Annotated in this window: 42 protein-coding genes (2 of these 42 cut by a window edge); 23 read left to right on the plus strand and 19 right to left on the minus strand. The window is 48.0% G+C overall.

The window, feature by feature from the left end:
- Both ACO6VE_RS03670 and ACO6VE_RS03675 read left to right on the plus strand, forming a co-directional pair.
- A protein-coding gene (locus tag ACO6VE_RS03670; RefSeq protein WP_422459754.1) for a hypothetical protein crosses the window boundary here: on the plus strand, positions 1-240 show its end. 468 nt of this gene lie to the left of the window's left edge; 240 of the gene's 708 nt are visible here — the last part of the coding sequence; its start codon lies beyond the left edge, outside the window; it ends in the stop codon at positions 238-240.
- A gap of 372 nt (positions 241-612) precedes the next feature.
- Complete coding sequence (locus ACO6VE_RS03675) at positions 613-3,453, plus strand: hypothetical protein (RefSeq protein WP_422459756.1); 2,841 nt, start codon at positions 613-615, stop codon at positions 3,451-3,453.
- Positions 3,454-3,601: 148 nt separating this feature from the next.
- On the opposite strand, the gene ACO6VE_RS03680 is transcribed toward ACO6VE_RS03675, so the two are convergent.
- The gene (locus tag ACO6VE_RS03680; RefSeq protein WP_422459757.1) at positions 3,602-4,612 is read right to left on the minus strand and encodes a hypothetical protein; all 1,011 of its coding nucleotides are present in this window, start codon (positions 4,610-4,612) and stop codon (positions 3,602-3,604) included.
- A 202-nt stretch (positions 4,613-4,814) separates the two neighbouring features.
- Here ACO6VE_RS03680 and ACO6VE_RS03685 point away from each other — a divergent pair, with 202 nt between their 5' ends.
- The 3 genes from ACO6VE_RS03685 to ACO6VE_RS03695 all read left to right on the plus strand — a co-directional run bounded on the left by ACO6VE_RS03685 (position 4,815) and on the right by ACO6VE_RS03695 (position 8,938).
- Positions 4,815-6,974, plus strand: coding sequence for an ankyrin repeat domain-containing protein (locus tag ACO6VE_RS03685; RefSeq protein ID WP_422448117.1), 2,160 nt, complete (start codon positions 4,815-4,817; stop codon positions 6,972-6,974).
- 172 nt (positions 6,975-7,146) lie between these two features.
- Positions 7,147-8,367, plus strand: coding sequence for an ankyrin repeat domain-containing protein (locus ACO6VE_RS03690; RefSeq protein WP_422459759.1), 1,221 nt, complete (start codon positions 7,147-7,149; stop codon positions 8,365-8,367).
- Positions 8,339-8,938, plus strand: a complete 600-nt coding sequence (locus ACO6VE_RS03695) for an ankyrin repeat domain-containing protein (RefSeq protein ID WP_422459761.1) — start codon at positions 8,339-8,341, stop codon at positions 8,936-8,938. Before ACO6VE_RS03690 ends, ACO6VE_RS03695 begins: the two co-directional genes overlap by 29 nt.
- 325 nt (positions 8,939-9,263) lie before the next feature.
- Here the strand turns inward: ACO6VE_RS03695 and ACO6VE_RS03700 are convergent, their stop codons facing one another.
- A complete protein-coding gene (locus ACO6VE_RS03700; RefSeq protein ID WP_422459763.1) occupies positions 9,264-10,124 on the minus strand; it encodes a hypothetical protein in 861 nt (286 codons plus the stop codon).
- A 751-nt stretch (positions 10,125-10,875) separates the two neighbouring features.
- Positions 10,876-11,070: a hypothetical protein gene (locus ACO6VE_RS03705; RefSeq protein ID WP_422459765.1), complete on the minus strand. Its 195-nt coding sequence runs from the start codon at positions 11,068-11,070 to the stop codon at positions 10,876-10,878.
- A 249-nt stretch (positions 11,071-11,319) separates the two neighbouring features.
- Between ACO6VE_RS03705 and ACO6VE_RS03710 the strand changes: the two genes are divergently transcribed.
- Both ACO6VE_RS03710 and ACO6VE_RS03715 read left to right on the plus strand, forming a co-directional pair.
- On the plus strand, positions 11,320-13,620 hold the full coding sequence (locus ACO6VE_RS03710; RefSeq protein WP_422459767.1) for a hypothetical protein: 2,301 nt from the start codon (positions 11,320-11,322) through the stop codon (positions 13,618-13,620).
- Between the two features lie 215 nt (positions 13,621-13,835).
- Positions 13,836-13,991 carry a hypothetical protein gene (locus ACO6VE_RS03715; protein ID WP_422459769.1) on the plus strand — a complete coding sequence of 52 codons (156 nt, stop codon included), beginning with the start codon at positions 13,836-13,838 and terminating at the stop codon, positions 13,989-13,991.
- Between the two features lie 378 nt (positions 13,992-14,369).
- Here ACO6VE_RS03715 and ACO6VE_RS03720 read toward each other — a convergent pair whose 3' ends face one another.
- Positions 14,370-16,577 (minus strand): hypothetical protein, encoded by a 2,208-nt coding sequence (locus ACO6VE_RS03720; protein WP_422459770.1) that lies wholly within the window; start codon positions 16,575-16,577, stop codon positions 14,370-14,372.
- Between the two features lie 228 nt (positions 16,578-16,805).
- On the opposite strand from ACO6VE_RS03720, the gene ACO6VE_RS03725 reads away from it, so the two are divergent.
- The gene (locus tag ACO6VE_RS03725; RefSeq protein ID WP_422459772.1) at positions 16,806-17,435 is read left to right on the plus strand and encodes a hypothetical protein; all 630 of its coding nucleotides are present in this window, start codon (positions 16,806-16,808) and stop codon (positions 17,433-17,435) included.
- 189 nt (positions 17,436-17,624) lie between these two features.
- On the opposite strand, the gene ACO6VE_RS03730 is transcribed toward ACO6VE_RS03725, so the two are convergent.
- Positions 17,625-18,788 carry an ankyrin repeat domain-containing protein gene (locus tag ACO6VE_RS03730; protein ID WP_422459774.1) on the minus strand — a complete coding sequence of 388 codons (1,164 nt, stop codon included), beginning with the start codon at positions 18,786-18,788 and terminating at the stop codon, positions 17,625-17,627.
- A gap of 114 nt (positions 18,789-18,902) precedes the next feature.
- On the opposite strand from ACO6VE_RS03730, the gene ACO6VE_RS03735 reads away from it, so the two are divergent.
- The 5 genes from ACO6VE_RS03735 (at position 18,903) to ACO6VE_RS03755 (ending at position 24,422) form a co-directional block, all read left to right on the plus strand.
- Positions 18,903-20,660, plus strand: coding sequence for a hypothetical protein (locus tag ACO6VE_RS03735; protein WP_422459775.1), 1,758 nt, complete (start codon positions 18,903-18,905; stop codon positions 20,658-20,660).
- Positions 20,661-20,874: 214 nt separating this feature from the next.
- On the plus strand, positions 20,875-21,531 hold the full coding sequence (locus ACO6VE_RS03740) for a hypothetical protein (protein ID WP_422459777.1): 657 nt from the start codon (positions 20,875-20,877) through the stop codon (positions 21,529-21,531).
- A gap of 226 nt (positions 21,532-21,757) precedes the next feature.
- The gene (locus ACO6VE_RS03745; protein ID WP_422448140.1) at positions 21,758-22,651 is read left to right on the plus strand and encodes an efflux RND transporter periplasmic adaptor subunit; all 894 of its coding nucleotides are present in this window, start codon (positions 21,758-21,760) and stop codon (positions 22,649-22,651) included.
- Positions 22,652-22,653: 2 nt separating this feature from the next.
- On the plus strand, positions 22,654-23,937 hold the full coding sequence (locus ACO6VE_RS03750; protein WP_422448142.1) for an efflux RND transporter permease subunit: 1,284 nt from the start codon (positions 22,654-22,656) through the stop codon (positions 23,935-23,937).
- Positions 23,934-24,422: an efflux RND transporter permease subunit gene (locus ACO6VE_RS03755; protein WP_422459779.1), complete on the plus strand. Its 489-nt coding sequence runs from the start codon at positions 23,934-23,936 to the stop codon at positions 24,420-24,422. Before ACO6VE_RS03750 ends, ACO6VE_RS03755 begins: the two co-directional genes overlap by 4 nt.
- A 104-nt stretch (positions 24,423-24,526) precedes the next feature.
- Here the strand turns inward: ACO6VE_RS03755 and ACO6VE_RS03760 are convergent, their stop codons facing one another.
- From ACO6VE_RS03760 to ACO6VE_RS03770, 3 genes are all read right to left on the minus strand, one after another.
- The gene (locus ACO6VE_RS03760) at positions 24,527-26,587 is read right to left on the minus strand and encodes an AarF/UbiB family protein (RefSeq protein WP_422459781.1); all 2,061 of its coding nucleotides are present in this window, start codon (positions 26,585-26,587) and stop codon (positions 24,527-24,529) included.
- A 442-nt stretch (positions 26,588-27,029) separates the two neighbouring features.
- Positions 27,030-28,079: a potassium channel family protein gene (locus ACO6VE_RS03765; RefSeq protein ID WP_422459783.1), complete on the minus strand. Its 1,050-nt coding sequence runs from the start codon at positions 28,077-28,079 to the stop codon at positions 27,030-27,032.
- 288 nt (positions 28,080-28,367) lie between these two features.
- Complete coding sequence (locus ACO6VE_RS03770; RefSeq protein WP_422459785.1) at positions 28,368-29,441, minus strand: hypothetical protein; 1,074 nt, start codon at positions 29,439-29,441, stop codon at positions 28,368-28,370.
- Positions 29,442-29,699: 258 nt separating this feature from the next.
- Between ACO6VE_RS03770 and ACO6VE_RS03775 the strand changes: the two genes are divergently transcribed.
- The 4 genes from ACO6VE_RS03775 (at position 29,700) to ACO6VE_RS03790 (ending at position 32,185) form a co-directional block, all read left to right on the plus strand.
- Entirely contained in the window at positions 29,700-30,914 is a 1,215-nt protein-coding gene (locus ACO6VE_RS03775; RefSeq protein WP_422448152.1) for a multidrug effflux MFS transporter, read from the plus strand.
- Between the two features lie 171 nt (positions 30,915-31,085).
- A complete protein-coding gene (locus tag ACO6VE_RS03780) occupies positions 31,086-31,340 on the plus strand; it encodes a type II toxin-antitoxin system HicA family toxin (RefSeq protein WP_422448154.1) in 255 nt (84 codons plus the stop codon).
- Complete coding sequence (locus tag ACO6VE_RS03785; protein ID WP_422448156.1) at positions 31,337-31,669, plus strand: type II toxin-antitoxin system HicB family antitoxin; 333 nt, start codon at positions 31,337-31,339, stop codon at positions 31,667-31,669. The genes ACO6VE_RS03780 and ACO6VE_RS03785 overlap by 4 nt, the downstream gene beginning before the upstream one ends.
- 63 nt (positions 31,670-31,732) lie before the next feature.
- Positions 31,733-32,185, plus strand: coding sequence for a deoxycytidylate deaminase (locus ACO6VE_RS03790; protein ID WP_422448158.1), 453 nt, complete (start codon positions 31,733-31,735; stop codon positions 32,183-32,185).
- Here the strand turns inward: ACO6VE_RS03790 and ACO6VE_RS03795 are convergent.
- Both ACO6VE_RS03795 and ACO6VE_RS03800 read right to left on the minus strand, forming a co-directional pair.
- On the minus strand, positions 32,178-35,531 hold the full coding sequence (locus ACO6VE_RS03795; protein ID WP_422459787.1) for a hypothetical protein: 3,354 nt from the start codon (positions 35,529-35,531) through the stop codon (positions 32,178-32,180). The two genes, ACO6VE_RS03790 and ACO6VE_RS03795, sit on opposite strands and share 8 nt — an antisense overlap.
- A 76-nt stretch (positions 35,532-35,607) precedes the next feature.
- Entirely contained in the window at positions 35,608-38,937 is a 3,330-nt protein-coding gene (locus tag ACO6VE_RS03800; protein ID WP_422459789.1) for a hypothetical protein, read from the minus strand.
- 202 nt (positions 38,938-39,139) lie between these two features.
- Between ACO6VE_RS03800 and metH the strand changes: the two genes are divergently transcribed.
- Positions 39,140-42,847: a methionine synthase gene (gene metH, locus ACO6VE_RS03805; protein WP_422449552.1), complete on the plus strand. Its 3,708-nt coding sequence runs from the start codon at positions 39,140-39,142 to the stop codon at positions 42,845-42,847.
- A 160-nt stretch (positions 42,848-43,007) separates the two neighbouring features.
- Here the strand turns inward: metH and ACO6VE_RS03810 are convergent, their stop codons facing one another.
- Positions 43,008-44,219 carry a hypothetical protein gene (locus tag ACO6VE_RS03810; protein ID WP_422459791.1) on the minus strand — a complete coding sequence of 404 codons (1,212 nt, stop codon included), beginning with the start codon at positions 44,217-44,219 and terminating at the stop codon, positions 43,008-43,010.
- A 654-nt stretch (positions 44,220-44,873) separates the two neighbouring features.
- Positions 44,874-46,478, minus strand: coding sequence for a hypothetical protein (locus tag ACO6VE_RS03815; protein ID WP_422448166.1), 1,605 nt, complete (start codon positions 46,476-46,478; stop codon positions 44,874-44,876).
- Positions 46,479-46,559: 81 nt separating this feature from the next.
- On the opposite strand from ACO6VE_RS03815, the gene ACO6VE_RS03820 reads away from it, so the two are divergent.
- Positions 46,560-47,882 (plus strand): MATE family efflux transporter, encoded by a 1,323-nt coding sequence (locus ACO6VE_RS03820; RefSeq protein ID WP_422459793.1) that lies wholly within the window; start codon positions 46,560-46,562, stop codon positions 47,880-47,882.
- A gap of 118 nt (positions 47,883-48,000) precedes the next feature.
- On the opposite strand, the gene ACO6VE_RS03825 is transcribed toward ACO6VE_RS03820, so the two are convergent.
- Positions 48,001-48,669, minus strand: a complete 669-nt coding sequence (locus ACO6VE_RS03825; protein WP_422459795.1) for an RraA family protein — start codon at positions 48,667-48,669, stop codon at positions 48,001-48,003.
- 428 nt (positions 48,670-49,097) lie between these two features.
- Here ACO6VE_RS03825 and ACO6VE_RS03830 point away from each other — a divergent pair, with 428 nt between their 5' ends.
- The 4 genes from ACO6VE_RS03830 to ACO6VE_RS03845 all read left to right on the plus strand — a co-directional run bounded on the left by ACO6VE_RS03830 (position 49,098) and on the right by ACO6VE_RS03845 (position 52,430).
- Entirely contained in the window at positions 49,098-50,207 is a 1,110-nt protein-coding gene (locus ACO6VE_RS03830) for a hypothetical protein (RefSeq protein WP_422459797.1), read from the plus strand.
- Between the two features lie 44 nt (positions 50,208-50,251).
- On the plus strand, positions 50,252-51,034 hold the full coding sequence (locus tag ACO6VE_RS03835) for a hypothetical protein (protein ID WP_422459799.1): 783 nt from the start codon (positions 50,252-50,254) through the stop codon (positions 51,032-51,034).
- 356 nt (positions 51,035-51,390) lie between these two features.
- Entirely contained in the window at positions 51,391-52,116 is a 726-nt protein-coding gene (locus ACO6VE_RS03840; RefSeq protein ID WP_422459801.1) for an AzlC family ABC transporter permease, read from the plus strand.
- Positions 52,116-52,430 (plus strand): AzlD domain-containing protein, encoded by a 315-nt coding sequence (locus ACO6VE_RS03845; protein WP_422459803.1) that lies wholly within the window; start codon positions 52,116-52,118, stop codon positions 52,428-52,430. Before ACO6VE_RS03840 ends, ACO6VE_RS03845 begins: the two co-directional genes overlap by 1 nt.
- 174 nt (positions 52,431-52,604) lie before the next feature.
- Here the strand turns inward: ACO6VE_RS03845 and ACO6VE_RS03850 are convergent, their stop codons facing one another.
- From ACO6VE_RS03850 to ACO6VE_RS03875, 6 genes are all read right to left on the minus strand, one after another.
- Positions 52,605-52,877, minus strand: a complete 273-nt coding sequence (locus ACO6VE_RS03850; RefSeq protein WP_422459805.1) for a hypothetical protein — start codon at positions 52,875-52,877, stop codon at positions 52,605-52,607.
- Between the two features lie 7 nt (positions 52,878-52,884).
- On the minus strand, positions 52,885-54,033 hold the full coding sequence (locus ACO6VE_RS03855; RefSeq protein ID WP_422459807.1) for a Na/Pi symporter: 1,149 nt from the start codon (positions 54,031-54,033) through the stop codon (positions 52,885-52,887).
- Between the two features lie 204 nt (positions 54,034-54,237).
- Entirely contained in the window at positions 54,238-54,687 is a 450-nt protein-coding gene (locus ACO6VE_RS03860) for an NfeD family protein (protein WP_422448184.1), read from the minus strand.
- Complete coding sequence (locus ACO6VE_RS03865; protein ID WP_422448186.1) at positions 54,687-55,613, minus strand: SPFH domain-containing protein; 927 nt, start codon at positions 55,611-55,613, stop codon at positions 54,687-54,689. Before ACO6VE_RS03865 ends, ACO6VE_RS03860 begins: the two co-directional genes overlap by 1 nt.
- A gap of 245 nt (positions 55,614-55,858) precedes the next feature.
- Positions 55,859-56,557: a hypothetical protein gene (locus tag ACO6VE_RS03870; protein WP_422459809.1), complete on the minus strand. Its 699-nt coding sequence runs from the start codon at positions 56,555-56,557 to the stop codon at positions 55,859-55,861.
- A 459-nt stretch (positions 56,558-57,016) separates the two neighbouring features.
- On the minus strand, positions 57,017-57,671 hold the final stretch of the coding sequence (locus ACO6VE_RS03875; RefSeq protein ID WP_422459810.1) for a S9 family peptidase. The gene runs 1,436 nt beyond the window's last position; only the last 655 of its 2,091 coding nucleotides appear in the window; its start codon lies beyond the right edge, outside the window; its stop codon occupies positions 57,017-57,019.

Here is a 57,671-nt window from a genome sequence, read left to right on the forward strand (position 1 = left end):
ATTACCCTGAGAAAGAGAAGTGAAAAACTGCCAAGCCGCGAGCTGATGATTGAAGCACCCAACCATAAATTACCCCGGGAAGGGGACGTGAAATTAAAGGACCTGGCTGAACAGATCGGCAATGCCAGCATTACCGAAAGGAAAGTAAAAAGAACAGCCAGTGAGTGCGATTGGGTGATCCTGCTGGCAAGTATCATCGGTACCCTGATTTGGGGGTACGGAGATTTAATAGCCAGGTAAACACAACCAGGAGGCTGACCAAAATAATAGCCTGGCTTTCGTTCCGGGATCAGGGCCAGAGTCCACCGGAGCCAGCCAGTACTTTGCCGAGAGTTCGAAGCCATCAACCAACGTCGGGACCAGTTCCGCTGAAGGCAATTTTGATGGTTCCAGACCACCGCCGGTTCCGATAAACAAAAGAGCGATTATCCCTCTGCCCGGGTCTGTCATTGTAATAAACACATTAAAAAAAAAGGCTTAGTGCAAGTTAATCCAGACATTTGGAGTTGAAAGATTTTATCGGAACAAGAACTTTCAGGATGGTCTGCTCTCTGACGAAGCAAACCAGTAACTATAGTAATAAAAACTCACAATGCCTTGGATAATCGATATATGATTCCACCATGCCAGCCAGTTTATTCAGATAGATCATCTGCCTCTGCGAACCATGGGAAACTGGAGTCTCCTGGTCCGTCTCATATCGCTAATCCCGATACCGTGGTTGCAATAAATTCTCGTATCAGTGTTGCTACCAGCCATTGCCCAGTAACAGAGCGCCCTCTCATCACAACCGCCACTCTTGAGCGAACTGTCCGGAAATTACCCTGTGTTGAACATCCCATTACGGCTGCTTTTGAGCGGGCCATTGAGGAAAAAAATCCGGCACAGTTACTGCGTCTGGTTGCCCGGCATCCGTCGCTTATTGAGCAGTATCCGGCCTGTCTTTTGTTGGCAGACGAAGAAGGCAAGACATTGGTTCATCGGATGGGAGCGTCAGATTATACACTGTTGCTCCGTAAAGCGCTCAACACTGAGCAAGGTAAACATGCATTGTGTACAAAAGATCATAATGGCGACACGGTATTACACCATGCAGCACGGGCTAAAACATCCGGAAGTCTTGATGTGATCATTGCCTCCGGTGCCGGTGCACAGTCTTTGCTCGAACAAAATAAAGAAGGATTGTTACCGCTGCATATTGCTGTTTTACGGGGGTATATCAGCAGCAGCATCAAGATGATGAACTGTGTACCAGAAACCTTGATAACCATGGATAACAGTCATAAAACGCCGCTGCACTGCCTGGAATTTACCCAGGCGTCAGAGCGGGCGCAGCTGGCATTTCTCAAAGTTGCCATAGAGAAGCCCTGTGTCCGTGAGAGACTGAATCACCTGCTGTTCTTTCTCAATTTACACAGCACCGATGCCCAATGTGAAAAAAGAATCCAGCAGTTAAGAACATCGGTTTTGCCAGCCTTCAGGCCTGTTATTGCTTATAGGCCGAATAAAGAAACAGCCATCTCAAAAACGGGTTCCGGGACATTCCGGTGCTCACCTGTCGGGGAGCTGTTTGCCCCTCTATGGAACTGTCCTGAAGTAACTTCCACACTTCCGATGTTGGCCAGCAAAGAAAAAACCTTGCCACAGAGTCACGGAGAAACGGAGAAAAGAAAAAATCTTTGCCTCTGTGACTCCGTGTCTCCGTGGCAAAAAGAGACAGTTACTCAGGGACAATTCCTATTTGCCCAAAAAGACAATCCTCTGGGCAGTACATTCATTCAGGCCATGGATTTATCGTCGACGGTTTCATCCGGTAGCCGGGCATTACGCCATAGGGCAAAACAGGTGCTTCAGTGGCTTGGAGAGGTGGGGGTGTATGGCACCTTTTTCTGCATGAAGAGGGAGCAAGCGCACAGCTTTATCGCTCTGGGTGATGAAAATGTCAGCGTACAACTGGTCAACCAGCTGGTTGGATTGGGCGCTCCAAAAATTCAACTGCGATTATCGCCCCCATGGCATCAACCCACCGCTACCCGGCAGTCGGAAGCAACAGGTCAATCAGACAATAATGCCGACCCGGAATCTGCTGAAGGGCTGAAAACAGAACGATTAAAGCGGGTGGAGCTCAATAAGCTGGCGCTGTTATTGCCCGGCTTTGATCCTGACAGACGCCTCCCGCAATGTTTCCGTATGGGGCAAAGTACACTATCCATCGTACAGTGCGATGATGGAGTACCAGAACCTGCTGTGGTGTTTTCATTTCTGGATCTGCCCGAAAAACACCAGCAACACACTGTCCATTGCGATCATTACATGGTGGTAAAACCCTACCGATTTGACAGTACATCACCGGATGGTCGGGTGTTGTACACCGATTTTGATGGTTTGAACCTGCGAAAAATCCCCCTGCACCTGCCACCCAACAGCCTGCTTCCGGAGCCTGGCACCATCAGAACTTTTACATGCGACCGGGATGAACGACAGTGGATCAGAGAAGCCTTGAATGCCTCACCCATAAACAGTCCCTTACAGGCGAAAACCCTGGGCAGAATCTGTACTTTGTGCCGACAAGGGCATATCCATTTGAATGTCATTTATGGGTTAAAGCATCAGGACGTTTTACCCAGAAGAGAACAGCTGCTAGGTCGATGGATCGATGCCCTGCAAAAAGTCACCCAAGAGAGCAAACCCACGCTGATTTTGACGGGTAAATCCCAGATACCCAACGAACTGCCTGATAACCCGGGCATGGCCAAAACACTGGTGATTATTGATTCTGAGTCGGAAGAGGTTGAGGCACAGCTGGGACAGTTCAGCAAACATAAAGCCGTTGCCATCTGTTTGCTGCCAGACCTGCCAAAACCGGTGTTTCATCATCTGATCACGGCTTCCGATCTGCCTGTATTGACCGAGGGAGCCAATACCACATCCTTTCTTTTGCAAACAGGCCACCCCTATTTGTCCACACTGCCTGATGGTGAAACCCCGATTCCACAGGATATGGGGTATCCCCTTGAGGCGCTGAAAATTGAGGCTCTTTCCTATAAACTCAGGATAAACGAAACGGAACAGCAGCTTTTGCAAGAGGTCTATTCACTGATTTGCCACGGGCATTATCAGGAGGCGATGGACTATCTGGATGACCATAAAACAGCCCTGGCCGATTTGCGATTTATCAATGACCAACAGCATCAGGCCATTTCTGCCGTCACCGTCCGGAGCCTGCTGAAAAAAGGGGTGCAAAAGCGCCTCGGCACCCTGGAAAGGGTGGCACTACTGGCGGCCACTAACCCCTCAGTGGATGCATTGGTTGAATATATTCATGATTGCCTGGACGGCTCATCCGTTGTCGCCCACCATTTTGCCCTGCAACGTATGCATGTGGGGCATGATTTTAACAATGCACTGATCGCCACGTTAGTGAAATTTGCCCGGATAAAACAGGTGCTTTGATCAATGTCTTTTGTCCTGCACCTGGCCTGCTCAACCACAATAGCAATGGCTTTACGCTTAAATTCCGGAGAATAATTCTTACGCTGCTTTGTCACTTTCTACCTCGTCATCAATGGCACTATTGTGCTTAACAAGGTGTCCTAAGTCATTAAACCACTTCATTAGCTGAATGGAATGACTGAAGATAACGCGCTCTGGCGATCACAGCCTGCTCTTTAGCTTCTTCCTTGTTGGAGGTTTGTATTTTGATTCTTTGGTAGATCTTTTTATAGATCTTTTGTCCCTCGGCGTAAGCGAGATCTGTCAGGTAGCGCTTCCTTTCGCGCTCTTTTTTGCGCTCGGCGTAAGCGAGATCTGTCAGGTAGCGCTTCCTTTCGTTCTCCCTTTTACGCTCGGCGTAAGCGGGATCTGTCTGGTAGCGCTCCCTTTGGCGCTCCCTTTCGCGCTCCCTTATACGCTCGGCGTAAACGGGATCTGTCTGGTAGCGCTCCCTTCGGCGCTCCCTTTCGCGCTCGACGTAAGCGGGATCTTTGCGAAGTTCCCTTTGGCGCTTTCTTTTGCGCTCGGCAAGTGAAGAACGGCCATCAACATTAACTTCTGCCCGGGTTGTCTGGTTATCACGTGTAGCCTGGTGCATGTATAACGGATTAACGACAGCAACTGGCCGTAAATCTTGTGAACTATGAATTCCGGCAGGAAGATTAGTTAACTGTAAACCTGAATTTGTATGATTCGCTGTTGTGTGCTCTCTAATTTCAAGCTCGTCCCACATTATTAGCTGCTGAAAGGGAGTACCTGGTGTTAGTAATAATGGATTTTTAACGTGTTCATACTCATTCTGGTAAGGAACATATTCATCAAGAATGGATTGTGGTATCTCTTGAATACCTGCTCCAGAAGTGTTTTCTGCATCGAAGTCTGTTAGAGATTCGATATTATATTTAATTAATGAATTAGAATAATCAGATTCATTCTGATATGTATCTAGTCCGCTATTGTAAATAGAAACAGGGTTCAGCACTCGAACTGGTATGCCTTGATAAACAGGCTGCTGTTCGGTGGCACCAAATTGCAGTTCTTGATCTACTAAACCTAATGCGCTGGACCAAAGATAAAAAAAAGAAGCATCATATGAAGGTAATTGATTGGCTTGATACATCGAATTATTGAATTGTTGAATTACAGCTTAAGACTACGCCTTCTTGTAAAAGTTCCTCTCTTTCACAACTCATTCTTTATTTATCAGTTATCAGTCACTTTTTTAATACATTAGTTCCATATAAAAATAATTGTCCGGGGGGGGATAAAAAAGGGGAAATAAATGTCCAACGGTACTGTTAAAACTGAATTGGGATCAAAAAATGTATGGTGCAGTTTCCAGTCCTGATGGTCAGGGTGCATTCATCGGCACATCCTCCGACAACAAGCCTTCTGGCCATGATGCCACCGATAAGTCGTCAGCTCCTGTTCTTCCTGTCTTGCCAAAAGAGACGTCCCCTGCCCACAGCCCTGCCTCCGCCACTGCCTTGATAGAAAGAACCATCGCACCATCAGGGCATCATAGCCTACAGCCCCTGCCGGAAAACTGGCAATGGCAATTGGTGTCTGGAATTTTGAACGGAGAAATTGATGCCATTTCAGCATTGCTTCAACAGAGTGTCGATGTGAATTGCGACCTCTCCAGCCAGCTTGCGACATTGGATCAGCAACCTGTCAACATTAGCGGGGTAGCCCCCTCAATTGCCGCCCAACTGGCCAGGGTTTTTAAGCAAGAATCGCAATACACCCCACTCCGGCTGGCCGCAACAATTGGCAATCCTGAATTGGTAAAGCTTCTGCTGTCTTCGGGGGCACATCTTGAGTGCAGTAACCCTCTCCATGCACCACTGACAGGAGCTGCCGCTGCCGGGCATCGGGAGATAGTCCAGATTCTGCTGGAGCATCATGCCGAAATACAGGCTGGCAGCACCACAGGTGTCAATTCGCCACTGTACTGGGCCATTAAAGGTGGCCATCAGGATCTGGTGGCGTTGCTGGAACAGAACGGTGCCCGTTTGCAAATCGGTTGCCCGGGCAGGGGTGCCCCGATTCACCATGCCGCCAAAGTAGGATCCTCCAGAGTCGTGGAGTATCTGCTCAATCGGGGCGAGGACATTGATAACCAGAGTACCGGGAAGCATACCCCGGTTTATGCCGCGGCATTCAACGGCCATTTTGAGCTGGTCAGGTTACTGCTTGAGCGAGGCGCAAACAATAGCCATGGTGAAACCGGTGAAAATACCCTGATCTGGGCAGCCTGTTACAGCGGTAGCCTGCAAACGGTCAAATATCTGCTTGACCAGGGGGCGGACATCAACGCCGGTTGCGGGGACTTCGACGCCATCAACAGTAATACCTGCCCCTGGAAAAAAACCTCCCCTATTGAGGCTGCTGCCTATTCTGGCAGTTGGCAACTGGTGGAGTACCTGCTTGAGCGTTATAAGCTGAGAATTGATGCTCCCGGCCTTGGCACCGCCCTATTCCGCCACGCTGCTGAGGGAGGCAAGGTGGTGATGATGGATTATATTGCCAGCAGGACAACCATCAACATTGATGAGAAGGGTTACTATTCCCCGATCTCTTCCGCAGCCCGCAGCGGCTCCATCGCAGCGGTGGCGTGGCTACTGGACAAGGGCGCAGACATTCACGCCCACTGCCGAGGCCATCAATCCCCAATATGCCAGGCCTGCGCCTGGGGGCACTTTGAACTGGCCAAATCCCTGGACAGCAAGGGCGCAAGACTTCAAGGTACTGGGTGGGGTTCGCCACTCTATTGGGCGGCCAGCGCTGGCAGTATGGATATCGTGGCATACCTGCTTGACAGGGGCGTCAATGTTAATGCCAACGATAGCGGGCGCACTACGCCTGTCGTCGAGGCCGCAGCGCAAGGGCACCTTCGGCTGGTCAAATATCTGGTACATAAATCCGCAATAATTGAAGCAGACCTTTTGCTCAATGTCGCCGCAAACGGAGGTCATTGCCCCGTATTGGAGTACCTGTTTGAAAATAAGGCGATACTGCAGCATATCAAGCCGTCACACATCTCTATGGCACTCACTGAAGCGACCTGTCGAGGCCAACTGAACGCAATAAAGTACCTGCTCGGCGCATTCAAGACCCATTTCAGTGCTAACCCCAGGCCTGACATCTCCGACCTTCTCTGGTTAGCGGCACAAAGAGGCACTATTGATGTGGTGAAGTATCTTGTTGAGCAGGGGGCTGACGTTAATGTGGAATGCCAGAGTCTTGGCAGCGCACTCTGGACTGCATCAGAGTCTGGTCGTCTGGATACCGTCATGTACCTGTGTCAACAGGGTGCCAACATTCACTACTCCAACCCGGCTGAAAATGCGGACGTACTTTCCATTGCCAGGCAAGGGAACCATCAGGAGGTGGTTCAATTCCTGCAACAACAGATTGCAGCAGCAGTTCCTGCCGGAAGCCCGGAAGCGCTTATCCTTGATGAGTCAAAAAATGAGTGAAATGAAAGTTTGGGCTAATGAAGCCAAAAAGTTTCCCTATCTTTACTGCCAAGGAATCAGTCACTTTTTTGATACATTAGTAGTTCCATATAAAAATAATTGTCCGGGGAGGGATAAAAAAGGGCAGATAAATGTCAAGTAGGTTTATAAAAACTGAATTAGGATCAAAAAAATGTATGGTGCAGTTTCCAGTCCTGATGGCCAGAGTGCATTCACCGGCATATCCACCGACAAAAAGCCTTCTGGCCTTGATGCCACCGATAAGTCATCGGCCCCGGTTCTTCCTGCCTTGCCAAAAGAGGCTGCCCCTGCCCACAACAGCCCTGTCGCCGCTACCGCCCTGATAGACCGAACCATCGCGCCATCAGGGCAGTATACCCCTACGCCCCTGCCGGAAGACTGGCAATGGCAATTGATGTCTGGAATTTTGCATGGAGAAATTAACGCCATTTCAGCATTGCTTCAACAGGGTGCCGATGTTAATTGCAACCTCTCCAGCCAGATTGCGACATTGGATCAGCAATCAGTCAACATTATCGGGTTAGACCCCTCTGTTGCCGCCCTACTGCCCATGGCTGTTGAGAAAGGATCGTGGTACACCCCAATCTGGCTGGCCGCATTGGCTGGCAATCTTGAAGTGGTAAAGTTTCTGCTGTCTTCGGGGTCACACCTTGAGGCCAGTAACCCTCTCCATGCACCTTTGTCAGTAGCAACCGCTGCCGGGCGTCGGGAGATAATCAAGTTTCTGTTGGCACATCATGCCGACATACAGGCTGGCAGCACCACAGGCGTCAATTCGCCACTGTACTGGGCCATTAATGGTGGCCACCAGGATCTGGTGGCGTTTCTGGAAATGAACGGTGCCTATCTGCAAATCGCTTGCCCGGGCAGGGATGCCCCGATTCACCATGCCGCCAAAATGGGGTTTTCCAGAATCGTAGAGTATCTGCTCAATCGGGGCGAGGACATTGATAACCAGAGTACCGGGCAACATACCCCGGTTTATGCTGCGGCAATCTGCGGCCATTTTGAGCTGGTCAGGTTACTGCTTGAGCGAGGTGCAAACAATAGCCATGGCGAAACCGGTGCCAAAACCCTGATCTGGGCTGCCTGCCGCAGCGGCAACCTGCAAACGGTCAAATATCTGCTTGACCAGGGAGCGGACATCAATGCCGGCGGCCCGGACATCAACGCCATCACCCGGAAAGGACACCACCCCATCGAGGCTGCGGCCTATTCTGGCAGTTGCAAACTGGTGGAGTACTTGCTTGAGCGTTATAAGCTGAGAATTGATGCTCCTGACCTTGGCACCACCCTATTCCGCCGCGCTGCTGAGGGTGGTAAAAAGGTGATGATGGATTACATTGCCAGCAGGGCTGGCCATCAACATTGATGAGGAAGGTTATTATTCCCCGATCTCTTCTGCAGCCCGCAGTGGCTCCATAGAAGCAGTAGAGTGGCTACTGGACAAGGGCGCAGACATTCACGCCCACTGCATGGGCCAGGAAACCCCAATGTGTCAGGCCTGCGGCCGGGGGCACTTGGAACTGGTCAAATTTCTGGACAGCAAGGGCGCAAGACTTCAAGATGCCGGGTCGGGTTCGCCACTCTATTGGGCGGCCTGCGCTGGCAGTATGGATACCGTGGCATACCTGCTTGACAGAGGCAGCAAAGTCAATATTGATGTAGTGAAGTATCTTGTTGAGCAGGGGGCTGACGTTAATGTGGAATACCAGAGCCTTGGCAGCGCACTCTGGACTGCATCAGAGTACGGTCATCTGGATAACGTCATGTACCTGTGTCAACAAGGTGCCAACATTCACTACTCCAACCCGGTCAACAATGCGGACGTACTTTCCATCGCCAGGCAAAAGGGCCATCATAAGGTGGTTCAGTTCCTGCAACAACAGCTTAATGCCAACCCTGCAGGAAGCCCTGAGGGCGATGAGTCAATGAATGAGTGAAATGTAAGATGGTGCTAATGAGACAAAAACTCATGTTATTGAATAGAAATTAACACTTCAGTTTCTTCATTAGCCACAGAATCACCTGGATAAAATTGTTGCTGAAAATAATCTCTCAGGATTGGCAAACCATACAACGCAATTATTGAACCCACTAACAACAAAAATGAACGACTTGAAAGCAATTCAAGAAAAGCTTCAGGTATTGCCTCAAGACACAACTTCAAGAAATCAGTCTCAGTCAGAACTGCACTTGCATACTCATAAGAAATGCCGAATTCATTGGCAAGTTCAATAACAACCAGGTTGACCTGACCTTTTCCCGTCAGTGGTAAATCACCTGAGTTTTAGCTGAATTGACTGACTGACGATACTGCTTTTTGCGCTCCCTTTGACGCTTGGCGTAAGCGGGATCTTTGCGACGCTCCCTTTGGCGTTCCCTTTCGCGCTCGGCGTAAGCGGGATCTCTGCGAAGCGCCCTTTGGCGCTCCCTTTGGCGCTCGGCGTAAGCGGGATCTTTGCGAAGCTCCTTTTGGCGCTCCCTATGGTACTCCCTTAGGCGCTCGGCGTAAGCGGGATCTTTGCGAAGCGCCCTTTGGCGCTCCCTTTGGCGCTCGGCGTAAGCGGAATCTGTCTGGTAGCGCTCCCTTCTGCGCTCTCTTTCGCGCTCCGCGTAAGCGGGGTCTTTGCGAAGCTCCCTTTTGCGCTCCCTTTGGCGCTCCCTTTCGCGCTCGGCGTAAGCGGGATCTTTGCGAAGCTCCCTTTGGCGCTCCCTTTGGCGCTCCCTTTGGCGCTCGGCGTAAACGGGATCTTTGCGAAGCTCCCTTTGGCATTCAATATGTGAAGAATTTTCATCAATAGCTTCTTCGGCTTGAATCGCAGGAGATGTATATTGTTGAAGATGTTCACTTTTCAATCGTGGGGTAATAATCGCAATCGACGCTGTGGATTTAGAGAAATTACCAATGCCATCTTGATCAGGAATTTGAATAGGTGGATTAAGTTTAGTATCAACATCTGTCGAGTTTTGCGAGGTTGATTGAACACCCTTTGTTAAGGAGTATATCGAAAAAGTATTATTTTCAGGATCATATTCTGCAACCTGATAATTTTCCAGTGGTATAGCTACTGGAATTGCAGGAGAATCTTTATAGCCAGTTTGATTTTGTACAGCGAAATCTTTCAACCATTTTTTTTTAGGATTTAAATATCCTTGATTATCTGAACTTGTAGTTTGGTCAGTCATGTCATGCTTAGTTACAGGTTGTCCAACTTCAGTAACCATTCGGGAAAAAGCCTGACCTGTTGCACCAGATTCAGCTAAAGGCACGCCCTGAATATTAGAAAGGCCTATAGAGGCTGGACTTAATTGAGAAGAAGCTAGTCTATCCATTGAATTAATGAATTATCTAATTAAAGCTTAAGACCATGCTTTCTTATAAAAGTTCCTACCTTTCGCCACTCATTCACTATTTATTTATGTCAACCAAGGAAAGCTGGGGGGTCAGAAAGCCGGGGGGCAGGTCTTTCTTATTGACGCAAAACCAGGGAAGCCGAAACTGGCTTAGGCCTTTCTTTTGAATGGATTCAAGATTCAAGACCTAATGGAATGGTCCGCCCCGTTCCCAAAACGGCTTCAAATGAGCCAAGATAGAATGAGTTTTGCGGAACACCATTCAGAATAAGAAACGGAGCGAACCACGGGCACGCAAAACAAATCAGGAACTGATCAAAAAGGTCAGGTAGCTTTCCTCGGAATTGATCTGAGTAAAAAGAGTTTCCAGCTACATGGTGTTGATGCCAAAGGTCATGTGGTTATCAAAAAGAAACTTACATCGCAAAGCACTCTTGCCCTTTATAAAAACACGCTCTTTCGAGCAACCAACCACCACGTTCGTTGTCCCTGCCCACCGAATCTGGTGAGATCGTCTCGCTATTCAACGCAGGTGCCTCAAGCAGGATGCCACTTTGAAGTGCGCTATCCCAAGTTTGCCATTCGAGCTATCCGGGAAAGCTGTAACCACCTCATCCGGTGTGATCCGTCGGCCTTTCAACGGCAGGCCCCTCAGGCAACACTCCGCTTTGAAACGCGCTACCCCCAGTTTGGCTTCCGGACTATCCGGGAAAGCCACAAACACAGTTTCCGGCGAGGCCTGCAGGCCAAAAATGGGGGGCCTATTTCCTGTCCTGTTCCTGCTTGGGTACCCTATTTCCTGCGCAGGTTAATCCTGCTCCTCTACAATTACTTGTCAAGATTCCACAAATAATAAATCAGTTTTAATGTCATACATCAGATTCGTCGACATATTATATTCTGTAAGCACGGATTTTACTGACGAAACTATTTTTTTGACAGGCTCCTATTGATTTGGTGAATAATTATGATCTCCTCGAAGTGTAATTTATTTCATTCTGAATATGCATCCTCAGTTACCGGGGATAGTACGTCTGAAACGCTTGACACTCCTTCACAAAGAAAAGGAGTTCCAGCTCATCCTGCTTCTGATAGTCTTTCAACGCGTACTGTAGAGCCTGAAGTTACTACTAATCACCTTGGCTCTCCAGGCTTTAGCTCTATTTTTTTTGATGCCAGATCTCAGGAATATCTCCTTCTTGTAAAAGCTATTCGTGTTTTGGAAAAAGGTCCGACGTTTAATGATGAAAAAATTGGTTCTGTTTCCAGAAAAAAAATGACCGTTTCTCAACTTAGGCAAATAAAGAATGACTTAAAAGTTGAAAATCTTTTTAAGTTAAGACAGCTGGAGCTTATTACAAACAAGCTCTTTTCTCTTACATTAGATTCTAAAGAAGAAATAAGACAACAAGACATTGCTAGTCTTCTTGAGATATTGTCTGATTTTTACAGCCCTGATAATTTTATAAATTGCATGTTATGTATTATGCAAAAAGTGTATGGAGAACATTTTAAAGCCATGAACGTATGCAGGGTTACGCCCATCACGGCTGCGCTACTCAACAAGGCTCAATCTATGAAATTACCAATAACTGTTGCCGCCAAGCATGAGATTGGAGAAATTGTCGAGCTAATTTTCAGGATTATACTTAGCAAGGACGATATGGGGAAGATATCATCTTTCCCACAATGGTATTCAATTTGGGAATCGTATTTTACGTTAAATATTATCTGCAGCTGCATTAATGTTGATGGCAGTCATTATTGTGCACCCTACTTTAGCCCGGAGCTACCGGTAAAAGTAGCTTTGAAATGTTTTGGTCAATTGCCACACTTAAGTGAAAGGGAAAACGAATTTCTGCAGATGAAAACCTATGGGGGTAGGCTTGATGTAATCAAGATTCAGACGTTACATTTCAATTTGCTGATCGGAAAAGAGGTTAACACGGAACTGGTGATTTCCTACGTAAAAGAGAGTTGTCAGATATTTCAACATAAGTCAGTCATTAGTGTTTCTGATGATTTTGAGCGTTATGGGCTGTTGCAGTTGTTGCATACTGCAACAGTTTGTGTATTAGAAAAATCTGAGCACGATGCACGACGATTAGTTGAATGTTACGAATACTTTTCCTTTCTGCAGCCTTCAGCAGGTGTATTGAAAAACTATATGCAGGCCAGGTGTGAAGAAATATACGGTGCTGTTGATACAGCCAGCTCTATTTATCAGTCCCTGGTCAGTGGAGAAAATCAAGTTCCGGTATTTGAAGAATTGATTCGTTGCCTGGAAAAAATGGGTGATAACGAGGCGGTATATAATGCCTGTATAAATGCAGCAGATTATTACAGAGATAAAGGTATCAAATGGAGAGAAGAGTTCTATGAGCACAAGGCTGTTGCTACGATGATGATCATGACCGGGATGGATGATCTGAAGAACGTTGATCAATCTCCAGGGCAAGATGAGGTGGATGTCAGCGTTGATATTAAACCACAAGCTAAAGTCGACCACAGTAAACCGCAGCAAGGTAATAGAAAAAACAGACTTAAACGGGGAGCAGAAGCTCGTACAACGGGCTCTCGACGTAGAGAAAAAACAGAATCTGCTCAATCCTGCCATCCACCTTGCCCAACAATAAAACTCAAACAAGACACTGCTCATGCTGTGCATTCACGGACAGTGAAAACCGGTTCTTCAGAGCCCGCAAGCAAAAACAATGAGCGGGATTACTGGAGAGAGTTGAATGAGCTATTTTTGGATTATTATCACGTTCCTCACAAATACCGGGATGCTGTCGAGCGTCTTTCCCTGGAAGCCTGTCAGTTTTTTCCAAATGATATATGGATTCTTCATTCTGCGGGTTGGGGCTTTCATCTTATTGGCGATGAAAAAAAAGCCGCTGAGCTGCTATTGAAAGGTCTGCGCCAGTATCTGAACCGTGATTACCCTGAGGTGAAAAGCTTTATACCTGTTGATATTTATGGCAGCTTTGAAGCAGCCTTGGATAAACTCAAGGTTCACCCTGACATCACGCCTGGCTCATTCGCAGGCCTCAATGTGGCCGCTTATTTAAGCTCTCTGGCGTATGTGTATCGGAATTTTGATAATCATTATGATGCGCAGATGCGTTCTTTGGCTAATTGGTTGAACCCCGCCAGGGAGGCCCGTAAAAAAGAAAAACTGCAGTTGGCTTTTACGCCAAAGGTAAATGTAATTACTGCGGAAGTTGGCCAAATTATCAGAAAGAGTATGGTTTTTGACCGTGTCTAACTCGCTTAACCCTTCCAGAAAGCAGGCGCAAAAACACAAGGGCGGTAATAATCTCAAGGAGGCTGTCCGAGAATAGACTGCACTACGCGGCAACTGCTCCTGCGTTGCTCCGGCTCCTGCATCCATGTAGTGGCAGAAAATTGGTCTAAAAATTCCGTTTTGTTCGGTAAATAGAAAAGCTGGGGGTCGAAAAGCTGGGGGGCAGGCCTTTCTTCTTGACGCAAAACAAATCAGGAACTGATCAAAAAGGTCAGGTAGCTTTCCTCGGAATTGATCTGAGTAAAAAGAGTTTCCAGCTACATGGTGTTGATGCCAAAGGTCATGTGGTTATCAAAAAGAAACTTACATCGCAAAGCATTCTTGCCCTTTAAGTAGTTGGCCAAATGGAATCGTATATTTCTGGCTAAGTGGGCAGTTGCTATGCAAGGCGCAACGTAGGGAGCATAGCCGTAGCTATGTGACCGGAGTTGCAACGCCGCAGAGTGACTGACAACTTAGTCAGAAATATATGATTCCATTTGGCCAACTACTTATTGCCAATCTGCCTCGATGCGCTTCGTATCAACCAAAACGATTGAGCAGCAAGATATTCAGAGCCTGCATAGAATTCGTAGCCAGGCAGTGGCCAGAAGGACTGCGTTGGGTAATCAGGTCAGAGGCTTGCTGATGGAATACGGGGTCATTATTCCAAAGGATATAGCCTTTATCCGCAAACAGTTCCTTACTGCACAGACAATGAAAGTTCGAACCTATGTCCGCAGAATTAACGGAATCCGTTCATTATCAGTGTGTGCAGGAATATTACCCGGTCCTCTGCGGCTTTGCTGTGAATTATTGGATCCATCCATGGTAAGGCTGATGTCTCTCCTGCCTCTGGCCATCAAAGGCTCGTAATGTTTGCCCGCAGTCCTGGACGATGCTCTGTGGCAATAATAGCGGTAGAGACAGAAACCAATTCCGACCAGCACAAAGAGCACTCCGCCAAAGGCAATACCGACTATGGCCCCGTTACTCAGGCCCGACGTCGACGGGCTTCTGTCGCTGGAGGCAGATGGGATTATTGTTGGGGTAACAGGGCATAACCGGCGGGTATTACTTCTGATCAATCCCACAAAATCATCATTAAACTGGCAATCCGTTGTCAGCAGTCGATGGTTAAGGCCTGCACATAACTTATCCTGCTCGGAACGACAATCGTTGTCTGTATTATTCTGCTCGCGACCATTAACATGGACATTACAGATATCTGGGTCAGGCCCACCCCCGACAGCAGCTGTTGAATCTTCACCCAGGCTATCGACCTGGCAGTTAATCGCCGTGGTGCTGACAACAGTGCCACCGGAATCAATATCCCCCACCCCGATACCTGCCGTTGCCTCCTTGCCCGAGGCTAACACAGTGCAATTCAGCGCGGTGGTGTTGGCAATCGTTTCAGATACAGTGTTACGTCTGACCAGGCCCGCCCCGATGCCTGCACCTCCACCAGGACCCGTGGATTCCACATGACAGTTCACGGCAGTGGTGTTGGCAACAGTGGCCAGGTTAAAGAGAACCCGCCCGGCACCGATGCCTGCCCTGCCACCTTGACCGGAGGCTACTACGGTAGAGTTCACCGCTGTGGTGTCAACAACCGCACCACCAACAGAAGCTCTACCCACGCCGATACCTGCGTCACCATTCTCGCCGGAGGTTACCACCTGGCAGTTCACTGCTGTGGTGTCAGCCACCGTGTCGAAGACATGAGCCCTGCCCACGCCAATGCCAGCCGAGCCAATGCCAGAAAATCCGGATATATCTGCACCCGCGTTTTCCACCTGACAATTCACCGCCGTGGTGTTGGTGACCCTGCTGATATGATGATCAAGCCACCCTGCGCCAATGCCTGACCCGCCACGGCGAGTCGCCACTTTGCAGTTCACTGCTGTGGTGTTGGCAAGTGAACCAACCTGGAGGTAGCCCACACCAATGCCAGCCTTGCCATAATCAGGTGTAACTACTTTACAGTTCACTGCTGTGGTGTTGGCAATTGTGCCATGACCACCAAGGTGTCCAGCGCCAATGCCTGCGGCCCCTCCTGCCGTGGCTGCCACTGTGCAGTTCACCGCTGTGGTGTTGACAACCTTGCCTCCTGTAAGCCGACCTGCGCCAATACCTGCCTTGCCACTGGACCTGGATCTGGAGCTGTCTACTTGTACATTGCTGTTCACTGCCATGGTGTTGACAACGGTGCCACTGACATCCCCGCCGATAATTCCCCCAATGGCCTTTTTCCCAAAGGCCACTACCCGGGCATTATCAACACAAATATTGCTGACTGTGGCCTGGTCTGAAATTTTACAGGCCACCACCCCGGTGGAGCCTGTGGACGTTATATTGGCACCGGTAAAGCGCAGGCTATCCACACGCCCCTCACCAGCCAATGTTTCCACCAGGCAATTTCTTAGGTTGCCAATGGTCCGTTTTTCTTCTTTGCCACGGAGGATGCCAGTAAAGGGATGAGTGTCATTACCAATGGACTGGCGCAACTGGCCACCGTCAATATACGCAACAGTTTGCTGGTAATTGCCGTTGAGCGGGTAGTCCGGATCATGGCCAATCTTGCCCAGGGTTTCGGCATCAGCCACCGCAATCCACGGGTCATTGTTACGGTTGACGGTTGCTGCCATGCCAGCAGTGGCAAGACCGGACAGCCCCCCCGGCACCACTGCGGCATTCGGCCGCTGACCAGCGCGGGCCAGGCTGGCCGTTTGACGACGGTGCAGCGATCGGTTGTTGTCTTCATCGTTGTCGTTTATCAGGGTTCTATCCGGAGTATTGTCCGGCAAAAGCGGTTCTACCCCTGACTCCCTGAATACAGCCAGACTGCCCCAACGTCCCTGTGGTTGTATAGACATTGTTGTTACAGGTTGCCGGTCACCTGCGGTGCCTACCCTGGACACGGCCGATGGCTCTATCAAAACGACTACCTCATAATAATGATATTCATTATCTTGTGGTTTAGCTTCTGTCCAACAGATAGAAAGAGACTGGGCAAGACAAAAAAACCTCCAAGAGCAAAAATGCTCAACAAGTGGCAAGTGTAGTCAGGCTGATGGCATGAGCAATAATGATTTGAATTTTATCCATGAGTTTGTGAACTTTCATTGTAAAAAAATACTCATAAGAAAAAACACGAGGAATTTACTATGAATTTATCTGCTGTTAAGTCCAGTGAGTTAACCACATCAAATACTGCTGCTTTCATTTCAGAGCAATCCTCAACAAGTGACAATTATCATTCATCACAAATATTTATACCAAAGGGTGATCAGCCATTTGATTTGCAAAGATTGCTTTCTAGCAGGAAAGTAATAAAAAATGATCCCACAGCTGAGTTAAGCATTAAACTTTTTGGCAAGAATTTTTTATCAGGGATCACAGTGTTTTCAGATAAACCTGAAAATGCTTTTTGGACGTCTACTCTAACAAAAGAAACCACAACCGAAAAAAATACAACTGCCTGGATAGAGTGGTGTAGAATAAACCCTTCGAATTCTTTGTTAGGAAAAACTGCAGCTCAATTTCAGGTTTTAGAAACAGCAAACATATTCCATATTGACTCAAATGAAAAATATAAATGCTTATTAAAAGAATATCCTCATCCAGTAGTTCATAATAATTATGTAGACTGGGAACGTGTTGCCATTAATTTTGATGCTGTACATTGTACACAAGATTTTCGTATTCCCAATTGGGATTGTGAATCAACAGCATGGTTCAATAAAGATAAATTAGTATTCCTGAAATGCCTGAATTCACAAGAAATTGAATTGTAATATGGCATCTGGAAAAGCTGGGGGCATTCTTCCTGACGAAAAAACCAGGTAAACAGAAACTGGCTTTGATCTTTCTTTTGAATGGATTAAAGTTTCAAGACCTGTTACTGGCTCCCAGCTCCAGAGTCAACCTCGGCCAGACTCTATTAGCACTGCAACAGCAGTGATGGTGTCAGACCTACCATATTGCTAATCAAAAATAAGGTTTCCCATCAAAGGCGCATACACATAGTCTTTGAGCTGTGGCTTATCCACCGGCAGCAGCGGCAGCAGCGGCTTCAGCGGCAGCATCGGCACCGATTTCGACAACGGTTGTCCCGTTTCTTTACTGTGTGCAACCAGGCGCGAGCGGATAGAGGCCCGGGCGCAGACCTGAAGTGATTGGGGTTGAAAATTATCTGGCTCATTATTCCGATTGATGTTGTCAAACCTGCCAGTCTCGGCCAACAGGACTTTCAAGTTGCGAATTCTGCCCTTGGCAAAATTCAGCGGTGTACACCTATTCCAGGCTCGCGCCTTACAGTTGGCACCCTCAGCCACCAATAGTTGTACTTTCTTGCCCGAACCACTTTTTGCTGCCAAATGTAACGGGGTCCATTGTGTGCAGTTGTCTTGCCTGACTTCAAGGTTAGCCCCCTCGGACAAAAGCAGCTTCAGATAATTCAAGTCGAAACAGTGTTCGCTAGCCGCATGGTGCAATGATGTCAGTTTATATTTATCAGCTGCATCAATATTGGCACCGGCAGCCAGAAGCACCTTGAATACCTCCAGTGTATCGTTTATGGAGATCGAATAAATTAGTGGCGTTGCTTTATTCATATCCCTGGCATCAATATCGGCTCCCCGGGCCAGAAGCTCTTTCGCAACCTCCCCGCTACCGGCTCTGTGCAGCGGAGTCCGGCCTGAATCAGAGCGGGCATTAACGCAGGCACCTGCATCGAGAAATACCTTTAACATCTCCAGATCGGCTTTAGAACAAGCCTGGAACAGTGGCGTGTTTCCGCAATTATCCCTGGCCTCAATATCAGCTCCCCAAGCCAGAAGCTGGTGCACAGTCTCCCCGCTACGGGCTCTATGCAACGGAGTTTGACCTGAAGGATTGCGGACATTCACGCTGGCACCCGCAGCCAGAAGACAGTTGAGAACTTCCGGTTTTTCCGAAGTTACCGCCAGAAACAGCGGAGTTTCGCCATACCGCCCCCTGGACTCAATATCAGCCCCCTGTTCCAACAATGTCTTCATCGATGCCAGGTCACCATCCTCGGCTGCCTTGAGCAGATTTTTATCGTCCGGGGACAGTTTCTTTGTTGCGCCCATCAAGACATTTTCAACGTCTCTCAACAGTGTAATCATAACTACTTCCAAATGGATTATCTCAGACAATCGTCGATAACCCTGCAAACTGCCTTAGCGGATATGGCAAACAGGTAACAGGTTGCAGATCAGGCACAAGGGGACTGGATCTTTATGCCACAAATCAACAATTCTACCACTCAACACATCGTCCAGCCCGGCATCCATAAGTCTGACGACAATGACAAACAGCACAAAAAAGCCGACACAGCAAGATTCGACGATCGTCAGATATCGGTCCATGAACCGACTGAGTCTGTATCGGTATGGGCTACACAAATCGCAAAGGCCGCAAAGGCCGCAAAAGCTTTTGTGATCTCAAAGGTGCCGGGGTTTCTCCTCCGGCAGAGGAAAGTCGAAATCACCACCCCCGTAAGCAGTCCGAAAGTACAGCAACCTGATAAACAACAGGGATCCGGTCACCAAATACGCCCTGAACGGCCACTGCCAAAGCCACCGGGTGACAATAGTGACACCCCCACCTCTCATACCGTGTCGAATAATAGCAGGCCGCTACCACCACCGCCCGGTAAACATAACCAACCATCCTCGGAAATACCCAGAAGGCCGCTGCCACTACTTGTCCAACATAGTGAGCAGACGCCAATGAAAAGCAATCGTCAGCGACTGCCTCCTCTTAAGCAATACAAAAGACCATTACCGGAGCTGCCGGTTGACAATAGCGGTCAGATGCCCGATGAAAGCCTGACCATGGTCACTACCAGATCTGGCAATACCCTGCCCACAGCGACCACGGAGACATGGCAAGCCGCTGAGTCAACCGGTGTTGACACCCTGTATCAGGATATCAGGGAGCAGTATGCTGGCCAGCTGGCAGACCTCGAAGGTACCAATGATTCCGGGTACCAGACGCAGACTATGGAATCGGTAATAGCAGCAGAGGAATCGCTGGGCACAACAGAGCTTAACTCATTGCGAAAAGACAAATATAACTCCGGACAGATCGGGCTGAAAAATATCGAACTAAATCCGACCAGAGAAGCGCTTGATGAGTTGGAAGATCTCAAAACGCAATGGCAAAAGGCAAAAACGGCAATAACAGAATGGCGGCAGAAAAAAGGGGATATGGGTAAACAGTCCCCTGCCGACCAGAGGAAATTCGCAGCGCTTGCCAGGGCCGAAGCAGCTGCAGGCCAGAAGTTCCGTATCGAGCTCCATTTATTTCTGACACAGTGCCGCAGCAAAGAGTGGCGGGACAGCGCTGCTGACTTGAGCATAGACGCCTTTTATAAACTGCAAACCATCATTCAGGCATCACCGCTGAACAATGAAGAGAAATACAGGCATGAAAGTGTGGTAGCAACCGTTGCTCTCTTCGAACAACAACAGCTGCCCGGCTATAAGAAGAAGACGAGAAAGAAGAAGCTGAACGATGCACTGCTACGGCTGGATAGTTGTGAAAAGCTGCTATTGAACAATAACGCGTTGGACAACACTAAGAAGCTGGAACTGTTTGGTAGTTTACATACCAGAATCGTCCGTCATTTTGCCGTTGAGGAGCCCTGGCAAGACCAGAAAGTCAGGCTCGACATGGGTAAGGGCGATCTTCTTGCCTTTCAGCTCTTATTACAACACTCAAAAACAGGCGGCAGTGGCAAACATCCAGACCCGGATAACAGCGAGAAACGACAGTTACTGGAGGATTTCGTGACCAGGAAAAGCGAGGCCCTTGATCGGCTGCAGACCGTCAGGAAAACCTACGATGAGCTTGATGCTGTTAATGAAGACACATGGGAAGACTATGGAGAACTCCTTGAGCTTGCCGACGAAGAGCGTAGCCTGACAACACAGGTAGGTCGCTGGACAGAAGAAAAAATAGCAGCAGCGCAGAAAATGATCCAAAGGGAGTAAAAATCAGGGTAAAAATGAAGGACCTTCCCCCCCCCCTGCTTTCCCACTTTTTTTGACCCCGGTTTTCTTCCTTCAAAAATCCAGACCTGAACCCTGCTTTTTCTGCTTTTCTGCTTTTCTGCTTTTCTGCTTTTCATAATTTGAATTTTATCCATGACTTTTTGAACTTTCATTGTGAATAAACACTCATAAACGTAAACACAAGGAACTTACTATGAATTTATCTCCTGCGAAGTCTAGTGAGCTAACCAGTTTACATAGTGCGGCTTTCCTTTCAGAGCCATCCTCAATATATGATAATTATCATTCAGCACAAGTATTCATACCAAGACGTGATCAGCAGTTTGATATGCAACGATTGCTTTCTAGCAGGAAGGTAGTAAAAAATGACCCCAGTATTCAGTTTAACTCCGAACCTCTGGGTAAGAATTTTCCACTATGGCTAAGATTGCCGAGAGATAAACCTGAAAATACTTTTTGGACAAGTACTCTAAAAAAAGAAACTGCAACCGAGGAAACTGCAACCGAAGAAACCAAAACCGAAAAAAACACAACTGCCTGGATAGAGTGGTGTAGAAATAACGGTATGCACATTTTCTTAGGCAAAACTGCGGCTCAATTTCAGGTTTCAGATACAGCAAATATATTTCATATTGACTCATACGAAAAGTATGAACACTTATTAAAAGAATACACTCATTCAGAAAATGATAATTATATAGATTGGGAACGTGTGGCCATTGATTTTGATGCTGTACATTGTACACAAGACTTTGATCTTCCCGGATGGAGTTGTGAATCAACAGCATGGTTTAATAGAGATAAATTAGTATTTCTGAAATCCCTGAATTCACAGGAAATTGACTTGTAATGCGGAATCTGAAAGAGCTGGGGGCAGTCTTCCTGACGCAAAAACCAGGGCAGCCGAAACTGACGTTGGTCTTTCTTTTGAATGGACTCAAAATTACGAAAAGTTATCGTAATCGTCAGGGTATCATCGAACCTTTTAGCGATATAATCCCCCCATTAATGAATTCAGTCAGACTTCCGCCAAATTCTGATGTCCCTTATTCCCACAGGCAGGAGACCTCCGGGTCATGACAGCAAACTCTCTCTTCACCCAACCGGGGTTGGTATTGGCTCGGGCAGCGACCACCAAATCCCGGGCAATCCTGCTGGTTGCCCTGACCTGCCTGGCAGCTTTTTCCCAGGTCGCTTCCGCTACAGCGGCAAAAAGCCAGGCTCCTACGGTAACGGCCTTTCCAGTGACGGCCACCACATTGCAACAGAATCTGATGGCGCTGGGAAACCTGAAAGCCAACCAGTCCGTTGACATTGCCCCGCAAATCAATGGCCGTATTGTTGCCCTGCATCTGCGCGATGGTGTGAATGTCAAATCAGGACAGCTGCTGGTTGAACTGGATGACCGTGAGCAGGAGGCAATCACCGCCCAGGCGCGAATTGCCTTTGAGGATGCCCAGCGGCAACTGGACTATATGGAAGCTTTGATCAACAGCAAAGGGTCCCGTATTTCAGCTACCACCGATGCCTGGCCCGGAAAAACCTTTACCGGCACCATCAACAGCATTAACCCCCGGATTGACCCGGTCAATCTGTCCTTTCAGGTCAGGGCCCTGCTGGATAACCCTGAGTCACAGCTTCTCCCGGGTATGCTGATGCGTACCTCTATTGAGCGCCCGAACCAGCAACAACGATTAGTTGTGCCTTCCCGCAGCATCCTGTATGACGGTAACCGCCGTTATGTGTTTGTGATTGATGAGCAAAACCGGGTGGAACGCAGGACCATTACCACCGGGCAAACCATTGATCAGTTCATCGTTGTCGTATCCGGACTGGTGGAAGGCGAGCGGGTAGTGAATGAAGGTGCGGTAAAAGTCACCGATGTCCGCCGGGTAACTGTGCTTGAGAAAGAACCGTCTGTTCTCTCTGCCAACCCGGTCACACATGCCGCTGCCAATGGATTGCTGTAACCATGATACTGTCTGATTTATCCATCAAACGACCGGTATTTGCCACTGTCGTCAGTCTGCTGCTGATTACCTTCGGGGTTATCTGTTTCCAGATGTTACCGGTTCGGGAGCTGCCGGATATTACCCCACCGACGGTGATGGTGTATACCGGCTATGCCGGGGCTTCTGCCGAGGTTATTGAAAGCAAGATCACCAATGTCATTGAGGACCAGCTCGGTGGTATTGAAGGGGTGCGCTTTATTGAAAGCACCAGCCGTAATGGGACGTCCCGGATTAATATCGAGTTTTCTCCCGACCGGGATATGGAAACGGCAGCCAATGATGTCCGGGAAGCCATGTCACGGGTTATCTGGCGTCTGCCGGATGAAGCCGAGTCACCCATTGTCTGGAAGAACGATGGCAGTGGCGAAACCATTCTCAATGTCAGCCTGCAAAGTGACACCATGTCTTTGATTGTACTCACTGACTATGCGCAACGCACCTTGCAGGACCGGCTTTCCCTGGTCGATGGCGTCAGCTCCGTTGACCTTATGGGTGCCCGGGAATATGTCATGCGCATTGAACTGGATGCCCGGGCCATGGCGGCCCGGCAAATCACCACCAGCGATGTCCGCAGCGCCCTGCGTCGTGACAATGTCGAGCTGCCTGCCGGTGAATTAACCGACAGTTTGAGAACCTTGCCCGTCCGGTTAAACCGTGACTACAACACCATTGACGATTTCCGTCGTCTGCTGATTCGTCAGGAGGGCAGCCGCAGAGTCTATCTTGCAGATATTGCCTCCATCCGTACCGAGGCCAAAGAGATCGAGACACTGGCAAAAGCCAATGGCCGGAACGTATTGAGCCTTGGCATTGTGCCACTTTCCCAGGCTAACCCGCTGGAAGTGATTCAGAACGTGAAAGATGAGATCGATGCATTCACCCCTTTCCTGCCGGAAGGCACCTATATGACCACCACGCGGGACTCTTCCATTTATATCCAGTCCGCCATTGATGAGGTGTATGCCACCCTGGCCATGACGATTGCCCTGGTGGTGCTGGTGCTTTATATCTTTCTTGGCAATGTGCGGGCCACCCTGATCCCGGCCGTTACGGTACCAGTGTCGCTGATCAGTGCGTTTATCGTTATCCACCTGCTGGGCTACTCCATCAACCTGCTGACGCTGCTGGTGCTGGCCATTGGTCTGGTGGTGGATGATGCGATTGTGGTGCTGGAAAATATCCACCAGCATCTGGAGCGTGGCGAACCGCCCCTGTCGCCGCCTGGAAAGGTGCCCGGGAGGTGAGCTTTGCCGTGGTGGCAACCACGGTGGTTCTGGTGATGACCTTCGTGCCCATCATATTTATGGAAGGCTCTGTTGGCCAACTGTTCTCGGAATACGCCATGACCCTGAATATTTTCAGCCAGCTGGCGATGATCATGCTGATCGGATTATCGGCCAAGAATGGCATTTTGATTGTGGAGTTTATCAACCAGCTTCGGGATCAGGGGTGGATCTTTAACGAGGCAGTACTTGAAGCATCAGCGTTGCGGCTGCGCCCTATTCTGATGACCGCTCTTACCACGGTGGTTGGTGCCAATCCTCTGCTGCTGGCCTCAGGGGCCGGTTCAGCGTTCCGGTTCTCTATCGGGGTCGTGGTTTTTGCCGGTGTTACCGTCTCCAGCCTGTTAACCCTGTTTGTGGTGCCAGCCATGTACTCATTGATGGCCAGAAGAACCACCTCTCCGGATCATGTGTCAAGACAACTGGAGAAGCTACTGACTCAATAACTCTTTCGCTGTCTCAGGCCGGGAAGTTACTCAGGCTAATACCGGTTGCCGAATTATCGGTTACCGGTTAAGCCTGATAACTCCGGGTTTGCTGCCAATTAACTCTAACCTGGCACCGGTGGTGGATATGCAGTGCTGGACCCAGCATGACTGTGCGTCTGTTCGGGATGAGCAGGCGGCATCTGCATCTGCCATTGCCGAATTAATTCATCAACCTCACGTCTGAATTCATCAGGTGGTAAGTGTATTTTTGAGAGTAATTGAGACGCTGCATATTCCAATTGCTCATCAGTTGCTGGAATGGTGCTCATTAGTTCAATCAGCTGTTGACGTAATTCTGGAAGCTGCCGTATCAGCATCAGCAGAGCATTTTGACCAGCAATGTTTCCGGGAGGCACACTTGAACTGGCATCACTGCCCAGCAGTTTGATCAATGAAGGCACCATTCTGTCCAGCGACCTTCTTGCTTCATCGGTCATAGTGGTCTGGGAGTTAATTAATATCTTGGCCCTGAACAACGCTACAGTTTCTTTTGGCATCTTCACATGACACTTATAGGCTCTGTTAAACAGGTCAATGACTTTTTGATCAATCTTGCCCTCTCCACGATAGGGCATCAGATTCAGGACCTCCTGCTTCAGCTTACCCCAATTTACTTTATCAGGTTCATACTCACTCAAAGCTTGCATACATTGAACTACCTGATCTGCATAGTGACTTCTCCTGGCTACACCGGACTCTTCACGGAGTTGCTCCATCGCGCCAAGAATGGTATAGGTGGCTTTTACCGCATCCCTCGAGACTTTTTGAGCATTACCCAGATCAATAAAGTAAATGTTCAGTCTGCCATCTTTAACGGCAACCATGACATTGCCATCATGCATATCCGCATTAAAAAATCCCGTTTGGGCATAACAGTAAAACCAGTGTTGGAATGCCAGTTTTTTCAGACTGAACCTGAAGGCGAGTAGATGATCGTCCGATATTTTCGTCTCATCGATATTAAATAAATTTGCCGCGAGTTTCCGAAGTTTTGGCTGGTCATTTTCAGTTAACGTAACCCCATCAATTTTTTCCATGCCCAGGGCATGGGGAGAGGCAGTATTACCATCAACGGCCGGAACTTTAAAATTAACCGGAAGCTGTAGCAAAACCGTACCAGTGACAGGATGCTGGATAGTGAACCCAATTGGCCGGGAAGGCAGCTTATATGCATAATCCGGTAATTCGTCTTGCCGAATATCAAATATATGCTGCTGTGCAACGGCCTTGAAAGCAAAATCCTGTTGCCGTGTTCTGTTGGCCTCAGTGATCAGATTCAATTCTTCCTTGACACTGTCAAAGAATGAGAAAATGGCATGTTTGGTCCCTTTACCAATTGAACTCGGTGCAAAGAAGGTAACCAGCCCCAGCACGAACCTGAGAACCCGTAAATCAGAGTAAACCCTGGTTTCACTTGACTCGGAAACGGTCTTGACAATCAGACTCTCTCCGCTTTTCAGGATGATCTCATTGACCTCACCAATTGAACCGGTACCGAGATTACGCCTTTCATTCAATCGCTCCGGGTTGTAATCAATACCCGCTTCATCAAGGCAATGAATCAGCTCTGCCTCGGTCATTGGCTTATTGCTGGTGGCAACGTGAGATAAAGTCCTGGTAAATTGCTCATGGTCATCACCAAAAAGATCTTGGGCAATTGAGGGAGAACTGCATGCAAACTGAATTGCCTTTACCAGAATCCCCCCCCGGGCTTTAGCAGCAGCGTTTTGGAAGCTCTCTATACTGCCACCATGCCAATAGATACTGAAGAGAATCCCCATCATTTTGAACGATCTGAACAGACTGGCAAACCCCTTTTTAATCCTATCACCCAGCCATTCAAGGGAAGATAGAGTACGAGGCTGGCGTCCAACGATGACCTGATCATCAGGCACTTTAGAGGGGTCTTCAGGGTCAAACTGCTGTTCACCCAGGTGTGACTCAGGGGGGACAGCCCTGACAGTGTGACCTGCAGCCATGGGTCCATAAGGTGATTGTTGCGAGGTAAAGGTCGCAGAATGGACACCTTGGGATAAAGGGTCAACCTGACCAACTGTTGGATGAGAATGAGTCTGATCCGGGATTTCGCTGGCCGACTCAGGGCATGCATTAGCTGGCATCATAACAGAACTCCTTATTGTTATTAGTGGAAACATTACTGTTTAAATTAGAAAAATAAGTGATTAAGCCCAATTGAGGAGTAATCACATAATAGTTATTTAGTTATTGAGACCGAATAAAAGATGAAAAGTTCACTATTATTTCTGTTTAAAATATACCAATTACTTAAAAGCATGATTATTCATCAAGTAATGCTCTTGATTTGAAAAGATAAACCCGGCGAAAACATAGTTCACAAATAAAAACTAAGGTACCAATTAAGAATTCTGGTAAACCTGCAGCATTATCGAAAGAGATTGGTTTTTACTGGCTCAAAAGGTTGGCAAAGGGAGAGAATCATCGAAAAAGGCCAAATTGCGGTATTAATGTTTAATACCGCATGGGTCTCAAGTTCAATGCCAGGAGCCTGACCGAGAATTAGGGTTGATTACCGCAGCGCCGGAACTACAGCTGCTCCCACTGAATTTCATGTCCGTGAATCCGATGAGCAGACAGGTAATAAACAACCTGTCCGGCTGTCACCCGGTCATTGCCGGGCGGATTTAATCTCAGGTTATCTCCGGTGGCAGACCCCGCCACTCCAAGGGCTATGGCTTCGTGATGAATTTTAAAAAACTCCAGCAGTCGACCAAACGTCGTCCCTCCAAAATCTTCAGGCACGCGAACACTGTACTGTGTTGGCCCGGTCAATGTTGATAACAGTTGCTGTTGCACACGAGAAGACCCCGGATCCTGGGCTGAGCGAACCAGCAGTTCCATGGACAGATTACTGTGACACTCTATTTGCGGGCAGTGGGACTGAAGCAGGTGTACCATCTGCTGGCTTTCAAACCAGGCAACAACATGGGCTTTGGTTTTCGTCGCGGCAATACTCAGGCAGGTGGCCAGGGTCTGATCATCGGAGTCACGGAACACGATCACTCTGGCCGCATTGCCAATGCCGGTTCGCTGAATAAACGACGGCTCCGTCAGGCTTTCCCCCTGGGCAAACAAAATCTGTTCAGGAAAAGGATTCTCCATTTCCTGGCTGGTACAGAGTAATACCTTACGGTTCTCGCGACGTTTGTCGCCAAAAATCAGCTGCAACATTTTCGGGGTGTGATTTCGCTTCCAGCCAAATATGACAATATGATTGTCCAAATCTGAGTAATCCACTTTGCCCTGCATTCTTCTACTCCATACCCTGAGAAAAAATGATGACAGCTTCCCCAGCCCCCCTGCGAGAAGCACAACGCCACCGGGGAGAATAAACAACGCGGCCAGAACCCGCCCTGAGGCAGTACCCGGACTCAGATCGCCATAGCCGACGGTGGTCGATGTTGTGACATAAAAATAAAACCACTGATCAACAGGCAGAAGCGCCGATTCACCGGCCAGCCACATCAGCGCCCAGGATAAAATAAAGTGGCCCAGCAAAACCATCAGCAAAACCAGCCAGCTCAGTTTCAGAAACTGGTGGTGAAAGAACCGCAAAGTTGATTTCAGAAAACTCAAGTTAACCCTACCATGCATGGTCCAGAAGTCTGATATATCACCAGTGCGTGATAATAACACATATATTCATGACGTTAACTTATAAGATCTGTGATTCAGGCCTTTTCAGGTCCCAGGCCTGTTTGCCAGACAACACCGAATTTTTATCCTCAATTTCTCGCGATCCTCGCTACGGGCAATAGTCCCGTACAGCGTACCAGAGCAACGCAGATGATGGTGTGCTGCACAGGAAAGCCTATTATCTGACACCTGATGTATAACCAGAGACTATGGGTGGAAATTCACCAACTAATCATTAACCCAGGATTGCACTCGCCTGGATAAGTCAGACACGACGGACATAAACCGCGACACTGGCTGGTGGGTATCATAAGAGGGGGTCATAACAACTGGCTGGTGGGTATCATAAGAGGGGGTCATAACAACTGGCTGGAGGGTATCATAAGAGGGGGTCATAACAATATGCAATAACCTCTGTTCAACAGGCTTTCCCCAGGGTGGCTCTACAACATAGTTTTCCCGAGGTTTAGCCGGCTGCTTTTCAGTTTCATCCGGGACATATTTGGCATTAGCGAATCGATGAATAAGATTGTCTGTGTTTGAGTAAACATGACCAAGGTTTTTTTCGAAAGGGTGGTCTTCAGCAGATCCCTTAGTAGCATAATATATTCCAAAACAATCCCTCCCCTCTAATTCCGCTGTTGCCAGCCCTCCTCCCGTGTAATAAGGACCACCCTCTTTAACTGAATCATCATTCATTAACATCACGAGGCTATAATCCCCCCTATCACGAAACCATTCAGTTCCGACTAAACCGTCACTGCGAATGTAATTTCGAATGATCCTCAACGCACACAATTCCACAGTCTGACCCTGCAATGAGAATTGCCCGGCCAACACCTCTACACCTTTTATTGCCAGATCAATCAATGCCTTATCACTGGTCATTAATTGGCACTCAAAGCTTTTCTGATTAACAATCCGAGAATCAGGAGCAAATTGTACGCGTACTTTGGTTTCTGGATAGCCTTCAGGGATTAAAGAAAAAATACATTGGTTGTCATCAACTCCTGGCAACACTCGTGAACAAAGTCTGGATTTCAGTATTGTATTATATTCATCTTTAACAAAATCATAGCTATCTATATTGATTGCATCGTTGGCCCGTTGCAGAATTCCCGGCTCAACAACCGGTTGTATCGTCCGGAAGGTATCACCGAACTTTACATCCTTCGATGAAGCTGGGCCCTCCTCCAGGATAGAAAGACTCATTGCTTGCGGTGATTTTACGTCACGAGTAGCTGTAATCATTTTTTGAACACCCGATAATTTAGCTCGTAAAAACGACTGATAATCAGTCACCAATTTTAGACCTTATGATCAGCAAATAGTTCAGCCCCGCTGAGTAGTTGGTCAAGGCTTCAGTCAATCGGTTTAACAGCCCTTTGCGCTTATATCAATCTTGAGTTCCACCGGCAAACCAGCGCAGACATCATAATTAAATTAATGTCTGCTCTATAAACAGCGATCAACATCCTGATAATTGGCATAAACACGGATTGTTGATCAATCGTACCTGTCGCATTATCTCCCTATTTTTCAACTTATCAGCGGACCACCATGCGACACCTGACTCCCGAAAAACACCCCGCTTTTGTTCTGATTCTCCTGACCCTGTTTGCGGTGGTAGGACCTGTGTCCATTGATATTTTCACCCCCTCGCTGCCGGCAATCACCGCGTTTTTTGGCACCACCTCCGCGATCGCTCAATGGAGTGTTGGTTTATTCATGCTGGGCTTTTCCCTGTCGATGCTGATTGTCGGCCCGTTGGCTGATCGTTTGGGCCGAAAGAAAACCCTGCTGATGGGCTATTCCCTTTACCTTGCGGCAACAGCAATCACTTTGCTGACGGATAGCATCTATCTGTTCATTGCCGCCCGTTTTGCCCAGGCCGTTTTTGGCTGCTTCGGAACTGCCGTTGCCAGAATGATGGCCCGGGACTATTACCGTGACCAGATGGAAGTGAAAATGCTGGCCTATATTGGCGGCTGCCTGACCATTGCCCCCATGGCCGCACCCATTGTCGGCGGTTATCTGCAGGAGTATGCCGACTGGCAGTACAGCTTTTACGTGATGGCAGCCATGGCGGTGATTGCGATACTGGCACTGACGCTCTTGCCAGAACACAAGCAGGAAACAACCACGGCAACCACATCGAAAAATTCTGTGCTGGCAGGCTATAAAGCGGTGCTGACGGATGCCCGCTACCTGCGCTTTACCATTGCCGCCGGTGCGGCATTTGCCGGAGCCTTTGTGTTTGTTGCCGGAGGCTCCTTTGTGGTTATTGGTCAGTTAGGCATTTCTCCGGCAACCTATGGCTACCTGTTTGCTGTGGCTATTGCCAGCTACCTGTTCAGCGCATCCATGGGCCCTAAACTGACCGCCAACATGAGCCGGACCCAGAGCACCCTGGTCGCTGGTAGCCTGTTGATGATTGGTGCCATGGTTTCCCTGGTGAGCGGTCTGCTGACGGATGGTCAATCCATCACCGGCTATGTTGCGGGTATCGCTATTTATGAACTGGGTCTCGGTCTGTTTATGCCGCTCTGTCAGGCCAGGGCCACTGAACATATGAAAGAGAATATGGGTACCGCAGCGGGCCTGATTTTCTTTATTGAGATGCTGCTGGCAACACTGATCAGTGCACTGATCGGCTTTCTGCCTGAAGCGGGTACCCTGTCGCTGTCAGTGATCACCTTAATCGCAGTTGCCATCTCCGGTGTCTGTCTGATGAAAACCAGCGATGTATCAGCAGTCACTCCACAGGCTGCCTGAATCTGTTGTTATCAAAGCGGGTATGAATCACCATACCCGGTTTCTCAGTCGGCTTGCCAACGGGTCAGAGAGTGCGGGGGGGGGGGGGGGGAGCAGGCCATATAAACGGATTATTGTCGATAGTACTATTATCCGGTACCATTGCAACTATACTATTTACCAATCAATACAATGAAAAAGAAACATGCCACGACACTGCGCAAACTGTTTGCCAGACCGGTCAGCGGCAGCATTCACTGGGCCGATATTGAAAACCTGTTTCTTGCTCTTGGTGCCAAAGTTGAAGAGCGTGAAGGCAGCCGGATCAAGGTGGTACTGTTTGGTGAGGTACGGATCTTTCACCGCCCACATCCGTCACCGGATACCGACAAGGGCGCGGTGGCCAGTATCCGCCGGTGGCTGGAGAACCACGGAGTGACGCCATGATTAACCAGATGAACATCAACGGCTATATCGCTGTCATTACTTACGACCCGGACATTGACCTGTTCCGGGGCGAGTTTATTGGCCTGAATGGCGGCGCAGATTTTTACGCGGCGGATGTCAAAAGCCTGCACCAGGAAGGCAAAGTCTCCCTGAAGGTGTTTCTGGAGGCCTGTCAGGAGGAAGGTATAGAGCCACGCAAGTCTTTCTCCGGCAAGCTGAACCTGCGTATTGACCCGGATCTGCACGAATCCGCCAGTGTGGCAGCAGCGGCCAGTAACCGCAGTTTGAATCAGTTTATTAATGATGCATTGCGCCAGAGCCTGAATTAATAGCTTCTGTGTCTGGTAAGCGTAAAGACGACGTTTTCAGAAAACTCAAGGAACAAATGACCAATGGCCACTGATAGCAAGGGCATTAGATCGGTTGATACTGTGTATATGGAGATGGCCCACTCCCTGGCCAAATTATCAAAGTGTGTGCGCCTTCAGGTAGGCTGTCTGCTGGTCAAGGATGGGCGGGTACTTTCCACAGGGGTTAATGGCACGCCTTCAGGCTATATCAACTGTAATGAGGCTGACTACGAAGAACACCACCCCTGGTCACTCAGGCATGAAATTCATGCTGAACTCAATGCGGTTATCTGGGCAGCACGGCTGGGTACTCCCATAGAGGGGGCTACCGCTTATGTGACCCACAGCCCCTGTGATCAATGCACCAAAAACCTGTTAGCGGCCGGTATCCGGCGCATTGTTTATGACATCCAGTACGACCGCAATCCCCAGGAAGAACTATCACAGTTCTGTCGGGAAAACGGCGTTGCCATTGAGCAGGTATCCATTAAATAACATCCGAGACATGCTGTGGATCGATAAAATTACGAAAGTCATAGAACTTATCTGCCCAATCGGAATAGTCGTCAAGGGAGTGGCCATACAGTGAGCGGCACGTCTGGCCTTTTCCCCTCTGGCAGGTGAACTCCCAAAAAATGTCTTTCATGACATGTGCCGCTGTTGAGAATTGAGCACCAAACTGCACACAAAATTCAGGATGAACGTGACCTATCAGACAGTTAATGTCCTTTTTCAACAACTCGGGGTTCCTGAACCAAAGCGATGAAGGCAGGCACTGAAAGGCTTGCTGAAAAACAGATTCCACCTGTTCATGCACACATTGCAAAATAGATAACCGTAACTCTGCTTTTACCGCCTGGATCGATTGTCCGGAATAGCGACATTGGGCATACAGCGCCTGGTTATCAAAGCTTTTGCATCTCAACAGCCACTGTTTATTTTGGATAAAGTGTAACTGTGCTACAGGATTTTCAATCTTACCCACATATTGATCAATGATTGCCAAAATCCCATTATAATTTTCCCGGCCTATGTCAAGGAGGAGCAACCGATTGGTTAAATCATTTCTGAAAGCGCGGGTATACACCCAGTGACGCTCAACTTCTTTTATTGACAAGCCAAAAGGAATTTTAACGCCCTGATTCACAGTAAGGCGAACCGGCTCAGGCTTGCCAGTAACGAGTTGCCACTGGTTCTCGTCCGGGCTCTGTTGCTGATGATCGGTTTGTTCCTCAAGCTCTGATTCACTGTCAGGTTTTCGCTCTGACTCAAGATCGGGCATTTGAATAGCAAAGTGCTTTTCACTCTGGACGTCAGTTAGCTTTTTCTCCTGGCGATGTTCCTGGCAGGCTTGCCTTCTGACGACAGCAGGCGGGCTCTTTTTCCTGGCTTTGCTTTTCCTGGCAGGTCCACTTTCGGGTGCCTTTCCCTCAGCCTCTTTACAGTGAAATTTATTATCTCCCGATAATGAACAGGCATTTTTTTCAGATTGAATTTCCTCTAACCGGTTCTCCAATTGCAGAACTTTTTCGCCAACCAGTTTAATCTCCATGGGGATTTTAAACCTGACCGACCTTACATTGCTTTTATCAGCCTGGTCATGTAAAAAACATCGGTAAACTTTCCAATGCTTCAGTGAGCCTGGCAGGTCTCCTCGTTTTTCAAGTAACATGGCAAGATATTTATTCATTTCAGGCCGTGAGCCAGTCGCCGACCGATAGTTAACTTCTGCTTTATTCAGCAGGTCTGTAAATTGTTCACTTGACTCGCCCTGAGAGCTGGCCAGCTTTTCGTAAAGAATACCTAACAATGCTTTTACACAAACATCTTTAATGTTGTCCTTTTCAATAAACTGAATCGCTAATTGATACTTACCCTTTGAGGCCATGCAAAGTCCAAAATAAAGTGTTTTACTTTTATGCCTGGCAAATTCAAGAAGCGCTGATGCCTTGGAAGGATTACCCAGCATATAGTAATACAGGGCAACTCTTTCAGAACGCAGTTGTGCACTTCGTGTCGATCCACGCATCAATAGAATTAATTCATAAGCATAATCCATAGCTCTTTTGACTATTTCAGCAGATTGATTTTTATGGTCATTTATTTCCACTTGAATGAATTCCAGGTATTCAAGTGCCTTTTCCGGATTCAAAGTGGTAGAGTAAGGCCAACGGGAAAACCCAAGATCATTCCAGAGCATGGTTAACAGTGCCAGAGTATTGTATTTTGTAGAGTTTTCAGCAACACTTCTAAATACTTCAACATCCTCCAGGACTTCTGCGATTGCAAAGCATGTACATTTTGCCAGTGCAATCTCTGATTCCTGTTTAGGGCATCTCTCCAATACCGAGCTTAGTGCGGCTAATTGGACCCTGTCAGTCGTTTTCCAGCGATAATTTACCAAGAATCCTGCAGCCAGAAAGTTTAAAACCCAATAGTCAGCAACACGACAGATGCCTCTTTCAACGCTGGCAATCGTCATTTTATGAAGAATACGGTTGTATGTTTTTACCTGTCCCGGGAGGGCTAACTTTACAGCAGCATTTTTTCCGGAAGAGTAGCCATAGGATGACATTGAGTATTCCATAGTTACCTTGTTGTAAAAATGTCCCAATGCCTGAAGAAAAGCAAAATAGGCAATCTCTTTCTCATGAACGGCCAACTCTGTTTCTAATAAAAGTGCGTTAAAGTAATTATCAAGAAAGTCAACATTGCCAGCATTAACTACTTCAACATAATGACCATCACAATATTCCTGGTAGAGATGGTGAAAAATAATCACCACTTTATCAAGTTTGGTCAAACTAAAGGGAGATCTTGCAACTTCAGCCAATTGTCCCTCCTGCTGTTCCCTGGCACTGTTACTTTTTACGGCTCCCGGTTCATCCCCGTATCGACACTCTTCTACATCACCTGAAGCAGGGCTATGCATTTGGCACCGATTATAGCCAGCAATAGCCGTTTCATGGTGAACTTTTTCAATAATAGATCTTATTCTAACCATAGCTTCTTTGCATTCTGACTCTTTAGCGAGTAACTTTGAAGATAAAGAACTTAAACTACTGCTATCACTGTCCCCTTCTGATGAGACAACTGCTTTTTTCAACTTCTCAAAAGCTTTCAGAAAAAGCTTGTTTTTATCAATAGACTCAATAGATTTTTCCAACTCCTTATCAACTGCCTTCATCTGCTCACAAACGGAATAAAATTTCGTTAAGGATTCAATTTCAGGAAAGTATTTGTCGTTATCGGGAAGCCACCATAAATTCAACACCTTGATGAGAGCATTGCCATTTGATGGTGGTATTAAGTCTCCGAGAGAATAAAGCATACTGAATGCTTCCTGCTCACTTGGCATGCCGTACAACATTCTTATGAGGAAATTCTCCTGAATATACAGAGCCGCCAACTTAAACCTGATCAATTCCTGATGGGGTATCTCACCATGAACCCTGGTGAGATCAATAATCTGTTGTTTTATTTCGTCAAGCTGCCGGGCTAATATTTCCGGATCCGGAGCTGTCTGTTGTTCAGCATGTTCAGTGCTCTGTGGTTTAACGTCCTGTTGCGAACCTTCACACGGCGATACTTGCTCCGAAGTACACTGGCTTGATTTCAACAGATCATGTGTACCATGAGACTGTTCGGAAGCTGCAATGACACGAACCTCCCTGTTAGCAATGCTTTTCCCATGACCATCTCTGAACGTGCCCGCTTCCTTCAGGGCTTTTTCACCGACCAATACTGTTGGTGTAACTTCCAACGGTTGTGTATCAGAACACACCTCCCCGCCCTCAGAGCTGTGCCTTACCGGGCTGTGGCTGCTACTTATTGGGTCCATAATCTGTCGCCTGTTTATTTATATTGATCAATAGATACCCTGGGAGCCTGTCGGGAAAACGGCGTCGCCATCCGGGCTAAATAATGTCCGAAAGATGTTGAGGATCAATAAAATCACGAAAGTTATAGAACTTTTCAGCCAAATTGGCATAGTCCCCGGGGGAGTGGCCATACAGTGAGCGACATGTCTGGTCGGTTACCCTCTGGCAGGTAAACTCCCAGTGAATATCTTTCATTACATGGGCCGCTGTTGAAAATTGAGCGCCAAACTGTACACAAAATTCAGGATGAACGTGATCTATCAGGTATTTCATGTCCTTTTTCAACAACTCGGGATTACTGAACCACAGAGGTGTAGGTAAGCACTGAAACGCATGCTGAAAAACAGACTCCACCTGTTCCCGCACACACTGCAAAATAGATAACCGTAACTCTGCCTTTAATGCCTGGATCGTTTGCCCAGAACGACGACAATGGACATAAAGTGCACGGTTATCAAAACTCTTACATCTCAACAGCCACTCTCTATTTTGTATGAAGTGTAACTGTGCTACCGGATTGTCAGTTTTGCCCACATATTGATCAATGAGTCCCAAAACCCCATCATAATCTCCCCGGCCAATGTCAAGGAAGAGTAGCCGATTGGTTAAAACATTTCTCAAATTGCGGGTATTTCCCCAGTGACGCTCGACTTCTTTTATTGAAAAGCAAACAGGAATTTTAACCCCTTGATTCACAACAAGCCGAAACGGGTCAGACTTCCCAGTGACCAGCTGCCATTGGTTTTCGTTCAGGCCCTGTTGATAATGGTGTTGAGGATCGGTTTGTCCCTCAAACTCTGATCCACTGGTAAGATGTAGCTCAGCCCCGGGATTCGGCACTTGAATAGAACAACGCTTTTCGCTGTGGATGTCTGCTGGCTTTTGTTCCTGGCAAGCCGGTTTCCTATCGGCAGCAGGTTGGCTCTTTTTCTTGCCTTTCCTTTTCCTGGCAGGTTGACGTTCAGGCTTCTTTTCCACAGTTCCCTGGCCATAAGATTTATCATCACCCAATAGTGACTCGGCCTTTTTCTCAGATTTAATTCCCCCTATCAGGCTCTCCAACTCCAGAATTTTTTCACCAACCAGTTTAATCTCCATGGGAATTTTAAACCTTACCGACCTTATATTACTTTTATCTTCCTGATCATGTAAAAAACAGCGGTAAGCTTTCCAGTGTTTTAGCGAGTCTGACAGATGCCCTCGTTTTTCAATCAACATGGCTAAATATTTATTCATTTCAGGCCGTGAGCCAATCACGGCCCGATAATTAAGCTCTGCTTTTGTGAGCAATTCATTATATTCTTCAGATGATTCGTTCTTAGAGCTGGCATGCCTTTCGCACAGAATACCTAACAGTGCTTTAATACAAGCATCTTTAATTTTATCCTTTTCAATAAACTGAATGGCAAACAGGTATTCACCCTTTGATGCCATGCAAAGCCCAAAATAAAGCGATTTGCTTTTACCCTTGGTAAACTTAAGAAGTTCCGATGCCTTTTGAGGATCATTCCGCATAAAGTAATACAGGGCGATTCTTTCAGAATACAGCTGTGAAATCGGCGTCGACCCCTGCATCAATTTATTAAATTCACAGGCAATATCCATGGATTGCTTCAACAATTCGGCACTTTGATTATCATTACTGGCTATTTCATATCGAATGAATTCCAGATATTCAAGCGCTTTTTCCGGATTCAAGGTGTTTGAGTATGGCCAACGGGAAAACCCAAGATCATTCCAAAGCATGGTTAATAGTGCAAAGGTATTGTATTTTTCAGAATTATCAGCAACACTTCTGTACGCTCCAACATCCTCCAGAACTTCTGCGATAGAAAAACAGGTATATTTTGCCAGTGCAATCTCCGATTCCTGTTTAGGGCTTCTCGCCACCGCCATGCTTAGAGAGGTTAATTGAGCCCTGTCTCTGGATGTCCAGCGATAATTCATCAGAAACCCTGAACCGAGCAGGCTTAAAACCCAAAAGTCAGCACTCTGACAAACATCACTTTTAATACTTGCCATCGCCATTTTATGAAGCCTGGCATTGTAAGTTATTGCCTTATTATAATGAGCTGTTTTTACATAATTACTATTTCCAGCACAGTAACTGACTGTGCACTCCATAGCTATCTTGTAGTAAAAATGTCCTAATGATTGTAGAAAAGCAAACCAGGCAATCTCTTTCTCATAAATGGATAACTCTGTTTCCAATAAAAGCTCGTTAAAATAATTTTCAAGAACATCAATATTGGTAAGATTAAGTGATTCAATATACATTTTATTGTTATGTATTTGGTAAAGATGGTGGAAAATAACCACTAATTTATCAAGCTTGGTCAAACTGAAGTCAGACTTCATAGCTTTGGATGACTGTTCTAATAACTCCCTCTTAATACTATTACTTTTTACGCCTTCCGATTCATCCCTGCAGGGATTATCCTCTACATCACTTAAAGCAGAGCCATGCACTTGAGATCTATTCTGACTGGCCGTAAAACATTCATTGCCCCCTTTTTTAAGAAGTCTGCCCAAGACCTCTTTAAACTCTTTTTCACTAAAACATTCTGAAGTAAGAGAACTTGCAGTGCTGTTATCACTGCTTCCTTCTGATGGGATCAGCTTTTTTTTCAACTCGTCGTTAAAAAGCAACCGGCCTTTGTCAAAAGGCTCGTCAACTGTATTCAAATCCCCGAGAGCTGTCTCCAAATACTCACTAACAGAATTAAGCCTCTTTAAAGAAATAGTGGTTGTTTCAGGAAAGTATTTCGCGTTACCGGGAAGCCACCATAAATCCAGCACCCTCATGAGAGCAGCACCATTTGATGACTGTGGTAATAAGTCTCCAAGCGATTCCAACTTACTGAATGCTTCCTCCTGACTTGCCATGCCGTACAACATTCTTGTGAGAATATTCTCCTGGATATACAGTGCAGCTAACTTAAATCTCATCAATTCCTTTTGTGGTATCTCACCATGAACACCGGTGAGTTCAATGATCTGTGTTTCTATTTCATCAAGCTGCCGGGTCAACATCTCCGGGTCCAGAACTTTTTTTTGTTCAACATGTTCGACACTCTGCGGTTTAATTTCCTGTGGCGCACCTTCACATAGCGCTACCTGAACCGTTTCACTCTGGCTCGGTTTCAATAGAGCACCTGTACTGACTCCATGAAACTGTTCGGACACTTCAATTACACGAACCTCCCTGTTAACAAAGCTCTTCCCATGACCATCTCTGATCGCGGCTGCATCAGTCAGCGCTTGATCACTTGTTGGAGTAACCATCAACGGTCGTGTATCAGAACACATCTTCCCATCCCCGGAGTTAAGCCTTATCCGGGTGTGGCTGCTACTCATTGGCTCCATGATTTACCTCCTGCTTAACTATTTTTTCATAACAATTGGATACCCTCGATGAAAGAAGGTTTCACTATGTTGGTACCATGGGTCGTTTATTTACAGAACCCATACACTTACACTTCTTCCTGACCCAACAGAAACCAGAGGCATCCGGGAGCCAAGTTCTGGTACTATGCCCGCTAGAAAAAATAACATTGGTCTGCTATCTATGCTGCAAGCTACGCCACACCAAAAAAAAGCCCTCTCTGACCTGACACAACTGCTGGAAAAACGCATTCTGATCCTTGATGGTGCCATGGGCACCATGATTCAGGACTATAAGCTGGAGGAAGTGGACTACCGTGGCGAACGCTTTGCCAGCCATGCCTGCGATGTGAAAGGCAACAATGATCTTCTGGTATTGACCCGTCCGGACATTATTCAACAGATCCACCGGGAGTATCTTGCAGCCGGTGCTGATATTCTGGAAACCAACACCTTTAATGCCACCACCATCGCCATGGCAGATTACCAGATGGAAGATCTGGTACCGGAAATTAATCACCAGGCAGCCCTTCTTGCCCGGGAAGTGGCCGATGAATTTACCCGGGCCAACCCGGATAAACCCCGTTTTGTCGCTGGTGTTCTTGGCCCAACCAACAGAACCGCTTCCATCTCCCCTGATGTCAACAATCCCGGCTATCGAAATACCAGTTTCAACGAACTGGTGAACGCCTATCAGCTGGCCGCCAAAGCATTGATTGAAGGCGGCGCTGATATCCTGCTGATAGAGACCATTTTTGACACCTTGAACGCCAAAGCGGCCATCTATGCGCTGCGAGACCTGTTCGACCAGCTGGGCTTTGCCTTGCCGATCATGATTTCCGGCACTATTACCGATGCTTCCGGTCGCACCCTGTCAGGTCAAACGACAGAAGCCTTCTGGAATTCGGTCGAACATGCCCGGCCACTGTCCGTTGGTCTGAATTGTGCCCTGGGTGCCAGTGAGTTACGCCCCTATCTTGAAGAACTGTCCAACTGCGCAGGTACCTGGACCAGTGCTCACCCCAATGCCGGTCTGCCCAACGCGTTTGGTGAATATGACCAGAGTCCCGATGAGATGGCAGAGATTGTTGCCGGGTTTGCCCAATCCGGCCTGGTCAATATTATTGGTGGCTGCTGTGGTACCACACCGGCACACATTAAAGCCATTGCCGACAAGGTTGCTGATATTCCCCGACGAGTCATGCCAACCATTCCGGTGGCCTGTCGTTTAAGTGGTCTGGAGCCATTTACCATTGATCGGGACTCATTGTTCGTCAATGTCGGTGAGCGCTGTAACGTCACCGGTTCCGCCCGCTTCAAACGTTTAATCATCGAAGAAGATTACGATACGGCTCTGGATGTTGCCCGTGACCAGGTGGAAAACGGTGCCCAGATTATCGACATCAACATGGATGAAGGGATGCTGGATGCCAAAAGCGCCATGACTACATTCCTGAATCTGGTGGCCTCTGAACCGGATATTTCCCGGGTCCCGATCATGGTCGACTCCTCCAAGTGGGAGGTCATCGAAGCCGGGCTGCAATGCATTCAGGGCAAGGGCATTGTCAACTCCATCAGCCTGAAGGAAGGTGAAGATATTTTCCGCCGTCAGGCCCGTCTTTGCCGCAATTATGGGGCCGCCGTTGTGGTTATGGCGTTTGATGAGCAGGGTCAGGCGGATACCGAAGCCAGGAAAATAGAAATATGTCAGCGGTCGTACAACATTCTGGTCAATGACGTCGGCTTCCCGCCCCAGGATATTATTTTTGACCCCAATATTTTTGCTGTGGCCACCGGTATTGATGAGCACAATAACTATGCGGTGGATTTCATCAATGCGGTGCAATACATTCGCGAGAATCTGCCCCACGCCATGAGTTCCGGTGGGGTCAGTAATGTCTCTTTCTCTTTCCGGGGGAACAACCCGGTTCGGGAAGCCATTCATGGGGTCTTTCTCTACCACGCCATCAAGGCCGGACTGACCATGGGCATTGTCAATGCCGGACAGCTGGAGATCTATGAAGAAATTCCCCCGGAGCTGAAAGACAAGGTTGAAGACGTCATCCTCAACCGCTCAGCGAATGGGACTGAAGCGCTGCTGGCCATTGCAGACCAATATCGGGAAGGTGGTTCTTCCGGCAAAAAAGAGGAAGATCTGGCCTGGCGGGAATGGCCTGTTAACAAACGGCTGGAACATGCACTGGTCAAAGGCATTACCACCTGGATTGTTGACGATACTGAAGCGGCAAGACTGGCCGCCAGCCGTCCTATTGAAGTGATTGAAGGCCCACTGATGGATGGCATGAACGTGGTGGGCGACCTGTTTGGTGAGGGTAAAATGTTTCTGCCCCAGGTGGTGAAGAGTGCCCGGGTGATGAAACAGGCGGTTGCTCACCTGGTCCCTTTTATCGAAGAAGAGAAAGGCGAGAGTGCGCGATCCAATGGCAAGATTCTGCTGGCGACGGTCAAAGGTGATGTACACGACATTGGTAAAAACATTGTCGGTGTCGTTCTGGCCTGTAACAACTTTGAGGTTATTGACCTTGGGGTCATGGTTCCCTGCGAAACCATTCTGAAAACCGCAGTGGAAGAAGACGTTGATATTATCGGGCTCAGCGGTCTGATCACCCCATCACTGGATGAAATGGTTTATGTGGCCAGTGAAATGCAGCGTCAGGGCATCAGACGCCCACTGATGATTGGTGGAGCGACCACATCACGGGCCCATACGGCGGTAAAAATTGAGCCGCAGTTCCAGGATGATCTTGCCATCTATGTCACCGATGCCTCCCGCAGTGTGGGGATTTCAACCCGGCTGATGAGTGATTCATTAAAGCCCGCTCTGGTGACAGAGACCCGCTCCGAGTATGAAAAAATCCGGATCCGTCACGGAAAACGGAGCAACAAACGGGCACTGCTCACTTATCAGGAAGCCCTGGATAACGCCTTCAAACCGGACTGGTCCCGATACCAGCCACCGGTTCCGACGTTTACCGGCGTTAAAGTGTTCGATGACTTCCCGCTGGAAGAACTGGTCAATTACATCGACTGGACTCCGTTCTTTATGACCTGGGATCTGGCCGGTAAGTTTCCCGCCATTCTTAAAGATGAAGTGGTCGGCGAAGCAGCCACCAACCTGTATCACGATGCACGGCAGATGCTGGATAAACTGGTCAACGAAAAGTTGATCCGTGCCCGGGCAGCCATTGGTTTCTGGCCCGCCAACCAGATCAATCACGATGACCTGGCCATCTATCAGGATGAAAAAAGAAGCCACATCAAAACAATCCTGCATCACCTCCGTCAGCAGGCACCAAAACCGGAGGATAAGCCCAATTACAGCTTGTCTGACTTTGTGGCCCCGGAATCATCAGTCCTGCCAGACTATGTGGGCGGTTTTGTGGTAACGGCAGGTATTGGTGCAGACCAACTGGCCAGGCAATATGAACAAGCCGGTGATGACTACAACAGCATTATGGTGAAAGCGCTGGCAGACCGTTTTGCCGAAGCGTTTGCTGAATGTATGCATGAAAAAGTGCGCAAGGAGTACTGGGGTTATGCCTCCAATGAGCAGCTCAGTAATGAAGAGCTGATCAGGGAGAAATACGCCGGTATTCGTCCAGCGCCCGGCTACCCGGCCTGCCCGGACCATACGGAGAAAACGGCATTGTTCGCTCTATTGAACGGTGAAGAAAATGCCGGCGTGTCACTCACTGAACACTTTGCCATGATGCCTGCGGCCAGTGTCAGTGGCTGGTATTTCTCCCATCCTGAAGCGAGATATTTCGGCCTGGGTAAAATCGATAAAGACCAGTTGGAAGTATATGCTGAACGTAAAGGCTGGTCTTTAGCAGAAGCGGAACGCTGGCTTCGCCCCAATCTAGGAGGCTGACCGAGAATAGACTGCCCTACTGCGGTGGCAGCAAATTGGTCTAAAAATTACGTTTTGTTCGGCAAATAGCCCCGCTATTCACCTCACAAAACGAAATTTTTATCCTCAATTTTCTGCCATCCTCGCTACGGGCGCTATTCTCGGTCAGCCTCCTAGCCAATTAGACCTGGTAACCGGAGGGCAGCTTGCCCTCATACTTTTCATTCCACAATCGTTGAGGATCTACACTCCTGGCAAAATGACAATCACGCTTCCTGTGATGTTGTAGCAGATGTATCAGCTCCGATGCGAATTGCCTGATTGCTTCTGGCATGTCACTCAGAGCTGGCTTTTCGACTTTTTTGACATTTTCGGAAAAACCACAGGCAGGGCAGGTCAATGACGGGTAATAGGAGAAACCGAGATCATCACCTGGCACCAGTCCAGCCCGGGCGATTACCGATACCAGCCATGTTATATCACCCACTTTTGAATAATCATGATGCCACAATTTATGAAGGAATATATCAGTTACAAAATAATCGATATCAACTTTTTTACCCTTAAACCAGTCTTGAAATGCCGCGTAGCACCACTCAAAAGATTGTTTAAGGTAAACGTCCCCTATACGCTTATCATCACTATTGAACCGGGAACCCAACACTGAATAACGTTCACTGCCGATAAAATCCACCAGATCCCCCGGGTTTTGATATTCAAAATCTAACTCAAGGTGTGCGCCCAGGTAGTTAATGTGCAAATGTTGCAAGTCCTTTTGTGATATGTCCATTGGAATATCATCCCCTTGCGAAGTATATAAATAATTAACAGTTGTGCATTTGATAAACTCTGCATAACTGCTATCGCGAAGTGCCACTGTTTCAAACAGCTTGTTTATTTCCATATCATCCAGACAGGGGATATTCTCATCAGGCAAGCGCTGGAATGCGATCAACTTTACCAGTTCACAGAATTCTTTTTTTACGATTAAAACTTTGTTGATAGCCAATCGATCAATGCGCTCATGCATACATGTTGAATACTGGATAGCCTCTTTAAGTCCACCAATCATTTTCTTCAGATTGTCATAAATTTTTGCAAAACTGCATTCGTCAAAGCAAATATTCAGGTTCGTGCAGGTCAGGTGTCTTGACGTTATGGAATATTTTATCAATGTACCCTTAAAGGGTATCAATAACCTTTGGAGATAGAGCCTCCTTGTTCTCTCAGTCAGCATTTTTGAGCTTTGATTTTCAGTAATATATTCATCACATTGAGCCTTCACTGAACTCAGTTCGTCGTATAACTGTGGCAGGCTGAGCTCTGGTAATACGCATTCAGGTTCTGATTGAACCGGAGCTTCAGTGATGATTTTCTCAACGGCCTGCTTCACTGACGGTGATCTCTCCATAATCCGCAGATATCCGCTGAGCCATCTTAACAGGTTAATACTCAGGGGAAACTTGCACTGCTCCGGGCTAATAACGCACTCCTGCCTGAGAACAGCCCGTGACAATGCCGAAACCTCAACAGGGGTAAATAGTTGTCGGCTTTGGAGGGTGGATAAAAATCGGAGGCTATCAGCCACAGAACCGGGTATTTCGTAGCCCGTGATAGCCCTGTCTTGAATAGATTTAAAAAAGGACACCCCATTGCATTTGCGTTCGAGCTGACTGTTGACCAATGGTTTATTGGCAACATCGGGAGTGGCTCTGTGTAAATCCTGTAAATATATTGGGTTAGATGATGTTGTATCCATAATAATCCAATACCTGTTTTTATTTTTTGATCAACCGCCGATTTTGGACTCTTTTTTATACTGATAGTTCATATATGCTGGATAAACTGGTCAACGAAAAGTTGATCAGTACCCGGGGAACCATAGGCTTCTGGCCTGCCAACCAGATCAATCGATAAAGACCAGTTGGAAGTATACGCTGAACGTAAAGGCTGGTCTTTAAAAGAAGCTGAAGGCTGGATCCACCCCAATCTTGTCTGCTAGACCTGATAAGGGGTATTTCCAAAATAAATTGCACATTTCAATGTCTCAAAAGTAACCGGAGGGCAGTTTGCCCTCATACTTTTCATTCCACAATCGTTGAGGATCTATACTCTGCGCCAAATGACAATCACGCTCACTGTGATGTTGCAACAGACGTATCAACTCTGATGCGAACTGCCTGATTGTTTCTGGTATGTTACTCAGCCCGGACTTTTCGACTTTTTTGAGATTTTCTTTAAAATGACACTCAGGGCAGATCAACGACGGGTTATCAGAGAACCAGATACAATTACCCGGCATCAATCCAGCCCGGGCGATTATTGATACAAACCATTTTATATCATTCATTTTTGAATAATCATCACACCACAATTGATGAAAGCAACTCATAGTTTCTAACTTTGTGGTCTTATGATCCCTGAACCAGTCTTGAAATGCTGTATAGCAAAGCTCAACATATTTGTTATGGTAAACATCCCCTATATACTTGTTAATACTATTGAACCGGGAACCCAACGCTGAATAACATCTACTATTCAAGCCAATAAAATTCACCAGATTAGCCCGCCTTTTATCGCCTAAATCTAATTCAAGATGAATGCCCATGTAGTTAACGTACAAATGTTCTAAATCCTTTTCTGCCAGAGCCATTGGAACAATCGGACTTTTTTCCATACGTACCCTTCCAACAGTCTGGTATTTAGTGAACTCTGCATAACTTCTATCCAGCAGTGCTCTTGTGTCAAACAGTTTGTTTAATTCCATATCATCCAGACAAGGGATATTCTCATCAGGCAAGCGCTGGAATGCGACCGATCTTACCAATTCACAGAATTCTTTTTTCAGTATTAAAACTTTGTTGATACCCAGTCGATCAATTCGTTCATGCATACAGCTTGAGTATTGTATATTCTCATCAAGTTGATTAATAACGTTAATCATATGTTCGTAATGGAACGAAAAATTAAGTTTGAAAAACTGATTCCGTGCCAATAAAGAACTTTGATTATCTTCTTCCCAATCATCCCAAAAGGGTAACAATAGCCCATAGAGATAGAGCTTCTTTTCTTCATCAGTCATTGAGCTTTGATTTTCAGAGATATATTTATCACACTGGTCCTTCACCGACTTCATTTGGCTGTGTGACTTCAGCATACTGGTCATAACATTTATTTTGAGGAAATCTTCCACGTTATCCTTATTTTCATTCGGCATTTCAGACATTAAAAAATCAACGGCTGAATGAACCGGAGCATCAATGATAATTTTCTCAACGGCCATTTTCACTAACGGCGATCGCTCCATAATCCGCAGGAACCCACTGAGCCATCTTAACAGGTTAATACTCAGGGGAAATTTGCACTGTTCCGGGCTAATAATGCACTCTCCATTGACAACAGCCCGTGACAATGCCATGACCTCAGCTGTGGTTAATAGTTGTCGGTTTTCAAGTGTTGATAAAAACTGCAGATTATCGGACACAGAACCTGATATTCTAATGCCAGTGATCGTTCTGTCTTGTATAGATCTGAACAAGGATACCGTGTTTTTGCGTTCAAAATGACTGGTGACCAATGGTTTATTGGCAACATCGGCAATGGCTTCTTGTAAATCCTGTACACATAGCGGTTTTGATGATGTTATGTTCATAATAATTTCAGGTTTCTGTGCGGTTTTTTATTGGACTTTTTTTTGCCCGATAGTTCATAAATGCTGGAGATATTTAGCTTAATGAAGCAAAGGCTTGCCACCATTTTTCAGTTAGGCGTACCCATCATGCTGGCCATGCTCTCCCAGAGCATGATCAACCTTGTTGATGCCGCACTGGTGGGTCCCCTGGGAGAAGGTGCCCTTGCCGCTGTGGGTGCTGGCAGCTATGCGAATTTTGTAGCGCTATCGTTGATGACCGGCCTTTCAGCGGCTGTCCAGGCTCAGGTTGCCCGCCGTGTTGGTGCAGGCCGTTTTGATGAATGTGCCATGCCAACCAATCATGGACTGATCATTGCCTTCTGCTTTGCCATGCCAGTCAGTATTATCCTGGTCATCACTTCCCCCTGGTTGCTGGCGTTATTTGATCAGGGATCTCCCACCTTTAAAGGGGACGCAACGGACTATTTTCAGATTCGGGTCATGGCCCTTACCGCAGCCGCCATGAACCTCTCATTTCGAGGTTTCTGGAACGGCATTGGTGAGCCAAACGGTTTTCTGAAACTGCTGGTCTGCACCCATATTTGCAATGTGATCTTCAGCTTTATCCTGATCTACGGAAAGCTTGGCCTGCCTGCCCTGGGCGTGCAGGGAGCGGCCCTGGGAACCTTGCTGTCCATGTACCTGGGAGCCTTGCTTAATTTCCGGATACTGAATAAGCGAGCCAGAAAATTCGGATTCCTGACGCACTGGAGAAATTGGCCGGCCTTAAAGCGCCTGGTTCTTCTGGCGATTCCTGACTCCCTGCAACAGACCCTGTTTGCCCTTGGCATGATGATGCTGTTTGCCATTGTTGCCCAATTAGGTATCCGTGAAATGGCCATCGCCCATGTGTTGATGAATACCTCCCTGATGCTGATACTGCCGGGTCTGGGTCTGGGCATGGCTGCCAATACCCTGGTCAGCCAGAGTCTGGGAGCCCGGGAGCCAGAGGTTGCCTGGCGCTGGGGGCAGGAAGTCATGTATACAGCCAGCGCCGTGTTACTGGTACTGAGCCTGCCGTTGATTTTTACACCGGAGGCTGTGCTGTCGCTCTTTCTCCATGACCCTTCACTACTGGCAATGGGCTCAATCCCGATGCAGTTAACCGGCATAGGCATTGTTCTGGATGCGCCCTCCCTGGTCTTTATTCAGGCTTTACTGGGAGCGGGTGCCAACCGAACGGTGCTCTATATCCGATTTGTTGCACAGTGGCTGATTCTGTTGCCGCTGTGCTGGCTTATAGGCCCTGTTCTGGGGTTTGGACTTACCGCCGTCTGGTCAGTACCCATACTGCAGAGAATGATTACCTCCGTCAGCTTCCTGGTTGTCTGGCGCTCACGGCGCTGGAGTAAAATACAGATTTAAGGAAGGCATTTTCCCGATTAAACAGCAACTCATCCGATTCAGAGCTGCATTGTTCCAACCAGCAGCAAGCCGCTCAGGCAATATTCCGCCTTGAAGTGAGTTATGCACTGGTTGCACTTCACCCCTGGTCGACCGTAAATGTCAGTTCGCTTTTTTCACCGGCCTCTATTTTTTGCCAGTGTTCATCGAAATTGATCAGGTCATACAGTGAAACCCCCTCCTGAAGCCTGGCAAGTACCCGTTCATCTCTGGCCTTAATCTCTTCAGCGACAGGAATCAAATGCGCTGCTTCTTCCAAAGATAAAACCAGTACCCCATCATCATCACCGAAGATAATCTCACCCGGACGAACCTCTACACCGCCACACTCAACAACCTCCCGGGTATGAAATATCCGTTTTGACGTGCCTGACATTGGGGTAAACGTGTGTGCATAAACCGGGAAATTCATTGCTCTTACCGATGCCGTATCACGAAAGGCCCCGTCAATAACAAATCCGGCAATCCCTTTTTGCATCGCTGCCGTTGATAACAGCTCCCCTGCCACGGCTAATACACTGCCCTGAGTCTCAATAACAATAACATCCCCGGACCGGGCCTCCTGAATTGATTTGATCACTGTGAGAAAGTCATTATGACAGTTCACGGTATAGGCCGATCCGATCAGCTTAAGCCCCGTCTGAAGCGGTCTTATTGCCGAGTTCATCACTCTCAGACGCTGGTCAGCATCCGCAAGATGGGATGTTTTCAAATCAGTCAGGCGGGAACGTATTTCGTTTAACTCCATGGGGAACCTCAGGTATACCGGGTTTACAGCTGACCTGACCACCAGACTCTGCCGGTAAGTGCTGTCAGATCACCAACACAGGAGGCTGAAAAAGCAGAGAAGCCGAACTCAGTACAAAAATTGATGAACGGATCAATAAAGCCAGCCTGTCTGACCAACAGGAAGACGATACTTACAAAGAGGCCAATGATTATAGCATTCCCGAGGATTTACAGTTCACACAGGAACGCCTGGAAAAGATAAATGCAGCAAATAAAGCACTTGAAAATTCGGGTCGGAAATTTATCAAAGCCGATTTTACCTATAGATGCTGAAGCAAAAATACTCACGCAGGAATGCCGTTCCTTCAGGGGCCAGAAGAGATCATCATCGCACTCCATCGACCGATAATAACAACTACTAATAAGTCGATATTGAGGAGCGTTCCCATGAACAGATTTTCAAGGGTCAGATGGGTCCTGCTGGTCAGTCTCTGCCTGGCCATCAAGGCTTTCAGTGCCGGTCACAGCGTCCATATCCAGATGAGCAAGAAGGCCGTTGAGTTGGTCTCTGACCCGGCGTTGAGGAGTATCCTGCAAGAGTACCAGGCGCAGTGGGTGATTGGTTCTGGCCTACCGGACGGTGGTTACCTGAATGGTTATCCTTATGCCGAGATCAGCCACTGGTCGAAATTCCATCGTTCCTATTTCTCCCGGGTCCAGAAAACCTGCCCTCCTGACAAGCTGCAGCTGGCAGAGTGTAAAAAACTGGTTTCCCATTTTATGGGGATGGTGGCTCATGGCTTTGAGGATGAAATTTATGACAATTTATTGATGAGTTTATCCGACGAGGTGGATGGGCGTGGGGGGGATCATCTGGCCACGTCCAAGGATACCATCGTCGACAAATACGCCCTGTACGATTACCAGGGAGCCTACGATGTGCATCCTACTGCGGTATCACCGCTGGATGTGGTTTATCAGGCGCTGCAACCACTGCTGAAATCGAGAGTACAACTTAGCCACCTTGAAGAAGGACAGGGTAATATTGTGGCAGCAGCCGTTTGGGAGCGGCAGCTGGTCAATCCGTTCAGCAATCTTATGGACAGCCGGTTATACCCATGGCTCCGGCAGAACTACCGGGACGGCATTGGCGGCATCAATTATACCGGGATCAGTGTTGCGAGGTTATGGGATTACTACTGGGCAAGGTTCAAGGGGCATGATCAGGTTGAGCCACATTTTACGGTGTATCCTGAACCAGGGGGAACTATCGGCCTGAATAGCAATATTGGCCGTGGACGTTTTATGTTTATTGCTGATCGGCCACTTTCTTATTTTTACAGGGAACTTGAGCTGCAAAAGTTGATGCTCGATGGCTCGTGGCAGGAAATCGCCTCTAAAAATCACTATCGCCATGATGGTTATCTCCACGCTGTTTTTCCGATTGGAGGTTTTGTCGCCGGGGAACAGTATCGGGTCAAAATGTCCTATTCCGTTGATGGACTTCATTTTGACCGGGAACTGATATGGAATGCCACCGCAGCAGGTATTCCCTGAATGGCTAGACTGATATGTAATAAAAACATAACAGGGAAAGACTGATGACGTTGCCACATCTTGACTCACAACAGGTATTACCCCCTTTCCAAGGGCCTTTGCTTCCCCCGGATCAAGTTGCAACTGACTCGTCAGGCAGCGTCGTTGTGGTACCGCCTTTAACCACTCCCCAGGAAAATTTTACAGACATTGCCCAGGTCCCGTTGGAAAAGCGCACCATTAAGGTTAGCGATTACAATCTTGTAAATGAACAATCACCCTCCCGATTAAAAAAACTGGCATCCGCCATAAAAATCATTGGTGCTAATGTCATCAGGGCAGTTAATGACAGCGTAACCACCCGGCGACTGCTGCTCAGTGGCCTGTTGGGTGGTCTGGTGGGGCTGACATCCGGCGTCTTGCTGATGGCTTCGCTGACCGGGGGTCTCTCCATGGTTACCCTGATACCGTCACTCTCTATTAGCGCCCCAGCGGCGGTGGTGGGGGCATTAGTGGGGACTGCCGGGGGAATGATCATGTTGGCAGGTTATGGTGTCGCCAAGGGGCTGGTGCGTTCAGCAGCCTACCTCTGGCGTTCGCCGGAACAGCGCTTTCTGCATGATTACCGGCAGGCGGCAAAAGAGTTGGAGTCGCTGGAAGAAGAGCGTGTCAACAACCGTCACATGCGCTCTGAAAAATATATGCGGATTGGCATATTAAGAGCTTATCTGGAGCCCCGACGCGCTGAATGTCACCAGCTGTTGACCGCAGACAATGCCCCCGATAAAGTCTGGCGTCAATATGGCTTCCACTCGGGCAATAATATTCCTCCCTCTTCGATGGTTTGAGTCTATTCCCAGAAAGCCTCCCAGGAGGCTGACCGAGCATTCCCTATTAAATTGTTAGAAAACTATTTTCCCTTTAATCAAGGGCTTATCTGCCTGTTGCAGGCAACTGCTGACGCCAGAATCCACGCTTCTTACTGCGGGCAGCTTGTGCCTTGCATCTCCGGTGATGTTTTTTGTACGATGCTCTTGCTCTGGCGAACAAGAATGAAAACAGTGGTTACTGTGATTCCGCCCCTTGAATGGACTTTTTTACAACCATCACAAACTATTCTTCTTGCCGAATGTCTAAACTGTTCAAGATTGTAAGATTCCAGAATCTTCAGTTATGAGGATGAATTGTTAAGGAAGTGTGTTGTATGTCTCAGGCTGAAATTGTTCACCACTCGAGCAACGATGAAAAAGTCAGGGCTTTTTTCAAGGGTGCCGCAGCCATTATTCCGCTGACTGTCGCGGTCCTGCCCTGGGGTATCCTGACCGGATCGCTGGCTATTGAGTCGGGCTTTGACCCGGTTCAGAGCCAGGCACTGTCAGGCATTATTTTCGCCGGTGCCGTTCAGCTGGCCATTATGGGCATGATCCAGGCCGGAGTGGGTTTAGGCAGCATTCTGATTTCAGCCCTGCTTATTACCTCCCGCCACTTCCTTTACTCCATGGTGATGCGGAAGAACATCAGCCCGCTGCCGCTCAAATGGCGTCTCGCCCTGGGCTTCCTGTTAACCGATGAACTGTTCGCCATTGCCAACCCCGGTCAGCTGAAACGCTTTGACCGCTGGTACGCACTGGGAGGAGGATTATGCTTTTATCTTGGCTGGAATCTTGCCACCCTTGGCGGCATCATCGCTGGCGCAAGCTTTGAAAATCTTGATGCCCTCGGATTGGATTTCGCCATTGCTGCCACATTCCTCGCCCTTGTTATCCCGAGCATCAAAAATGCCCCGGTACTGGTTTGTGTCCTCACTGCGCTGGTAACATCGGTCATTTGTCAGGTAATGCAGATTGAGGCCGGCCTGCTGATCTCAGCCCCCCTGGCCATGGTGGCTGGTTTTGCCTGTGCCAAAGCCACTGACAGAGGAGAAAGCTAATGGATACCTGGGTTATTCTGTTCATCGTAGCGGCCCTGGTTTTTGGCAGCCGCTTCCTCCTGATGGAGCCATGGCTCCCCCTCAAACTCAGTGACACGGTTCAGCAGGCATTGAGTTTTTCCGCACCCGCCGTGCTGACCGCCATTGCGGCACCGATTGTCTTTATTCGTGAGGATCAGCTCAGCCTGTCCATGGGCAACCATTATCTGATTGCCGGCATTATCGTAGTATTTCTTGCCCTGATGACCAGGAACACATTACTGACCGTCATCCTGGGTATGCTTTCATTTCTGCTGCTAAGACATGTGCTGTAAATACGGGAAGCCTTCGGTCTGTCTACTTCCCGCTCAGGAATTCTCCTTCAGGGATGGGACTTTTTCGGGGGAACGCTTATGTATAAATTACTTTGGCAGGGGTTATTGATCAGGTCAAAAGTAAAGCCAGCAAATAATCACTGGCTTTATTTTCACGGCTATTGGTATGCCCCGCTACTTTTTACCGGAGCCTGTAATCGAACTCATCAGGTTAGATACTGACTTTTTAAAGTCTTCAATGGCCGAAACACCCAGCTTTTTAACATCCACCAGGTGTGGCTCTGCCTTGTCCAGGTACTCATCAAGATGATCGACTTCTTCATGCTGCATATCCTGCCGCTCAGCCTCCAGCTCTTGCTCAAGGCGTTTCAGGGTTGCCTTGACCTCTTTGATTTGGGCTTTCAACTCCTTCCTGTGTGCCTTGTATTCCTTGAGTGTTGTCATCATGTCCTCCTCAGGCAGTTATCGCGATCAGGATAGCAGGTAAAATGAAAAAGACACCCACCACATAGGCCAGCACCATCCATTTATTCCGGCTGGCCACCAGGGCAAAACGACGGGCAAGCCTTGGTGGTATATTACGAAGGAATGGAAGATTGTAAATCAACAGTACGGCTGACACATTAAACAACAGATGGACAACTGCTATCTGCAGGGCAAAGAATCCCATGGCTCCCTGGACTGCTGTCGCCGCCAGCAAGGCTGTGACCGTAGTGCCGATATTGGATCCCAGGGTAAATGGATATATCTCCTTGAGCTTGAAGATGCCATTCCCGGCAAGAGGTACGATCAGACTGGTACAGGTTGAGGATGATTGAACGGCAATGGTCATCATCATGCCGGAGAAAATACCCGTAGCAGGTCCCTGCCCAACGGCTTTGTGCATAATCTGCTTGGCTTTACCCACCATCAGATGCTTAAGCAGTTTGCCAAGATAGATAATGGAAATAAAAATAAAGGCCAACCCCGTCAACGCCAGACAGACACCCGCCCACAGGTCCGGCAAAGAGCCATAGAGCCCCTTGAACAGGTCTACAGAAGGCCCTGTAAGCACTTTGACAAAGTTCAAACCTTTGATGCTGACAGAGTCGCCGCCAACCAGCAGTCCGGCCAGAAAATCAGACGACTTTGACAGGAACCCTGTCATGATCTCCAGCGGTAGAAAAATAATAACCGCCATCAGATTGAAAAAGTCATGAACGGTAGCCGCAGAAAACGCACGACGAAACTCTTTTTTCTTACCGATGTGGCCCATACTGACCAGCGTATTGGTCACAGTGGTACCAATATTGGCCCCCATAATCATCGGGATGGCGGTGGCAACCGGAAGACCTCCGGCAACAAGGCCAACAATCACCGAGGTCACGGTACTGGATGACTGAACAACCGCGGTTGCCAGTGCACCTGCCACCAGCCCCATCACCGGGTTGGTGGCAAAAGCAAATAACTGTCGGGCACCATCAGCACCACCAGAAGCCCACTTAAAGCCAGAACCTATCATCCCGACAGCGACCAGCAATAGGTAGATCATCAGCGCAACAAATAGCCACTGAACAACCTGACCTTTCGATTGCGTCGACTCGGCTGTATAACTGGGTTGCATTTGAACATCCTGCAAGGTGAATAAACTCGACTATCCAGAAATAACACTGGATGTCACGGCATCAAACTGGATTACCGAAAAAACGATTGTTCCATTGAAGGGGGACAAGCATAAAGAAACTGTAAAGGAGTCTCAAGCCTGTCCCGGAGAGAATTGAAATAAGAAAGCCAGTGTCGGTTACTCCAACATTCCGGTGTCAAATAATCAGACCAGCTCTCTGACCAGTAACATCATCCCCTGGTTGCCCGTTACCGAGACTTTGCTCCCTTTAGCGACAGATCTGTCCGATTCCACCTTCCAGAGTGTATCACCAATGGCAAGTTTACTCTGCCCGGCTGGCAAGTCATGCTCAAGTACAATGGTCCGGCCTATTAACTGCGATGCCCGATTATTTAATTCGGGGCTGTCACTCTTGTTGTTCACTTTACGGAACAGCTTCCAGTATGCCAGAGAGAACAACAAACTGCCGGTTCCAAACATCACCAGCTGAATGGGCCAGCTTGTATCAGGCACCAGCCAGAGCCACAAAGCGACAACCGCAGCAGCAGCGGCGCTGCCCAGCAGGAAACCACCCGCGCCCAGCGCCTCTGCGCCCAGAAGCATAAAGAGCAGAATCAACCAATGCCAGGGTTCCAGGGTAATAGCAATAGCCATCAGGCCTCCTTCTCACTTCCCTTTTTAAGAGTGGCCTCTCCCACCAGCTCCTTGATACCGGCGATTGAGCCAATCAGACTACCAGCCTCCAGAGGCATCATGATCACTTTATTATTTTCGGCAGAGGCAACATCCTTCAGGGCTTCTACGTATTTCTGGGCAACAAAATAATTAATCGCCCGATGATCACCTTCTGCAATCGCCTTGGACACCATAGACGTTGCCACCGCCTCGGCTTCTGCCAGACGTTCCCGGGCTTCCGCTTCCCGCCTGGCGGCTTCAAGCTCACCTTCCGCCTTGAGGATCTGTGCCTGCTTTTCACCCTCGGCTACTTTAATGGCCGCTTCGCGGGCACCTTCCGCCTCAAGGATCTGGGCACGTTTATCCCGCTCAGCCTTCATCTGCCTGGCCATGGCTTCCACCAGGTCCGCAGGCGGGGCAATGTCTCGCAACTCAATACGGGTCACCTTCAAGCCCCAGGGATCGGTAGCTTCATCCACTTTGATCAGCAGGCGTTCATTAATCCGATCCCGGTTGGACAGCATTTCATCCAGTTCCATGGATCCTAATACCGCCCGGATATTGGTCATCACCAGGTTTTTCATGGCACGATCAAGATCATTCACCTCATAGGAGGCTTTGACCGCATCCTGAACCAGGTAGAAACAGACTGCATCCGTGGTCACCTGTGCGTTATCGGCACTGATCACCTCCTGGGGCGGGATGTCCAGAACCTGCTCCATCATGTTCATTTTTTTACCAACCGTATCAATCACCGGCACAATCACATGCAGCCCGGGCGTTAACGTACTGGTGTATTTGCCAAATCGCTCGACGGTGTAGTTATACCCCTGGGGGACAATTCGTACACCGGTTGAGATAAGAACAGCAATAAGGACAACAAACACAATTGCTGTGATTTCCATACCCATAGGAGGCTCCTGTTTACAGACTTTATTTATTCTCACACGAAGTCCGACTTATGACATCTCATAAGGAATGACTGCACCTTAGTCTCAAAAAAATTGGAATAGCCGGTGGCAATCAGGCCTGAAAAAGAGTTTATCATCATATTTTTGACCTATGCGTTAAAAGTCGCGGTTTTTATATTGTATGTATTGTTGCAAAACTTCTTTTAACGCTCCCTTCGTTGCCCCCCCTATGCGTTCCCTTATGCGCTCTGCGTAAGCGAAGTCATTCTGCGATTCTGGTGCCCCCTTATGCGCGCCCTTTCCCGCGCTGCGAAAGCGGGATCATTCTGGTAGCGTTCCCTTCGGCGAGCCCTCTGGCGTGCCTTTTTGCGCTCGACGCCATCGGGGTCATTCTGGCAGCGCTCCCTTTCGCGTTCCCTTATGCGCTCCCTTTCGCGCGCTGCGTAAACGGGATCATTCTGGTAGCGTTCCCTTCGGCGAGCCCTCTGGCGTGCCTTTTTTCGCTCGACGCCATCGGGGTCATTCTGACAGCGCTCCCTTTCGCGTTCCTTTATGCGCTCCCTTTTGCGCCTGGCGAATGCAGGATCTTTGCTAAGTATCCTCAGCCGCTCCCTTTCGCGCGCTGCGTAAACGGGATCATTCTGGTAGCGCGCCCTTCGGCGCGTCCTTCGACGTTCCTTTTCGAGCTCAGCGTATTCGGGGTCATTCTGGTTGTTGTTGACAACGGATGAGATTTGCGGGGTTGATTGATCTGTATCTGTCGGAGGCTGAATCAGAAAACACTGATTTTCAGGAATATCTGTGTGGGCATGATCATTATTTAACGATTCGATTCTGACTGGTAAGTAAAATAGTTGATCTTCTTTATTAATATTATCAACGCTGGCTATCGACCTTTTTTCCAGCCGGGTAGCATCAACTGGATTATGAAAAGGCACCGTCGATTGCTGAAGGCACTTTTTAGCAGTTTCAGCTGTACGCATAGCACATAGAATAACAGCAGCTTCTATGATGTCCCGGGAGAAGGCCGCACCTGATGCATGAGATTTGGAAAAAGGAGTACCCTGCAAACAGGATAAATGATCAGAAGCTGCATTTAATTGAGCAAAGGTAGCAGGTCTTTCCATTGAATTACAGAATTGTTGAGTTTACCTTAAGACCATTCTTTCTTATAAAAGTTCATCCCTGAAATACTCTGTCTAATATTTATTCAGTAGTGGGTTAAAAGCCTGTTCGGGCATGAATATCACCCCCCGAATATGACTTGTTGATCAAAAGGCCAGCAACCATATAGTTAGTGCATTTTGTACCTTGCTGGCCAATTAATCTGTGTTCTCAAGACCGGGAGGCTGTCCGAGAACAATGACAGATTCACATAATAAATCCGTCGATCAAGGCTACTTCATGCCAAAACACTTGAGGATAAAGGCATAGTTAAACGCTTCTTCATCAATCCATTCATAACGCTTGCTGGCACCCGCATGGCCTGCGTGCATATTCATGTTCAGTAGCAGCAGGTTTTCGTCGGTTTTTAATGCCCTTAAACGTGCCACCATCTTGGCCGGTTCCCAGTAGGTGACCTGCTCATCGGATATCCCGGAGTTAAACAACATCGGAGGATAATCCCTGGCCTGCACATTGTCATAAGGCGAGTACTGCATAATGTAATCAAAGTCGTCGGCACTGGTGACCGGGTTGCCCCACTCTTCCCATTCCGGTGGCGTCAATGGCAAGGATGCATCACTGATGGTGTTAATAACATCAACAAAAGGTACATCGGCCACCACGCAACCAAACAGATCCGGACGCAGGTTGGTCACCGCTCCCATTAACAGGCCACCGGCACTGCCACCATTAATGGCAATCTGCCCTTTATCGGTATAACCCTGTTTGACCAGATACTCCGTAGCATCAATAAAGTCATTGAAGGTATTCATCTTATGACGCATTTTGCCATTGAGATACCACTGATAGCCCTTTTCATCTCCGCCACGAATATGAGCCGTTGCATAAACGAACCCACGATCCACCAGGCTGAAGAGCCTGGATGAA

This window comes from Endozoicomonas sp. ALB115, assembly GCF_049310245.1.
GTDB lineage: Bacteria > Pseudomonadota > Gammaproteobacteria > Pseudomonadales > Endozoicomonadaceae > Endozoicomonas.

Excerpts from the sequence above, each read along its gene's own strand:
- ACO6VE_RS03730 (WP_422459774.1), bottom strand. The coding sequence starts at position 18,788 with ATGATTACACTGTTGAGAGACGTTGAAAATGTCTTGATGGGCGCAACA.
- ACO6VE_RS03790 (WP_422448158.1), top strand. The coding sequence starts at position 31,733 with ATGGCCACTGATAGCAAGGGCATTAGATCGGTTGATACTGTGTATATG.
- ACO6VE_RS03775 (WP_422448152.1), top strand. The coding sequence starts at position 29,700 with ATGCGACACCTGACTCCCGAAAAACACCCCGCTTTTGTTCTGATTCTC.
- ACO6VE_RS03815 (WP_422448166.1), bottom strand. The coding sequence starts at position 46,478 with ATGAACATAACATCATCAAAACCGCTATGTGTACAGGATTTACAAGAA.
- ACO6VE_RS03685 (WP_422448117.1), top strand. The coding sequence starts at position 4,815 with ATGTATGGTGCAGTTTCCAGTCCTGATGGTCAGGGTGCATTCATCGGC.
- ACO6VE_RS03845 (WP_422459803.1), top strand. The coding sequence starts at position 52,116 with ATGGATACCTGGGTTATTCTGTTCATCGTAGCGGCCCTGGTTTTTGGC.
- ACO6VE_RS03850 (WP_422459805.1), bottom strand. The coding sequence starts at position 52,877 with ATGATGACAACACTCAAGGAATACAAGGCACACAGGAAGGAGTTGAAA.
- ACO6VE_RS03745 (WP_422448140.1), top strand. The coding sequence starts at position 21,758 with ATGACAGCAAACTCTCTCTTCACCCAACCGGGGTTGGTATTGGCTCGG.
- ACO6VE_RS03865 (WP_422448186.1), bottom strand. The coding sequence starts at position 55,613 with ATGGAAATCACAGCAATTGTGTTTGTTGTCCTTATTGCTGTTCTTATC.
- metH (WP_422449552.1), top strand. The coding sequence starts at position 39,140 with ATGCTGCAAGCTACGCCACACCAAAAAAAAGCCCTCTCTGACCTGACA.
- ACO6VE_RS03820 (WP_422459793.1), top strand. The coding sequence starts at position 46,560 with ATGAAGCAAAGGCTTGCCACCATTTTTCAGTTAGGCGTACCCATCATG.
- ACO6VE_RS03855 (WP_422459807.1), bottom strand. The coding sequence starts at position 54,033 with ATGCAACCCAGTTATACAGCCGAGTCGACGCAATCGAAAGGTCAGGTT.
- ACO6VE_RS03800 (WP_422459789.1), bottom strand. The coding sequence starts at position 38,937 with ATGGAGCCAATGAGTAGCAGCCACACCCGGATAAGGCTTAACTCCGGG.
- ACO6VE_RS03780 (WP_422448154.1), top strand. The coding sequence starts at position 31,086 with ATGAAAAAGAAACATGCCACGACACTGCGCAAACTGTTTGCCAGACCG.
- ACO6VE_RS03725 (WP_422459772.1), top strand. The coding sequence starts at position 16,806 with ATGAATTTATCTGCTGTTAAGTCCAGTGAGTTAACCACATCAAATACT.
- ACO6VE_RS03835 (WP_422459799.1), top strand. The coding sequence starts at position 50,252 with ATGACGTTGCCACATCTTGACTCACAACAGGTATTACCCCCTTTCCAA.
- ACO6VE_RS03675 (WP_422459756.1), top strand. The coding sequence starts at position 613 with ATGATTCCACCATGCCAGCCAGTTTATTCAGATAGATCATCTGCCTCT.
- ACO6VE_RS03740 (WP_422459777.1), top strand. The coding sequence starts at position 20,875 with ATGAATTTATCTCCTGCGAAGTCTAGTGAGCTAACCAGTTTACATAGT.
- ACO6VE_RS03840 (WP_422459801.1), top strand. The coding sequence starts at position 51,391 with ATGTCTCAGGCTGAAATTGTTCACCACTCGAGCAACGATGAAAAAGTC.
- ACO6VE_RS03760 (WP_422459781.1), bottom strand. The coding sequence starts at position 26,587 with ATGATGCCAGCTAATGCATGCCCTGAGTCGGCCAGCGAAATCCCGGAT.
- ACO6VE_RS03750 (WP_422448142.1), top strand. The coding sequence starts at position 22,654 with ATGATACTGTCTGATTTATCCATCAAACGACCGGTATTTGCCACTGTC.
- ACO6VE_RS03825 (WP_422459795.1), bottom strand. The coding sequence starts at position 48,669 with ATGGAGTTAAACGAAATACGTTCCCGCCTGACTGATTTGAAAACATCC.
- ACO6VE_RS03710 (WP_422459767.1), top strand. The coding sequence starts at position 11,320 with ATGATCTCCTCGAAGTGTAATTTATTTCATTCTGAATATGCATCCTCA.
- ACO6VE_RS03860 (WP_422448184.1), bottom strand. The coding sequence starts at position 54,687 with ATGGCTATTGCTATTACCCTGGAACCCTGGCATTGGTTGATTCTGCTC.
- ACO6VE_RS03680 (WP_422459757.1), bottom strand. The coding sequence starts at position 4,612 with ATGTATCAAGCCAATCAATTACCTTCATATGATGCTTCTTTTTTTTAT.
- ACO6VE_RS03735 (WP_422459775.1), top strand. The coding sequence starts at position 18,903 with ATGCCACAAATCAACAATTCTACCACTCAACACATCGTCCAGCCCGGC.
- ACO6VE_RS03785 (WP_422448156.1), top strand. The coding sequence starts at position 31,337 with ATGATTAACCAGATGAACATCAACGGCTATATCGCTGTCATTACTTAC.
- ACO6VE_RS03795 (WP_422459787.1), bottom strand. The coding sequence starts at position 35,531 with ATGGACCCAATAAGTAGCAGCCACAGCCCGGTAAGGCACAGCTCTGAG.
- ACO6VE_RS03830 (WP_422459797.1), top strand. The coding sequence starts at position 49,098 with ATGAACAGATTTTCAAGGGTCAGATGGGTCCTGCTGGTCAGTCTCTGC.
- ACO6VE_RS03690 (WP_422459759.1), top strand. The coding sequence starts at position 7,147 with ATGTATGGTGCAGTTTCCAGTCCTGATGGCCAGAGTGCATTCACCGGC.